General features: G+C 53.5%; 46 protein-coding genes and 3 pseudogenes (1 of these 49 running past the window's edge). 28 read left to right on the top strand and 21 right to left on the bottom strand.

Going from position 1 to position 57,671, the window contains the following annotated elements:
- Positions 1-603 carry the 3' portion of an L-rhamnose/proton symporter RhaT gene (rhaT, locus tag B4923_RS18890; protein ID WP_109491257.1) on the top strand. It extends 432 nt beyond the left edge of the window, so 603 of the gene's 1,035 nt are visible here — the last part of the coding sequence; its start codon lies beyond the left edge, outside the window; it ends in the stop codon at positions 601-603.
- Here rhaT and B4923_RS18885 read toward each other — a convergent pair.
- Positions 600-1,050: pseudogene (locus B4923_RS18885) on the bottom strand (helix-turn-helix domain-containing protein); the annotation flags it as partial. The gene rhaT and the pseudogene B4923_RS18885 sit on opposite strands and share 4 nt — an antisense overlap.
- 163 nt (positions 1,051-1,213) lie before the next feature.
- Between B4923_RS18885 and B4923_RS18880 the strand changes: the two are divergent.
- Positions 1,214-1,705 carry a hypothetical protein gene (locus B4923_RS18880; protein ID WP_109491256.1) on the top strand — a complete coding sequence of 164 codons (492 nt, stop codon included), beginning with the start codon at positions 1,214-1,216 and terminating at the stop codon, positions 1,703-1,705.
- A gap of 303 nt (positions 1,706-2,008) precedes the next feature.
- On the opposite strand, the pseudogene B4923_RS21375 reads toward B4923_RS18880, so the two are convergent.
- The 4 genes and pseudogenes from B4923_RS21375 to B4923_RS18860 form a co-directional block, all read right to left on the bottom strand.
- Positions 2,009-2,134 (bottom strand): annotated as a pseudogene (locus tag B4923_RS21375) (IdsF); the annotation flags it as partial.
- A 43-nt stretch (positions 2,135-2,177) separates the two neighbouring features.
- On the bottom strand, positions 2,178-2,984 hold the full coding sequence (gene yfaU / locus B4923_RS18870; protein ID WP_109491255.1) for a 2-keto-3-deoxy-L-rhamnonate aldolase: 807 nt from the start codon (positions 2,982-2,984) through the stop codon (positions 2,178-2,180).
- 184 nt (positions 2,985-3,168) lie between these two features.
- Complete coding sequence (gene rhmD / locus B4923_RS18865) at positions 3,169-4,374, bottom strand: L-rhamnonate dehydratase (RefSeq protein ID WP_109491254.1); 1,206 nt, start codon at positions 4,372-4,374, stop codon at positions 3,169-3,171.
- Positions 4,371-5,171: an IclR family transcriptional regulator gene (locus B4923_RS18860; RefSeq protein ID WP_109491253.1), complete on the bottom strand. Its 801-nt coding sequence runs from the start codon at positions 5,169-5,171 to the stop codon at positions 4,371-4,373. Before B4923_RS18860 ends, rhmD begins: the two co-directional genes overlap by 4 nt.
- A gap of 683 nt (positions 5,172-5,854) precedes the next feature.
- Between B4923_RS18860 and bglB the strand changes: the two genes are divergently transcribed.
- From bglB to katG, 5 genes are all read left to right on the top strand, one after another.
- A complete protein-coding gene (bglB, locus tag B4923_RS18855) occupies positions 5,855-6,994 on the top strand; it encodes a beta-galactosidase BglB (protein WP_109491252.1) in 1,140 nt (379 codons plus the stop codon).
- A gap of 199 nt (positions 6,995-7,193) precedes the next feature.
- Positions 7,194-8,480 (top strand): ABC transporter substrate-binding protein, encoded by a 1,287-nt coding sequence (locus B4923_RS18850; protein WP_109491251.1) that lies wholly within the window; start codon positions 7,194-7,196, stop codon positions 8,478-8,480.
- Between the two features lie 485 nt (positions 8,481-8,965).
- Positions 8,966-9,364 (top strand): H-NS family histone-like protein, encoded by a 399-nt coding sequence (locus B4923_RS18845; protein WP_109055901.1) that lies wholly within the window; start codon positions 8,966-8,968, stop codon positions 9,362-9,364.
- Positions 9,365-9,729: 365 nt separating this feature from the next.
- The gene (acuI, locus tag B4923_RS18840) at positions 9,730-10,707 is read left to right on the top strand and encodes an acrylyl-CoA reductase (NADPH) (RefSeq protein ID WP_109055900.1); all 978 of its coding nucleotides are present in this window, start codon (positions 9,730-9,732) and stop codon (positions 10,705-10,707) included.
- A 762-nt stretch (positions 10,708-11,469) separates the two neighbouring features.
- The gene (gene katG / locus B4923_RS18835) at positions 11,470-13,665 is read left to right on the top strand and encodes a catalase/peroxidase HPI (protein WP_109055899.1); all 2,196 of its coding nucleotides are present in this window, start codon (positions 11,470-11,472) and stop codon (positions 13,663-13,665) included.
- A 71-nt stretch (positions 13,666-13,736) separates the two neighbouring features.
- Here the strand turns inward: katG and B4923_RS18830 are convergent, their stop codons facing one another.
- Genes B4923_RS18830 through B4923_RS20970 form a run of 3 tightly spaced genes read right to left on the bottom strand, consistent with a single transcriptional unit; the run spans position 13,737 to position 17,538 of the window.
- Entirely contained in the window at positions 13,737-15,518 is a 1,782-nt protein-coding gene (locus B4923_RS18830) for an ABC transporter ATP-binding protein (protein WP_109055898.1), read from the bottom strand.
- Entirely contained in the window at positions 15,515-17,344 is a 1,830-nt protein-coding gene (locus B4923_RS18825; protein WP_109055897.1) for an ABC transporter ATP-binding protein, read from the bottom strand. Before B4923_RS18825 ends, B4923_RS18830 begins: the two co-directional genes overlap by 4 nt.
- A 47-nt stretch (positions 17,345-17,391) precedes the next feature.
- Positions 17,392-17,538 carry a hypothetical protein gene (locus tag B4923_RS20970; RefSeq protein WP_170116091.1) on the bottom strand — a complete coding sequence of 49 codons (147 nt, stop codon included), beginning with the start codon at positions 17,536-17,538 and terminating at the stop codon, positions 17,392-17,394.
- Between B4923_RS20970 and B4923_RS18820 the strand changes: the two genes are divergently transcribed.
- From B4923_RS18820 to B4923_RS18805, 4 genes are all read left to right on the top strand, one after another.
- Positions 17,538-18,509 (top strand): helix-turn-helix transcriptional regulator, encoded by a 972-nt coding sequence (locus tag B4923_RS18820; RefSeq protein ID WP_109055896.1) that lies wholly within the window; start codon positions 17,538-17,540, stop codon positions 18,507-18,509. The two genes, B4923_RS20970 and B4923_RS18820, sit on opposite strands and share 1 nt — an antisense overlap.
- 180 nt (positions 18,510-18,689) lie before the next feature.
- Positions 18,690-19,106, top strand: coding sequence for a hypothetical protein (locus tag B4923_RS18815; RefSeq protein WP_109055895.1), 417 nt, complete (start codon positions 18,690-18,692; stop codon positions 19,104-19,106).
- A 2-nt stretch (positions 19,107-19,108) separates the two neighbouring features.
- Positions 19,109-20,320: an MFS transporter gene (locus B4923_RS18810; protein ID WP_109055894.1), complete on the top strand. Its 1,212-nt coding sequence runs from the start codon at positions 19,109-19,111 to the stop codon at positions 20,318-20,320.
- 196 nt (positions 20,321-20,516) lie between these two features.
- On the top strand, positions 20,517-22,526 hold the full coding sequence (locus B4923_RS18805; protein WP_109055893.1) for a TonB-dependent siderophore receptor: 2,010 nt from the start codon (positions 20,517-20,519) through the stop codon (positions 22,524-22,526).
- A gap of 126 nt (positions 22,527-22,652) precedes the next feature.
- Here B4923_RS18805 and B4923_RS18800 read toward each other — a convergent pair whose 3' ends face one another.
- Together B4923_RS18800 and B4923_RS18795 are read right to left on the bottom strand one after the other, a co-directional pair.
- Complete coding sequence (locus B4923_RS18800; RefSeq protein WP_109055892.1) at positions 22,653-23,456, bottom strand: pyrroline-5-carboxylate reductase family protein; 804 nt, start codon at positions 23,454-23,456, stop codon at positions 22,653-22,655.
- 95 nt (positions 23,457-23,551) lie between these two features.
- Entirely contained in the window at positions 23,552-24,313 is a 762-nt protein-coding gene (locus B4923_RS18795) for a VOC family protein (protein ID WP_109055891.1), read from the bottom strand.
- Positions 24,314-24,588: 275 nt separating this feature from the next.
- Here B4923_RS18795 and B4923_RS18790 point away from each other — a divergent pair, with 275 nt between their 5' ends.
- The 5 genes from B4923_RS18790 to B4923_RS18770 are packed head-to-tail and all read left to right on the top strand — an operon-like array spanning position 24,589 to position 30,609.
- Complete coding sequence (locus tag B4923_RS18790; protein ID WP_109055890.1) at positions 24,589-26,220, top strand: ABC transporter substrate-binding protein; 1,632 nt, start codon at positions 24,589-24,591, stop codon at positions 26,218-26,220.
- Between the two features lie 5 nt (positions 26,221-26,225).
- The gene (locus B4923_RS18785; protein WP_109055889.1) at positions 26,226-27,203 is read left to right on the top strand and encodes an ABC transporter permease; all 978 of its coding nucleotides are present in this window, start codon (positions 26,226-26,228) and stop codon (positions 27,201-27,203) included.
- Positions 27,203-28,036, top strand: coding sequence for an ABC transporter permease (locus tag B4923_RS18780; RefSeq protein WP_109055888.1), 834 nt, complete (start codon positions 27,203-27,205; stop codon positions 28,034-28,036). The genes B4923_RS18785 and B4923_RS18780 overlap by 1 nt, the downstream gene beginning before the upstream one ends.
- Positions 28,033-29,649 carry an ABC transporter ATP-binding protein gene (locus B4923_RS18775; protein ID WP_109055887.1) on the top strand — a complete coding sequence of 539 codons (1,617 nt, stop codon included), beginning with the start codon at positions 28,033-28,035 and terminating at the stop codon, positions 29,647-29,649. Before B4923_RS18780 ends, B4923_RS18775 begins: the two co-directional genes overlap by 4 nt.
- A gap of 12 nt (positions 29,650-29,661) precedes the next feature.
- Positions 29,662-30,609, top strand: a complete 948-nt coding sequence (locus B4923_RS18770; RefSeq protein ID WP_109055886.1) for a LysR family transcriptional regulator — start codon at positions 29,662-29,664, stop codon at positions 30,607-30,609.
- Between the two features lie 7 nt (positions 30,610-30,616).
- On the opposite strand, the gene B4923_RS18765 is transcribed toward B4923_RS18770, so the two are convergent.
- Positions 30,617-31,657 carry an ABC transporter substrate-binding protein gene (locus tag B4923_RS18765; RefSeq protein WP_245929667.1) on the bottom strand — a complete coding sequence of 347 codons (1,041 nt, stop codon included), beginning with the start codon at positions 31,655-31,657 and terminating at the stop codon, positions 30,617-30,619.
- 324 nt (positions 31,658-31,981) lie between these two features.
- On the opposite strand from B4923_RS18765, the gene B4923_RS18760 reads away from it, so the two are divergent.
- The 3 genes from B4923_RS18760 to B4923_RS18750 are packed head-to-tail and all read left to right on the top strand — an operon-like array spanning position 31,982 to position 36,178.
- A complete protein-coding gene (locus B4923_RS18760; RefSeq protein WP_109055885.1) occupies positions 31,982-33,559 on the top strand; it encodes an ABC transporter permease in 1,578 nt (525 codons plus the stop codon).
- Positions 33,556-34,362, top strand: coding sequence for an ABC transporter ATP-binding protein (locus tag B4923_RS18755; protein ID WP_109055884.1), 807 nt, complete (start codon positions 33,556-33,558; stop codon positions 34,360-34,362). The genes B4923_RS18760 and B4923_RS18755 overlap by 4 nt, the downstream gene beginning before the upstream one ends.
- Positions 34,363-34,375: 13 nt before the next feature.
- Positions 34,376-36,178: an aryl-sulfate sulfotransferase gene (locus B4923_RS18750; protein WP_109055883.1), complete on the top strand. Its 1,803-nt coding sequence runs from the start codon at positions 34,376-34,378 to the stop codon at positions 36,176-36,178.
- A gap of 148 nt (positions 36,179-36,326) precedes the next feature.
- Here the strand turns inward: B4923_RS18750 and B4923_RS18745 are convergent, their stop codons facing one another.
- From B4923_RS18745 to B4923_RS18715, 7 genes and pseudogenes are all read right to left on the bottom strand, one after another.
- Positions 36,327-36,632 (bottom strand): hypothetical protein, encoded by a 306-nt coding sequence (locus B4923_RS18745; RefSeq protein WP_109055882.1) that lies wholly within the window; start codon positions 36,630-36,632, stop codon positions 36,327-36,329.
- Between the two features lie 38 nt (positions 36,633-36,670).
- Positions 36,671-37,917 (bottom strand): annotated as a pseudogene (locus B4923_RS18740) (PTS sugar transporter subunit IIC); the annotation flags it as partial.
- Positions 37,918-37,952: 35 nt separating this feature from the next.
- Entirely contained in the window at positions 37,953-38,252 is a 300-nt protein-coding gene (locus B4923_RS18735) for a PTS sugar transporter subunit IIB (protein ID WP_109055880.1), read from the bottom strand.
- Between the two features lie 10 nt (positions 38,253-38,262).
- Positions 38,263-39,252 (bottom strand): 6-phosphofructokinase, encoded by a 990-nt coding sequence (locus tag B4923_RS18730; protein ID WP_109055879.1) that lies wholly within the window; start codon positions 39,250-39,252, stop codon positions 38,263-38,265.
- 13 nt (positions 39,253-39,265) lie between these two features.
- On the bottom strand, positions 39,266-39,709 hold the full coding sequence (locus B4923_RS18725; protein WP_109055878.1) for a PTS sugar transporter subunit IIA: 444 nt from the start codon (positions 39,707-39,709) through the stop codon (positions 39,266-39,268).
- A gap of 141 nt (positions 39,710-39,850) precedes the next feature.
- On the bottom strand, positions 39,851-40,420 hold the full coding sequence (locus tag B4923_RS18720; RefSeq protein WP_109055877.1) for a P-loop nucleotide/nucleoside kinase family protein: 570 nt from the start codon (positions 40,418-40,420) through the stop codon (positions 39,851-39,853).
- Positions 40,413-41,357 carry a tagatose-bisphosphate aldolase gene (locus B4923_RS18715; protein ID WP_109055876.1) on the bottom strand — a complete coding sequence of 315 codons (945 nt, stop codon included), beginning with the start codon at positions 41,355-41,357 and terminating at the stop codon, positions 40,413-40,415. Before B4923_RS18715 ends, B4923_RS18720 begins: the two co-directional genes overlap by 8 nt.
- Before the next feature lie 236 nt (positions 41,358-41,593).
- Between B4923_RS18715 and B4923_RS18710 the strand changes: the two genes are divergently transcribed.
- From B4923_RS18710 to B4923_RS18680, 7 genes are all read left to right on the top strand, one after another.
- Positions 41,594-42,490, top strand: coding sequence for a sugar-binding transcriptional regulator (locus B4923_RS18710; protein WP_109491259.1), 897 nt, complete (start codon positions 41,594-41,596; stop codon positions 42,488-42,490).
- A 148-nt stretch (positions 42,491-42,638) separates the two neighbouring features.
- Positions 42,639-43,478, top strand: a complete 840-nt coding sequence (locus tag B4923_RS18705; protein ID WP_211313977.1) for an ATP-binding cassette domain-containing protein — start codon at positions 42,639-42,641, stop codon at positions 43,476-43,478.
- The gene (locus B4923_RS18700; RefSeq protein ID WP_109055875.1) at positions 43,475-44,341 is read left to right on the top strand and encodes an ABC transporter ATP-binding protein; all 867 of its coding nucleotides are present in this window, start codon (positions 43,475-43,477) and stop codon (positions 44,339-44,341) included. The genes B4923_RS18705 and B4923_RS18700 overlap by 4 nt, the downstream gene beginning before the upstream one ends.
- Before the next feature lie 38 nt (positions 44,342-44,379).
- Positions 44,380-45,624, top strand: coding sequence for an MDR family MFS transporter (locus tag B4923_RS18695; RefSeq protein WP_109055874.1), 1,245 nt, complete (start codon positions 44,380-44,382; stop codon positions 45,622-45,624).
- 13 nt (positions 45,625-45,637) lie between these two features.
- The gene (locus B4923_RS18690) at positions 45,638-47,149 is read left to right on the top strand and encodes an ABC transporter substrate-binding protein (RefSeq protein ID WP_109055873.1); all 1,512 of its coding nucleotides are present in this window, start codon (positions 45,638-45,640) and stop codon (positions 47,147-47,149) included.
- Complete coding sequence (locus tag B4923_RS18685; protein WP_109055872.1) at positions 47,146-48,924, top strand: ABC transporter permease subunit; 1,779 nt, start codon at positions 47,146-47,148, stop codon at positions 48,922-48,924. Before B4923_RS18690 ends, B4923_RS18685 begins: the two co-directional genes overlap by 4 nt.
- A gap of 119 nt (positions 48,925-49,043) precedes the next feature.
- Positions 49,044-50,504: an AMP nucleosidase gene (locus tag B4923_RS18680; RefSeq protein WP_109055871.1), complete on the top strand. Its 1,461-nt coding sequence runs from the start codon at positions 49,044-49,046 to the stop codon at positions 50,502-50,504.
- A 69-nt stretch (positions 50,505-50,573) separates the two neighbouring features.
- Here B4923_RS18680 and dksA read toward each other — a convergent pair whose 3' ends face one another.
- The 3 genes from dksA to fusA form a co-directional block, all read right to left on the bottom strand.
- A complete protein-coding gene (gene dksA / locus B4923_RS18675; protein WP_109055870.1) occupies positions 50,574-50,993 on the bottom strand; it encodes an RNA polymerase-binding protein DksA in 420 nt (139 codons plus the stop codon).
- A 162-nt stretch (positions 50,994-51,155) separates the two neighbouring features.
- Complete coding sequence (gene proP / locus B4923_RS18670; protein WP_109055869.1) at positions 51,156-52,658, bottom strand: glycine betaine/L-proline transporter ProP; 1,503 nt, start codon at positions 52,656-52,658, stop codon at positions 51,156-51,158.
- A gap of 490 nt (positions 52,659-53,148) precedes the next feature.
- Positions 53,149-55,251 (bottom strand): elongation factor G, encoded by a 2,103-nt coding sequence (gene fusA, locus B4923_RS18665; RefSeq protein ID WP_109055868.1) that lies wholly within the window; start codon positions 55,249-55,251, stop codon positions 53,149-53,151.
- Between the two features lie 253 nt (positions 55,252-55,504).
- Here fusA and B4923_RS18660 point away from each other — a divergent pair, with 253 nt between their 5' ends.
- Together B4923_RS18660 and B4923_RS18655 are read left to right on the top strand one after the other, a co-directional pair.
- Positions 55,505-55,834: an ArsR/SmtB family transcription factor gene (locus B4923_RS18660; protein WP_109055867.1), complete on the top strand. Its 330-nt coding sequence runs from the start codon at positions 55,505-55,507 to the stop codon at positions 55,832-55,834.
- A gap of 217 nt (positions 55,835-56,051) precedes the next feature.
- Positions 56,052-57,596, top strand: a complete 1,545-nt coding sequence (locus B4923_RS18655; protein ID WP_109055866.1) for a carboxylesterase/lipase family protein — start codon at positions 56,052-56,054, stop codon at positions 57,594-57,596.
- Positions 57,597-57,671: the final 75 nt, after the last annotated feature.

Here is a 57,671-nt window from a genome sequence, read left to right as displayed (position 1 = left end):
GTGGTTGGCGTGGCGATCGTGACCTGGGCCGGACGATTGAAAGAGCGGCAGCTTGGCATTAAGGCCGAAGAATTCAGTCTGAAAAAGGGGCTGATTCTGGCGGTCATGTGCGGTATTTTCTCAGCCGGGATGTCTTTCGCCATGGATGCCGCTAAACCGATGCACGAAGCCGCTGCCGCTTTGGGCGTAGATCCGCTGTATGTCGCGCTGCCGAGTTATGTGGTCATTATGGGGGGAGGGGCGTTGATTAATCTCGGTTTCTGTTTTATTCGGCTGGCGAAAGTGAAAAACCTGTCGGTAAAAGCGGATTTTTCACTGGCAAAAACGTTGATTATCAGTAACGTACTTCTGTCTGCGCTCGGTGGTCTGATGTGGTATCTGCAGTTCTTTTTCTACGCCTGGGGTCACGCCAGAATTCCGGCGCAATACGACTATATGAGCTGGATGCTGCATATGAGTTTCTATGTTCTGTGCGGCGGGGTTGTGGGGTTGATCCTGAAAGAGTGGAAATCCGTGGGGCGCCGCCCCGTGGGGGTATTAAGCGTAGGGTGCGTCGTGATTATTCTGGCCGCGAATATTGTTGGTCTGGGCATGGCTAACTAATTTCGCCGACATCTTGCCACAGATCGTTGACGCCACAGCCGTGGCGTCATTCCGGTCTCTTTAGTAAACACCACGGAGAAGTAGTTACTGTCCTCAAAGCCGCATAGCTGATAAGCATCTTACTGTGCCTCAGCAGATGCTGAGCGTGGCAGATACGGAGCTGGCGTAGATACTGATTGACAGTCATCCCGGTTTGCTGACGGAATCTCTGACGCAACGGGCGTTCTGCCACCTGGTGATAGCTGCAAAAATGCTGTAAATCGAACGAAAGCGCCAGATTATTGCCGAGCGCAGCGATTGATAAATCAAGCGCATCCGCTTTCCTGAGGCTATCGGTACCCGGCGACTGATAGCGATGGCGGTGCAGGATGATGGCGAGTTGTAAAAAAGGCTTTCCGACAGGCAACAAGACAGGACGTCCCCTTTGGGACTTTCACAGGTCAGTTTGTAAGCACACCGGTTTTAGCAAGATCAATGATGAAGGCATTACTAACATCATGGTGTATTAATCAATAGAGAGCAGGTCACATCCTCTCTGTCATTCCGTTGATTATGATAATGTTGGTACTGCACTAATGTCGCTCTACAGGGAAAATAAGAGGAGGTCGGTATGGCAGTGACAGAGGATCACAGGTGGCCGGTGAAACTGGTGGACGCAGTCACCAGATACAAGGGGTCGGGGTGTTCAATCATGATATATTTGCTCTTTTTTTTGCTCGTCACGTTGCTGGCAGCAAAAGTGTTCCCTGCCGGAGGCACTGCCTTTCGCACGGTTGCCGGAATGTTCTTTGGAGCTTATGCCATGGGAGGAAGAACGGCATCACGGTATTTATGGTTGATATATCGTTATCGCCAATCAGTGGCCCTAGATGCCTGGCTAGGGTGCGTTTTTCTATTGTTTCTCGGCTTTGGCTCTTGGTGGATCGGCTGGGAAGGACAAAGGACAGGACTGCCATTCGGTATAGGTGTGTTTATTTCTGTCGTCTGTTACCAGTTAAGTATCGGTGAGTTTTACGAACGGACTTTTGATAGAGAAATTGTTGCCGTATCCCCATCACAGGAACCACCTGTCGATAAAGAAGAACCTCCCATGGAGAGATAATATGGTCAACGCTGTTGTTAAAGTATACCGCAACGCTGGCCCTTGCGGCATTGAATCGTCACAGATAAGCCAGACGCGTAGTGGGATAACTACCATGCCCCGTATCCTTATCGCCAATTTTGACAGTATTACCCATTTTTAGTCCTTTTTTAATCCTCCATTAATATGTGTGATCCCGAGACATTATTTCACGATAAAGACTGGTTTTGTTATTACTTCCTTTAACAGTATCACCTCTGTTTTAAGCGACCAGCTAAAAGACAGAAGTAGGAAACCCACTTACTCCTGTCGCATCATCCGAAATTATCTTACCAAAGTCACCTTGCCATCTATTATAGAAAAATAAGGATTGTAAGTGAAAACAACGTTGCCATCAGGATCTTGAAACTTCAGTGGTGAATTTTGAAAAAATCCAATTGCAAGACGGAAAGCAACCGCGCATGGACACATGCGCAGGTACTCCACTGGGAGGCTAATAACTAGCTTCTTTTGATATTGCGGGTTTTAAATTGTGTCTGAAATAAGATAACCGGTTATCAAGTGCCTCGGTATACAACATTGTGTCGACGCCCACAGCGACAAAATTAGCCCCCCAGAGAATCGCTTTTTCCGCCATGGCCGTATCCACTGCCAGAAAACCGGCGGATTTACCGGCACGACGAATGCATTTGATGCTTGTTTCAATAACATGTTGAACCTCAGGATGCGCCGCGTCGTCAGGATATCCTAACGACGCAGAGAGATCTGCCGGACCGATAAAGATTCCATCGATGCCATCGACCTCCAACAAGGCATCCAGATTATCTATTGCAGTTTTACTTTCGGCCTGAATCAGCAGGCAAAGTTCTTCATTTGCCCGAGCCATGTAGCCATCCACACGGCCCCATCGGGCGGCGCGAGCCACGCCGGCGCCTACGCCACGAGTGCCCTGCGGAGGATAACGAGTAGCGGCCACCAGTTCACGAGCCTGCTCTGCCGTATCAATCATCGGTACAAGCAGAGTACGGGCGCCAATATCCAGCACCTGTTTTATCAGTGCCCTCTGGCATTCCACCGGACGGATAACGGGATGGCTATAATAAGGGGCAATGGCCTGCAACTGGTGGTATAGATCCTGAATAGTATTCGGCGCGTGCTCACCATCGATCAACAGCCAGTCATAGCCACACGTGGACGCAATCTCTGCCAGATAGGATGAAGTACTGCTCAGCCATAAACCTATTTGAGTTTCGCCGCACGCCAGACCAGCTTTGAATGGATTGTGTAACGGATCGTGCATAATGCTTTCCTATTAATTTTTGCCCAATAAGGACAGAGATGTCAGTCTGTTTCCCTTCAGGCTGAAGGGGCTCTGCGACGCGATGACAGAAATAGCGCCTAGCTGCCAATATATTCACCGGATCGTGCAGAAAACACGCTTCCACCTCCATACAAACCAGAAGGGTGGGAAAAACCAACGACGCTTAGTGAGTATACGGTCGCGTCAAAACACAATCGGGATTGAGTTCTACGCCAAAACCCGGTTTGTCGAGTGCCGATTTGTGTAGACGACCATTCTGCGGTACCGGTTCGTTGAGCAGCAATGGATCAAACTGTGGCCGTAGTTCGCTGCAATCCGGGCTGGTCATAAGAAATTCGCTAAACGGGCTGTTGGTAAAAGTGATCACCGCGTGGTGGGAATAAACTGAGGAGCCGTGTGGCACAACCAACTGACCGCGGGATTTGGCAATGGCGGCAATCTCCAGCAGCGTGGTTAATCCGCCGCACCAACCGACATCAGGCTGCATAATATCAATGCCGGTTTCGGAAAGTGTACGAAAGGATTGCAGTGTTCCATGATGTTCGCCACTGGTCACCATCATTCCCGGAGGCGCATGCCGTTTTAGCTCACGATAGCCTTCGAATTGCTGTGGCGGCAGACACTCTTCAATCCATTTAAGGTTATAGGGGGCGCAGGCATGTGCTAGTTTGGTCGCATAATTAACGTCCTGGCTCATCCAGCAGTCCAGCATAAGCCAGAAGTCCGGACCGCATTTCTCACGGAAAGAGGCAATCATGGCGGCATCTTTACCAATACCCGCATCGCCATCGTGCGGCCCCCAGTGCACGGGCATTTTGCCTCCGATAAAACCCATTTCTTTTGCCAGATCAGGGCGAGAACCTGTGGCATAAAAACAAAGCTCATCGCGAACAGCCCCACCAAGCAGTTGATATACGGGTAAATTTATTACCTTGCCAAATAGATCCCATAGCGCCAGATCGATACAGGAAATAGTATTCATCACCAGACCACCGGAACCGGCATAGTACATGGTCGCGTTCAGCATCTGATCGTGAATGAGTTTAATATCGCTGACACTTTTTCCTTCAACAAACCGATTCAGGTGCTTTTCAACAATAAAACAGCCCATTTCGCCACCTGTCGAGATGGCAAAACCGGTCTGCCCATTGTCAGCCTCCACTTCTACAATCAGCGTGCCAAGCACATTGATGCCAAACGACTGGCGGGACTGCTCATAGGCTTTGTACTTACTCATCGGCGTGGCAATGTGATCGTCAATCCAGTGATTAGCCCCCTGATCGTGATAGTCACCGCCGCCGCCGGCTTTATCTGCCGTCGCCCCACCGGTGAAGTAGGCACGAATTTCTTTAATTTTCGGTAGTGTCATCGAATACTCCTTTCTTGTGATGCAGGTTGATCTACCGGGCTGTGCCAGCCAAGCAGACGGGAAATATCTCTGGCGCAGGCAATAGCCTGACTGGCAAGATATTCACGATTTTCATCATTGATTTGAAAACTCGTCCCCACCAGTGAGATCGCGGCGGTCAGTTCGTTGCTTGCGTTAAAAAGAGGCGCGGCAACACAGCGCACATCGGGATAATCTTCGCCATTATCAAAGCTCCATCCCTGACGACGTATACGTATCAGTTCTACTTTAAGCGCCTCAGCATCCTTAAGAGTATTGGGTGTCACCGCGACAAATCGTAGGTTATCAATAATTCGCGCCTGCTCTTCTTCCGGTTGCCAGGCAAGCAAACATTTACCAATGCCTGAACGGTAGAGGGATAGGCTTTTTCCTTCATGAGAGCGCACGCTGATAGTTGACGTTGATTCGACTTTGAGGATGTAATACGCGTTACCGCTGTCAATAATACCCAGATGGCATAACAGGTTAGTTTCCTGCATCAGCGCGGTCAGACGCTTGCGGGCAATCTCACGAATATCCATTCGTTCCAATGCGTGTCCAGCCAGTTCCACCAGGCGTGTCCACAGACAATAATTGTCATATATATCAACCGCAACGAAACGCTGTTTCTTCAATTCGGCCAGTAGCAGATAAGTGCTGCTTTTCGGTAAGGCGAGCCCTTCAATAATCTCGGCGGCTGGACAAGGGCCATGCTGCGAAATGAAATGGAGAATGGCGATAGCGCGGGTAAGCGCTGGAACGGGCGTTGATTCCAACATGCTGTACTCCAGTCTGATAATATGGAGACAGTTTCAGCATGATGCAGATCACAAAATGTGACTCACTTCAAAAGTGAGCCGCTTATTCCCAATTATCCCGGAGAAATAACTCAGAATGTGAGACAGTTCGTGTTACGAGTACAGCATATTATACTCGTACGATACGCCAACCGTCTTTAGTGCAATATTTACAGACATATTGTTCATTAAGGCCATATCAACGCTAGCGAATATGAAAAAACCAAATGGAAAACCAGCCTGATAATTTCAGAGTAAATCCACAAAATAATAATCATATAAATATGCAACTCTTTTAGCCCAACGATTATTTAGTCCAGCCCATTGTACTTCTCGTCTAAAAATCCGTGACCATTATCACATTTAATATACATAACTATCTTTTTTTTGTGTTTGATTTGGTTACTTTGATGAATATCACATAAATACTTCCTTAATTAATAGAATTTGTTTCCATGGATTAAGACTGTTGTCTAGTATTTTGGACAGAAAGCTGAATACTTATGGTTTCTCATATCTGACACGATGAGGAAAATAACACAATGATGGCTATAGTTTTTGTTATGCGTGTGTTTTACTGACAACTCACGCTCTATTAATTAATACCAATCGAGATCATTTTAAGTTGGTGACGTTTGATTATGAACAAATAAAGAGGAATTGGCATGACCGTTTTCCCTGTAAAACACAATAAATTATTATGTAAAAAAGAATTTCTGCTTCCAAAAGCCGAATTAAACCAAAAGATATTAAATGTTATTCATAACTTAATTAACATTCGTGATGAAACAGGGGAGTTTCTCATTCGTCTTGATGATGGTCGAGTTGTTGATTCCAAAAGCTGGAATAGCTGGGAATGGACGCAAGGCGTAGGTCTGTACGGTCTTTATCAGTATTATAATCAAACGAATGATCCTGATATCAAAGAAATTATGGAAAAATGGTTCGCTGAACAGTTAGCGGAAGGCACACCGATCAAAAATGTCAATACGGTTTGCCCGTTGCTGACGCTCGCCTATCTGTATCAGCAAACCCCTTGTTCCAGTTGGCTCAGTTATCTGGAAAACTGGACAGAATGGGTACTATATGAAATGCCACGTACGGATTATCACGGCCTGCAACACATTAATTCTAACCGGGAGAATCATCAACAATTATGGGATGACACGTTAATGATGTGCGCGTTACCCATAATGAAGATAGGGAAATTACTTAATCGCCCTGAATTTGTTGAGGAGGCGGCCTACCAGTTTTTATTCCATACCCAGCAATTGATGGATAAAAAAACCGGGCTATGGTTCCATGGCTGGACATTTGATGGAAATCATAACTTCGCTAATGCACTTTGGGCCAGAGGGAATTGCTGGATTACCGTTGCTATTCCCGATTTTATTGAGCTTCTTGATGTTCCCCCGGAAAATGCGACCCGCCGCTATTTGCTCCAGGTTCTTGAGCGCCAGATTAAAACATTAGCCGAATGTCAGGATGAAAGTGGTCTATGGCATACATTGCTTGACGATCCGTCATCTTATCTGGAAAGTTCAGCTACGGCAGGCTTCGCTTACGGGATCCTGAAAGCAGTACGTAAACGTTATATTAGTAAAGATTATGCAGTAATAGGTGAAAAGGCCATCAAAGGACTATTGGATAATATTGATGAAAGCGGTCAGTTAAACCAGGTTTCCTTTGGTACCGCACTTGGAAAAGATTTGGATTTTTATAGAAATATCCCTTTAACTTCAATGCCATATGGTCAATCCATGGCAATACTGGCGCTAACTGAATATCTCCGGACTTATATTTAATATTGGAGATATCATTAACATATTCTTGTCGTCGAGGTTTTATCGGAACATCGCCAAATATTAAGATAATTTTATAAATTTCGCTTTTATCACCTTATTTTTGGAGCGGCAATTCTGAGCCAGCGATAAGGTGATGAGGCCCCCATTGCGACAAACAGGATAAACCCTGATGTTATAAATCGTAATAAGGATGGGTAATATGAATTCAATAACGCGCTCCACGGTATTTATTATGGCAACGCTATTCCTTCCCTTGACTTGCTTGTCGGAAACGATTGAGCTTCGCATGTCCTGGTGGGGCGGGAATCAAAGGCACCAAGCCACACGCCAGGCACTTGATGCCTTCGAGCAGGCCTACCCGAATATTAAGGTAAAATCTGAGCCGGGAGGTTTTGATGGACAATTACAACGCTTAGCGACCCAGGTTGCCGGTAATTCAGAGCCTGATGTGATGCAAATCAACTGGAACTGGTTACCGGTTTTTTCCAAAAATGGTGATGGATTTTATGATTTGAATAAGCTGGATAAGGAGATTGATTTATCCCAGTTCAATGAACAAGGGAAAAACATGGTGATACTCAAGGATAAACTGAATGGTATCCCGGTTTCACTTACCGCCCGCCTTTTTTACTATAATGCAGAACCTTGGCGAAAAGCCGGGCTCAATTATCCCACGACATGGGATGAACTCTTTTCGGCTGGAAAGGTTTTCAAAGAAAAACTGGGGCAGGATTATTATCCGTTATCCATTTATCCCAATACAGAGATAGTTGCACTTCTGAATACCTATATGGTTCAAAAATACAATATCCCGATGGTGGATGAAGAGAATAAAAAGTTCAATTACACTAAAGAACAATGGATCGATTTTTTTGGTTTTTATAAACAACTGATAGATAATCATGTCATTCCCCCGGCGGTTTCTTACTATGCTTCTTTCGGAAAATCTAATCCATGGGAAATAAAACCCTGGATGAATGGACAACTCGGCGGGAAATATCTTTGGACAACAGATAATATCTACGCGCCCAATCTGAAAGATCCAGATGATTATGTCCTTGGTCCATTCATCATGCAGCCCGAGGCCAAAGAAGCAGGACTATTCTTTAAACCTGGGTTGATTTTCTCTATCGGAAAAAACACACGCCATCCTAAAGAGTCAGCGCAATTAGTGAATTTTCTGCTAAACGATCCGCGAGGCGTCACTATCATGGGTCTGCATCGAGGCGTGCCATTGAGTGAAAAGGCAGTAAAAATCCTTCAAGAGCAAAAAATGATTGATGATAATAATTTACAGCTTAAATCACTTCGCCAGATGGAAGAGTTTATCGGCAATGTTAATGTATCAACGTTCTTGGAAGATGCACAATTCCAGACGCTGATGACAACGCATATTGAACGGATAGAGCAAGGCAAAAGTTCTCTTGATGAAATCGCCACGGCGTTCCCGAAAGAGGCCGAACGAATTTTGAAAAGATTCTTTTAAATTTCCACATAAGAAACAATATTATTTATAAGCGGTAGCGCAGTGCCAACTGTGACCTGAACCGCTAAAATCGATGAAATTCGGGGCCTTGATTAACAGCTAGCGTTTTCCAGCTATAACAAGCGTCCCAAATTTTCCCGTTTGCCGCATTATTGGTGTTCTTCGGGTGCTTTTCCCATCCATATTTGTCGCGTTAAGTTAACGCCCCCTATATAAGATTCTACCCATCCCACTTCCTCGCTGCGATCAATCGCGCTATCGCCGAATGTGTATCAGCGATCCGGCAAGATCGATGACTCAGACGCCTTTGATAAAAACCTTATCTGTTTTATTCTTTTCTATTGTTCTCACCCTAAGTATTTTTTATATGCTGATATTTATCATTTATCACAAAATTTTCTTTATATAGTAACATCATGGTCTCGTTTTATTATAAATTGTCTTGTATGCTATTTATGCCTTTCTAACTATCAGGACGAAAACAAATGACTGAAGCCCTCAAAATATTAAACAACATTCGCACATTGCGCGCTCAGGCTCGTGAAACCGATCTGGCAACGCTGGAAGAGATGCTGGAGAAGCTTGCCGCCATCGTTGAAGATCGCCGCGAAGAAGAAGCCAAAGTCCAAAAAGAACAAGCTGAACGCCAAGCCAAACTTGAAGCCTTTCGTGCCAAACTGTTGGAGGATGGTATTGACCCGGCAGAACTTCTCGAAGGAATATCACCAAAATCTGCAAAATCCAAACGTGACCCCCGCCCCGCCAAATATAAATATATCGATGAGAACGGCGATGAGAAAACCTGGACTGGTCAGGGGCGTACCCCTAAAGCCATAACCGCTGCTATTGATAACGGTAAAACGCTGGAAGATTTTGAGATCTAATCCATCGGTTAGCTTCCAACCGCCATTGGAAGCTAACAGGATTAAATTAGACTGAATTGATTTTTGTTCTGTTCCTTGTCTGAGTCTGTTTTTCCCCACCGATGTTGACATAGCCTGGCTGGATAAAAGGTAATTTCTGCTAAGATTACACTCACTATCATACCTTATGATAATTTATATCAATCAATGTACCCTGTTTATCAATGTCAATTTTAACGATATTGTTCATCCCAATTAATCGGGGCAGAAAATAAACGATTCCATTACCTTTTTTTGCACAATATTCATAAAAAATACACCTGCAAAAGATGCCTCCGTTTAGCCGGGAGGAACGATCAAATTAGTCAGACGAGGAAAAGTCCGTCATGAAAGCTCTAGTTCTGCAACAGGAAGACCATAAAACATTGGCAGAGGTAAAAGAGATTACACTGCCCGAGTTGGCCGAAGGCGATGTACTGGTGGATATCGACTGGTCCAGCCTCAATTACAAAGATGCGCTGGCTATTACGGGAAAAGGTAAAATCATCCGTCAATTCCCGATGGTGCCCGGCATCGATTTTTCCGGACGAGTCCACCAGAGTAACGATCCCCGCTTTTCGCCAGGCCAGTCCGTGATACTGACAGGATGGGGGGTTGGCGAAACCCATTGGGGAGGGCTTGCCGAGCAAGCTTGCGTTAAAGGCGATTGGCTGGTGCCGATGCCCGAAAACCTCAGCGCACGCAATGCGATGATCATCGGCACGGCAGGTTTTACCGCCATGCTATGCGTGATGGCCCTGGAAGAGGCAGGCGTCACGCCGCAGAGCGGAGAAATCGTGGTAACCGGCGCCAGCGGCGGCGTCGGAAGTACAGCGGTCGCGTTACTGAATACGCTGGGATATACCGTTGTCGCGGTAACCGGACGTGAAACGACTCATGACTATCTAAAACAGATCGGTGCTGCCGAAATCCTGTCGCGCGACGATTTTGCGGATTCCCGCCCGCTAGAGAAACAACGGTGGGCTGGCGCCGTGGATACCGTGGGCAGCAACGTGCTGGCCAAAGTACTTGCGCAAATGAATTATGGCGGTTGCGTAGCGGCCTGTGGTTTAGCGGGCGGTTTTGATCTGCCCACGACGGTAATGCCTTTCATTCTGCGCAACGTGCGCCTACAGGGCGTTGACTCGGTATCGGTCCCTGCCTCCCGCCGGGCCGACATATGGCGCCGTTTAGCGAAAACCCTGCCAGAAAGTTTCTATCAGCAGGCGGCGGCGGAAATCGCACTGGAAGATGCAGCAAGTACCGCCGCTGATTTTTTGAATAATAAAATACGTGGCCGAACGTTGGTGAAAATCAGTCAATAACGATCCCGACCCGGTACAAATTCTTGTACCGGGTTAAACGGCAATAAAGCTGAGAGAGCATTAAGGCAAGGCGTAAAGGACAAGGATCAATAAGTCACGCAGGTAAACAGATAGGATACCGGGCCGCCAATTAAATAGGCCTGTTTGCCAAGTTGTATCACATCTAACTGTAATGTCGTTATCCGCCGTGAACTCGGACAAAAGCTATACGCAGGCAAGTGGTAAAACACGAGGACGCAGTGAAATCAGGCAATGACAAGGTGAGAACATCTTATAGCCGCTCAGATGAAAAATATCCCTATCGCCTTTCACGTTGCGAGGGCGTTAGCTGTATCGTCAAGTAACGATTGGTTTATATCAGGCAACTTCGCCTGATACCACGCCACGTATCCCCTGCCCCGGCGGGTCGCCCAAAACAGCGAATAAGAACAAATGCGATCGATTTCCCGTCAACAGCATTGAAATTCATTCTCACTATCAATTCATAACGATTAGATAGTTAATGGCTATCACAATATTCATCTAATTCTATTTTATCTATACCCATATGATGATTAATATTAATAGCGGATTTCAACCGAAGGGACTCACTATCATGGGTCGATCATTCGATAATTATCCAATAAATAAAAGTCCATGTATCACGCTAACCATTAGCACGCCCCCAAGACATATATTACGAGCAATTTCATGTCAACGGCTCAGCACTCGGACGCCAGACAGGCCGAGTGGATGGGACACACAAGCAGAGGTAGAGAACGCATGACAACTGAAAGCAAGTGCCCGTTTTCGGGCGGTGGTAACAAAATAACCACCAACAGCGGCACCTCGAACCAGGACTGGTGGCCGAATCAACTGAATCTGAAAATCCTGCACCAGCACTCTTCCTTATCCGATCCGATGGACAAAGACTTCGACTACGCCGAAGCCTTCAAAAGCCTTGATTTAGCCGCCGTCAAAGAAGATCTCCATGCCCTGATGACCGATTCGCAAGACTGGTGGCCAGCAGATTTCGGCCACTACGGACCATTGTTCATCCGTATGGCCTGGCATAGCGCCGGCACCTATCGTACCGGCGATGGCCGTGGCGGCGCCGGTGCGGGTCAGCAACGTTTTGCTCCGCTCAATAGCTGGCCCGATAACGTCAACCTTGATAAGGCACGCCGGTTGCTGTGGCCGATCAAACAGAAATACGGCCGCAAAATCTCATGGGCCGATCTGATGATCCTCACCGGTAATGTCGCACTGGAATCGATGGGATTCAAAACGTTCGGTTTTGCCGGCGGACGGGCGGACGTGTGGGAACCTGAAGAAGATGTCTATTGGGGTTCTGAAACCACCTGGTTAGGCGGCGACAAACGTTACTCCGGCGAACGGGATCTCGAAAACCCACTGGCCGCCGTTCAGATGGGGCTGATCTACGTGAACCCGGAAGGCCCGAATGGCAACCCTGATCCGTTGGCCGCCGCTAAAGACATTCGCGAAACCTTCAGCCGCATGGCGATGAACGACGAAGAAACCGTCGCGCTGATTGCCGGTGGTCACACCTTCGGTAAAACCCACGGCGCAGGTGATGCGGCGCTGGTCGGCGCTGAACCGGAAGCGGCCGGTATTGAAGAGCAAGGGCTGGGTTGGAAGAGCAGTTTCGGCAGCGGCAAAGGTGGCGATGCCATCACCAGCGGTCTGGAAGTCACCTGGTCTCAAACGCCGACCCGCTGGAGTAACTACTTTTTCGAGAACCTGTTCAGTTTCGAATGGGAACTGACCAAGAGCCCGGCCGGCGCCCATCAATGGCAACCGAAAAATGGTGCGGGGGCGAGAGAAGTGCCGGATGCGCACGACCCGTCAAAACGCCATGCGCCAAACATGTTTACCACGGATCTTTCTTTGCGCGTTGACCCGATTTACGAGAAAATTTCCCGCCGCTTCTACGAGAATCCGAATGAATTCGCCGACGCCTTCGCCCGCGCATGGTTCAAGCTGACTCACCGTGACATGGGACCCCGCGCCCGTTATCTCGGCCCGGAAGTTCCGGCCGAAGAGCTGATTTGGCAGGATCCGATCCCGGCGGTGAATCATGAATTGATTAATGAACAGGATATCATCGACCTCAAAGGGAAAATTCTGGCTTCAGGTCTGTCTGTCTCGCAGCTGGTCTCGACCGCCTGGGCGTCAGCATCGACCTTCCGTGGCTCAGACAAACGCGGCGGAGCAAACGGCGCCCGTATCCGGCTGGCTCCGCAGAAAGATTGGGAGGCAAATCAACCCGAACAACTGGCGCACGTGCTGAAGGTACTGGAAGGTATTCAGAACACGTTCAACAGCACCCAGCCCGGCAACAAGAAAGTGTCGTTGGCCGACCTGATCGTGCTGGCCGGCTGTGCCGGCGTTGAACAGGCGGCGAAAAACGCCGGTCACCCGGTCACGGTTCCTTTCACACCGGGCCGGATGGATGCTTCGCAAGAACAAACCGATATCGAGTCGTTCGCGGTGCTGGAGCCGATTGCAGATGGTTTCCGCAACTACCTCAAGGGACGCTACAGCGTTCCCGCTGAAGCGTTGCTGGTGGATAAGGCACAGTTGCTCACGTTGAGCGCGCCAGAAATGACGGTGCTGTTAGGCGGCCTGCGCGTGCTGGACACCAATGTCGGTCAAACTCCGCATGGCGTGTTTACCCATCGTCCGCAGACGCTGACCAACGATTTCTTCGTGAACCTGCTTGATATGGGAACCACGTGGAAACCTACTGGCGACGACGGCGTATTTGAAGGGCGCGATCGCGTGACCGGGGAACTCAAGTGGACGGGCACCCGTGCCGATCTGATCTTCGGTTCGCACTCTCAACTGCGCGCGCTGGCTGAAGTCTACGGTAGCGCGGATGCGCAGGCGAGCTTTGTACAGGATTTCGTCGCCGTCTGGAACAAAGTCATGAACCTCGATCGCTTCGATCTCGCGTAATCGTGGCTGAGTTGTTTTAAACACATTGCATTGCCGCTAATATATACCCCGCCTGGTGATTCGGCGGGGTATTACCTTTCCAAACGCCATGATTTCACCTGCTGCTGCGCCTCCCATAATGACCGATAACGCCCACCTTCGCTCAGCAACGATTGATGTGTCCCCTGCTGAGCAACGCGTCCTTCTTCAATCACCAGAATACGGTCGGCCCCCACAATGGTCGACAAACGATGGGCAATGACAATCACTGTTTTGTCCTGGATCAATTGGTCAATGGCGCGTTGTACCGACAGTTCGCTTTCCGTATCCAGCGCCGCCGTTGGTTCATCCAGAATCACGATAGGCGCATCCTTCAACAACGCCCGGGCAATCGAAATCCGCTGGCGTTCTCCCCCGGATAATCGGCCACCGAGTTCCCCCATACGAGTCTGCCAGCCTTGCGGCAGACGCTGAATGAAATCCAGACACTGAGCGGCCCGGGCGGCGTCTTCAACCTCGGCGTCGCTGGCTTCAGGGCGTGCCAGACGGATATTGGCCAGTATGGTGTCATCAAACAGATAAACGTCCTGAAACACCACGGAAATCAAACGATTCAATGTTGCCGGCGCGATCCGGCGGAGATCCACGTCCCCAATACGGATATCCCCCTGCTGTGGATCGGCATGACGCATCAATAAACGCGTGACGGTGGTTTTTCCTGAACCAGACGGCCCGACCAACGCGGTCATGCCTCTTGCTGGTATTGTCATACTCACATCGTGCAGTGCGACGGCGGCGGCATCGCGATAACGGTAGCTGACCCGATCAAAGGTAATCTGAAAGGTTGCCGGTGTGGCTTCCGGCTGCTGTATAGGCAACGGTTCAATGGCTAACAGCGCATCGATACGTTTCAGCGCGGTTTCGATCATCTCCAGTACGGCGGTGTAGCTGACAAACGTGGCCAGCGGCTCCGAAAAACGCACAATAATCACCATCAGCGCAGCAACCACCGTCAGATCCCAGCTCCCTGTCACCCCCCCGCTGACACCAACCATCACCACACATTGCAGTCCAAGCTCAACGACGCTGGCGATCGCCGCGCTCGGCCGGGTGCCTTTACGATGCGCCCCGGTCTGTATCCGCTGCAAATTTGAAAAACGCTGTCGTAACGTGCCCGCACGCTCGGCTTCGCTACAGGTGGTGCGTAGCACTGATAGCCCTTGAACGTACTCCACCAGATCGGCGCTGGTTTGTTGATGCGCGTCGGCCAGCATCCGTACTGTGTGACCAAATACCGGGCGCCGCCAGCGATATAGCAATGCAATCACTGGAAAAATCAGCAGCAAACTCAATCCAAGCCGCCAGTCCACCACCAGCATGCATAACGTCACAACGACGGGTGTGACGATCGCCAGTAGAATCTGATTCACAATGGCCAACGTATAATTCAGATTTTCATCCACGCTGCCCAACAGCAGTGAATTGATCTCGCCTGCACGGGTGGCCTGAAGTTTTACCAGCGGAATACGACGCAGCTGTTCTCCCAATCGCATACGCAGTTCATGCGTTGCCACCGCCATCTGGCCTTGATATTCAAACCCTTGGCCATACCAACGCAGCACCAGCGTCAACAGGCTTAACACCGCCATCGCGCTCAGCCAGCGCACGCCGCCGGCGTCTGCCGTATGAAATACGGCAGACAGAAACGGAAATAAACAGGCAAGCGACAGTCCCTGCGTCACCGATGCGGCAAACAGGCCAAGACAACTCCAGCGAAATGCGCGGGCCTGTGATCCGGTTGCCCGCACCAGTTGGCGATAGGTGGCATACCACGACGTGAGTTCGCTGCGGCGCGGTTGCTGTGCCGTACTCATGACCGTGTCTCCGCGGGCGTCGTCTGATTCGGGGCCGGACGACGCAACGCCCAATGCTGAGCCCGTTCGTAGTTGTCCCACAGACGGTGATATAACCCCTGTTCAACCATTAATGCCTCGTGGCAGCCGCGCTCTTTCAACTCGCCCCGATCAAAAACCAGAATTTGATCGGCATCGCGAATGGTAGATAAACGGTGAGCGACCATGATGACGGTTTTATCGCGCATCAGGGCGGAAAGCGCGGCGATCAGCGCCGCTTCATTTTCTGGATCGGCAAACGCCGTGGCTTCATCCAATACCAGAATCGGCCGGTTGTGCAACAGCGCTCGTGCGATAGCGATACGCTGACGTTGCCCGCCGGACAGAAACACGCCCCGCTCACCTGCCAACGTGTCGTATCCCTGAGGTAACGTCATAATAAAATCGTGGGCTTGCGCAGCGGTAGCGGCGGCAATCACATCATCCATGCTTTTGTCTGGCAAACCAATACGGATGTTGTTGGCGATCGTATCGGCAAAAAGAAACGGCTCCTGGAAAACAAAGGAAACCTGCTGCATCAGCGTGGCGGTTTTCATCCGGCGAATATCCACGCCGCCAATCAAAATCCGCCCACCGGTCACATCCCAAAACCGTGGAATCAGGCGGGCAACCGTAGTTTTACCCGCCCCGGATGGCCCTACCAACGCAGCGAGCGACCCTGACGCCACCTGAAAACTGACATCATGCAAAACGTCATCCCCTGTCGGCCCATCGTAGCTGAAACTCACGCGTTCGAAGGCCACGCCGGCATCCGCAGGTAATGTGTCCGGTTCAGTTTCGGGCAACGCCGGCATCGCCATCACTTCCTGAATCCGGCTGATGCTTAACCGGGCTTTCGCTACCATATGATTCAACGCCATCATCGGCATTACCGCTTCCGCCATGCCATTTCCCACAAGCAACACCGCAATCCAGAGGCTGAAATCCAGACTGTCGGAGTGATATAAGCCATAGCCCATGCCGCACAGCAGAAGCAACGTCGGCAGTGGATTAAGAATCGCAAAGGAGAAACGCGCCGAAAAGCCGGCCTGCTGATACCAGCGAGTCAGCACATCCAGATAGTTTTCCAACGCCTGCTGATAGCGGCCAAAGGTCGACGAGCCGGTATCAAACGTGCGAACCACCGGCATGGCCTGCACAAATTCAATGACAGCCGTACTGACCTGCTCGCGCGCCTGGTTATAACGCTGGTTCATATCACCGGAGCGGCGCATCGCCAGCCTCAGGACTACGCCCCCCGCCGCCAACACCAGCGTCGCGGACAACGCCAGGCGCCAGTCCAGCCACAGCAGCAATAGCGCAGTACAGACCGGCGCAACAAACGCGCGCGCATACAGCGGCGTACTGTCCGCCACAAACAGATGCAACGCATTAACGTCATCCTGCACAATTTTGGTGAGCGCCCCGGCGCCATAGCGCTGAACAACCCCCAAAGGAAGCACAGCCAGATGATCCGCCAATCCACTGCGAACGATGTTCTCCAACCGAAAAGCAGCATAGTGCGACTGATTAAACGACATCAGTCGCAGCAGATAGCTCCCGATTAAACAGCTCACCGCACTGGCGATAGGCCAGCGTGGCCACACGAGTGGTTGCCGGGTGAGGTGGCTTACACACCATGCGAGCGAGAGCAGGAAAGCGATGCCTAGCATGACCGATAGCGCTGAAAGGAACATGGCAAAGCCGATTTGTCCCCTGACGGGGTACATGATGTGCCAGGCGCTTACTGGCTTAGCGGGGCGGGATGCGGTATCAGATGGAGACCCATCAACAAAAGATTGCGGCATGAAATCTCTCTTTTCCCTTCCCGCACAATCGCTTGCGGGAAGCGCGTTTAAATCGGCTCGACGACGCCGTCAAAGTCAGGAATAATAACCATTCTCAACTGCATATCTACCCGATTCGAGCCGACTTCTACCCGGATCGGTATATACCCAATAGATTTCAAGATGACGTGTACACCATTCAGGAGACTGTCCATTGAAAGCATCCCCACTGACGTCCGCCACCGTACCTGAAGTCGCTATCTCGAATTTATTGCTGGATTTGCAGGTTGCGCATCCCGATCTGAACGTGGAGGGTAACCTTTTAAGGGTTACGCTTCAGGAAGGCCTGGATATTCTGGTATGGAAAGGGGAATTTCAGCAGCCGACCACGATGCACCTGCGCGACGACTGGGGAAGAGTCCAGTTCTCCTGCTCATTACAGGGTAAATCGCAATTCTCCCTGAAAGGTGTTCAACGCGGGCGTGAGCATGTATTGCAACAGGGCGCAGGCTGTATCAGCTATACCCCGGACTGTCAGGGCACCTCGTCGTATGCGGGAAAATTTGAAAGTGTCACCGTATCTCTTCGTCCGGACCTACTGACCGATTGGGTGCCGGATCTTAATGGCAACCTGCAACAACAGTTGAATAGCGGTCAGTTGTGCACCCACTGCGACTGTAACGCTGAAATGCGGGCAACCGCGCAGATGTTGAGCCATACCCTTTCCACTATCGCGCTGCAAAATCAACATGATGGCTCACGTCATGCGCCGCTATGGCTGTTGGGACAAAGCATGATCATGGTCAGCCTCGCCATTGCCGGGTATGACGGTTCGTTGATTCGACAAGAAGCGATCGGTCTGGCCGATCGCCAGAAGCTGCTGCGAGCCAAAGATTTATTGCTGGCCGATCTTTCCCAGGCCCCCACCATCGCCATGCTGGCCAGAGAAACCGGGCTGAGCGCACTGAAACTTAAGCGAGGATTCCGCCAGCTATTTAACAACAGCATCTACGGCCTGTTTCAGGCGGAGCGCATGCATGAAGCCCGGCGCCGCTTGTTCGTCACCGGCACGCCCGTCATGGTTGTGGCTACCGATCTGGGTTATGCCAATGCCAGCCATTTCAGCGCAGCTTTCCAGAAACAGTTCGGCGTCAATCCATCGGAATTCAAGCGGCTTATCCTCTAATTTTAATCTTCCTGCTTTCATATACCGCTAACAGCGCGCGCCCTGGCGTGTCGTATTCCGCGGTTCATCATGACAATAACGCCACAACCGAACCGATACGGGTGGAAATAGAATGGATTCGGGTAGCGCCGCATTTGCAAATGATTATCATTTCCTTCATTGAGAACGGGAGGAACAGATATGCGCAATGTGACGGGTACACAAAACGAGTTCATTGATACACAATACTGGCCGTTAGTCTTTTTGCACATGCCCGAACAGGTTCCTGACGAACAGGCCGGCGATTACCTTGCGCAGATTGAAGTACTCTATGCCCGCCATCAACCCTTCGTCCTGTGTATGACCGGAGCCGACCTGCCCCATCACTCCTCTGTTTTTATGGCCGCCTATCTTCAATGGACCACCGATAACGTCAGCCTGCAACAGCAATATTGCGCAGGCGCCATTCGTATTGAAAGCGATGATGCCAAGCGGGAGAAATACCGGCAATGGGCCCGGAACTGGGCGAAATCGGGCAATGCGCCCTACCTTTACGCAGTCGTTGCCACCTTGCCCGAAGCGCGGGCGCTAGCGCCAACCTTACTGGATCGCCAATAACCATGACGCGCTACCTTCCATACTGGTGCTTTTATCTGCATCAGGGGATGATTACCGCCCTGATTTTACAAGGCGTCATGGGCTATTTTCGTCACGCCGGACTGGATTTGTCTCAGTTGAGTTGGCTATCGCTCACGCTGTTGCCCTGGGTTGCCAAATTTCTGTGGGCGCCATGGAGCGAACGCCATGCGGTGGCGCTGCGCGGCAATCCTTATCTCGGTAGTCTGGTACTGCTACAGGCGGCAATGGCAATCACGCTGGCGGCCATCGGTTTTCTGTCTCCGGCGCAATCCGTGGGTTTGATCCTGATCGCGCTGATGCTGCTGGCTTTTCTGTCAGCCAGTCACGATATCTACGCCGACGGCATCACCATCTGTACCACCTCGGCATACAGCCGCCCGCCGGCTAACGCCGCTCAGGTCGGGGGCAGCTATCTCGGCATTCTGTTTGGATCCTATGCCTTTTTAAGTATTGCCGAATCAGCTGGCTGGCGCAGCGGTTTCCTGGCGCTGGCTGCTTTTTCTCTGCTGTTGCTCATTTTGCCCCTGCGCTATACCCGTAAGGCGACGCGGGTTCCCGGCCAGACGCGACCGACGCTGGATCGGCGTAATATTATCGCCCTGTGGCCGATACTCACTTTCACCGCCATTTTTTATCTTGCCATGCGGGGCATGATGGCGTTGCAGACGGTCATTCTTATCGACCAGCAGTTAAGCCTGAGTCGCCTTGGCATCATCATCACCGTCTACAGCACCGCCGTCAGCGGTGCCGGTATTGTGCTCGCCAATCTGTTGGTGCGGCGACTGGGCGCCATACGCTGCCTGCTGCCAGTAATGATCCTGCACGCACTGCTGGCAACCATACTGACGCTGGGTTACTCGCACTATCGACTGACCAGTTGGATCGTGCTTTTTGGCGTAGTCAATCTGGCTGCCGCGATAGGTTTTGTCACGCTCTACAATGTGCTGATGGGGTTGGTCAGGCCGCATCAGCCTGCGTCTGACTATGCGCTGTTTCAATCTACCGATGCGGCCGTTGCCATGATCGTTTCCCTCTCGGCGCTACAGTTGGCTCATCACACGGGTTACCTATTCACACTGGCTGCTCTGGCGCTTTTCGCTGTCGTCAGCCTGTGGCCGGCCTGGCGGCTATGCCAACGGTTGTCTCATGCCTTTTCACCCGATGTCTCCCGGCGGCCGGCACCGAGCCGCTAAACCCGGGGGCACAGCATTGATAAGGCGATCGCCCGTTGTCAGCCGGAGTAAGCCAACCGCTTTGAGGTTGAAATAAACCCGATGCGGGTAGTTCATTTTATGCAAATAATTATCATTTGCCTTTGAAACATCGCATTTACTACCGCCAGACCGGCGTTATCTGGCATCTTCTTTTCGTCATTTCAGGGATTCCACAATGAAAATAATGCGTCTGTATCCATTGGCCTTCACCGGCCTGCTGCTGTCCTCCTGCGCATATGCCGCAGCGGAAGACACCCTGACGGTCTCCGCCAGCAAACAATCGCCCTACTCCGCATCATCGAATAACGTCTCCTCCACCATCGTAACCGCACCAGAGCTGAAAGATGCCGGCGTCACCAGCACCGATCGGCTGACACGGGTGTTACCCGGCTTGAATCTGGAGAACAACGGCAGTCTGTTGTTCCCGTCAATCTCATTGCGCGGCGTCTCTTCGGCGCAGGACTTCTACAGTCCGGCGGTAACCCTCTATGTTGATGGCGTACCGCAGTTGTCGACCTATACGGTACAGGCGCTGACAGATATTGAGAGCATCGAAATGCTGCGAGGACCGCAGGGCACGTTGTACGGTAAGAGCGCTCAGGGGGGGATTATCAACATTGTGACGCAACAACCAGATAGCACGCCGCGGGGATATATCGAAGGGGGCGTTGCCAGCCGGGACGGCTATCATGGCAAAATCAACGTCAGCGGGCCGATACAGGATGGTCTGTTATATGGCAGCGTCACGCTGCTGCGTCAGGTGGATTCCGGCGCCATGACTAACCCATCAACGGGCAACAACAACCTCGGCGGCACCAAGGCAAACGTGGGAAATGTGCGACTGAGACTGGCGCCGGACGGGCAATCATGGGAAACCAGCCTCGCCATTACGGAAGACTGCACGCGCGCCACGCAGGACACCTATTTGCCTTTCGGCGATGTGAAAAACCGCACGCTGGATATCGCCCCAGGCGCCCCCGATCCTTATCTGCGCCGTTGTACACACAGCCAGACGCTGACCGGAAAATACACCACCGCCAACTGGATATTCAGCTTGGTTAGCGCATGGCAGCAGCAAAATTATGAGCGTACATTTCCGAATAGCACGCTAATCGCCGACATGCCGGAACGCTGGAATCAAGACGTACAGGAACTGCGCGCCGCCACATATGGGAATGGACGTACGGTGGATATGGTCGTTGGTCTGTACCGACAGCAAACGCGTGAAAAACTCGACCTGACTTACAGCATGTCAGGTATGCCTTATATGCAGACCAATTCGGATACCTCTGCGAAAACGCTGGCCGCATACAGTGATTTAACCTGGCATCTGACCGACCGTATCGATCTTGGCGGCGGGCTGCGCGTGTCACATGATAAAGCCGATACCCGCTATCACGGCCAGATGGCGGGAGCGGGGTTTGGCGACCAAAACAGTACCAATGACGATCAGGTATTAGGGCAACTCTCCGCCAGCTATCTGCTGGATAGCAACTGGCGCATTTATACCCGCGTCGCGCAGGGATACAAACCGACAGGCTTCAATCTATCGCCAACGGCAGGCACGCCGGCGAGCCCTTATACCGCGGAAAAATCCATGAACTATGAAATTGGGTCGCGCTACCAGACTGGCGATCTGCAACTTCAGGGGGCGGTATTCCATACCCATACCCGCGATATGCAGCTGTATTCAGGGCCGGTCGGTATGCAGACCTTGAGTAATGCAGGCAGTGCCGACGCAACGGGTATGGAACTGATCGCGAAGTGGCAGTTTATTCCCGGTTGGTCATGGGATATTAACGGTAACTACGTTCGTTCCGAATTCACCAGCGATAGCGAGCGCTATCAGGATAAACGCGTTCCCTTTGTTCCGCGCTACGGTGCCGGCACCAGCCTTAACGGTATGATTAATACACAATATGGCGCCATCATGCCGCGTATTGCGTTAAATCTTGTGGGGCCCCATTACTTTGACGGCGACAACGAGTTACGTCAGGGCGCGTATGCCACCACCGATCTGCGTTTGGGATGGCAGGCCACCGATCGGATCAATATCGCGGGTTACGTCAATAACGTCTTTGATCGACGCTATCGTACCTTTGGTTTCCTGAGCGGAACCTCAGCCTATGCACAAATCAACGAAGGGAGAACCGTCGGGGTTGATGTGAGAGTCGATTTGTTCTGATACCGATTGCCCTTGTTCGAACCGCGCCGCCCGGTAAACTTTATCGGGGTGATGTCATCACTGACATCACCCCGACAGACGGTAAAGGTCTGGTTTCAGATATCAGAACAAAACGCCGGACCGCAGTCAGTGAACCTGCGCCAGTTCCGTCGTTCTTCTTACCGCCGCCAGCACACTACGTTGTAACCCCGCGGCAAAATCGCTGTTGTTCAACTCGTAAAGACCATGCATTCCCACCCCTGCCGGTGAATTATTGATATCCAGCAGTTGGCGCGGGTGTTTCTTACTGAGCTTCAGCATCTCAACCGCCCCGACCAGATTCTCCAGCACCACCTGCGTCGCTTGCGCACGCGGCAATCCCGCCAGTACTCCCGCATCCGTCAAAGACTCAATAAAATAGTAAATGTAGTTTGGCCCGGCCACGCCAAAGCCGGTAAAGACATCGATCAGGCGCTCTTCCAGATACAGAAATTTACCGAAGCCGGACAGAAACGTCTCAATATTCTCCGCACGGGCATGGTCGTTAAGCGTCACGCCGCTGTAGCCGTAGCCGGTATCGGTCAGGGTATTCGGTATCACCCGCACAATAGCCCGTTCCGAACCCAGTAACGACGCCAGCTGTTCCAGCGTGACTCCGGCCACAATCGACACCACCGTGCCGTGAGACGCCGCCGTCTGCCGAATGCGTTTCGTCACGGCGGCAAGATCGTCTTGAGGACGCACGCCAATCACCACCAGATCGGCCTGTCTCAGCGCATCCGTTGCGTCATGCTGGTCAGGCAGGTGATAGATTTGGCTGACGGTGTCAATACGGTCAGCGTCAATATCTTCAATACTAATCTGCCCGGCGGTGAGCGTGTTTCGCGCCAATGACGCACGAATAATGGCTTCCGCCATTTGCCCGGCGCCAATAAAGTGAACCTTTGCCATGTGAACCTCCCGGTTATATCCCCTGTCAGGATGACCGTTATTAATAGGATGGATTCTATATCTGACGTAATTATTCTATTAACGTCAAAGAAAAATTAAACCAACTGATACTCGCCGTCGCCAACAAATATGCTGAGCGCCTTTAATTCAGGATTGTCAGTCTGCAACTGAATCGACGCCAGACGATTTGATTCGCCAGACTGGAAAATAAACTGCTGGTCGCCAATCAGTAAATGGGCAGGGTTTTGTTCACTGCGAGGTAAATTAAACAGCTGTTGCCAATGAGCGGCAACCTGCTGCGGTTGTTTGACCTTGAACAACGCGGATTGGATCGTCACGCGCCCCGCCGGATGAGGCCGATCAAGACCGCGCTGCCGAAGCAACCGCAAACGTCCGGCGTCCGTTTCGCCCCACTGGATAATAAAAGGATAGGCGAGGCCCTGATAATCGCCGGCAATGGTGAACATACGCCATTCAATAAGATTGCCTTGCGCATCATGACGTTTGCCCGCAACGATCGGAGAAAGCGCCAGATGGTGCTGCCGGAGCGCGGCATAGCTGGCATCAATATCGTCACTGCGCAGGGCAATGCGATACAGGATCTGCTGTTCCGGTAAAAAGGTTTGCGCATCACGTGACAATAAGAACCGCTCCTGAGCGGCCGCCAGCTCATCGGCATCGCGGATCCCCAGAAACTCAATATAGGTCAGGCCAAAATAACTCAGCGCGTTATGGGTTCCCCACCCCGGATGGGAACCGCCGGGAAACGCCACCAGTTGGCGATCGGTAAATGCCGCGACGGCATCATCCAGATTATTCACATAATGAACGACATGATCCCATAATAAATTTGCCATACTCCCCCCTGACACCCGTGTAATAAAGTCTATCCGGTTAACTATTTTTAGGGTGCGTTTAGTGAAACAAACGAGATGATCGTATTAGAGATTTTAATTTTTCATTTGGTTAGTGATTTTTTCGCATTAACTTTACCAAAAAATAGATATATGATTTTTTCACTTTATATATACCAATAATGCAATGCGATAGAATAAATCGTCATTTCACTAATAATTAGTCCCGCCCTTATTCTTTTTCCCTTATTGGTTAATTTCTTCTTACAGGGATTTTTATGAATATTTCACGCAGGCGGTTGTTAATTTCCTCCGCGGCCATCACGGCCACCTTACCATTCACTTCTTTTCTGTCGGCGGCGCAGAACAGTCCGGCTTCCGGCGTCCTCCCCGGCACGCCGGTCAAAGGCGGTACGCTTGGCGTACACATTGCCGCGGAACAGCGCATCCTTAACCCGGCGCTGCGCGCCTCCACCGGTGTTTACATCGTAACCAGTAAAATCATCGAATCACTGGTGGATTTGGACGCGCAAGGAAACATTATTCCGCAGTTGGCAACCGAATGGCACACCACGCCAGATGGCAAGACCATTACCTTTAAACTGCGCGAGCAGGTCAAATGGCATGACGGTAAGCCGTTTACCGCCAAAGACGTGCAGTACAATGCGCTGGAGCTATGGAAAAAACAGCTCAATTATGGCACGGCGCTTCAGCAATATCTGGAGGCGGTTGATACCCCCGACGATCATACCGTCGTGTTCCACTACTCCCGCCCAATGCCGATTGAGCTCTTGCTGCGGGCGTTGGCGGATCTCGGCTATGTCGTTCCGCGCCATCTGTATGAAAACAGTAACGTGCTGGAAAACCCGGCCAACACGGCGCCGATTGGCACCGGGCCGTTTAAATTTGTTCAGTATGAACGTGGGCAGTACATTATCGCCACCCGCAATCCGGATTACTGGCGTCAGGATCAACCCTATATCGAACGGATTGTCTGGCGCATCATTACGGATAAATCCGCCGCCACCGCCGCGTTGGAAACCGGGCAGATTCAGCTCAGCGCCTACTCTCAGCTTTCCCTTGCGGATTTGGATCGACTGCAAAAACATCCTGACTTTGAGGTGACGCCGAAAGGCTCTGAGGCCAACGTCTTTAATAACACGCTGGAATTCAATTTCCGCCGCAAAGAAATCGCCGATGTCCGCGTCAGACGCGCCATCGCCCACGCCATCGACGTGCCGTTCTTTATCGAAAACTTCCTGTACGGTCAGGGCAAACCGGCGACCGGCATCATTCCGTCCACCTCCACCTCGTTTTATCCGGCCAACAGCAAGCCGCCCTATCCGTTCGATCGCAAAAAAGCGGAAGCGCTGCTGGATGAAGCCGGCTATCCCCGTGCGGCCAACGGTGAACGCTTTAAACTGAAACTGGTGCCTATCACCAACGGCGAGGATGTGACCTTGTTCGCGACCTATATTCAGCAGGCCTTGTCGGAAATCGGCATCCCGGTGGATATCACCAACTTTGACTATGCCGGTTCGCTGTCCGCCGTTTACAAAGATCATAATTTCGACCTCGCCACCGGTTGGCACCAGTACCGGGGCGATCCTGCGGTATCGACCACCGTCTGGCTGCGTTCAGGCAGCCCGGCAGGCTCGCCGTGGACCAACCAGTACGGCTGGCAATCCGACGTGGTGGATAAACTGATCGACGATGCCGCCTCGGAAATCGATCCGGTCAAACGGCGCGCGCTGTATGCGCAACTGGTGGAGGAAGCGAACGAGCAGTTCCCGGTCTGGTTTGTCACCGAACGCCAGTTCTACAGCGTCGTGAATAAAAAACTGAAAAATGCGCTCAATACGGCGCGTTGGCCATCCAGTAGCTGGCACGACGCCTGGCTGGAGGCCTGAGCGCAATGACATTATTACTGCTCGCCGGCCGTCGCCTGGCGGCGGCGATTCCGGCGCTGTTGATCATTCTGGCGGGATTGTTTCTGCTGTTGCAATTCGCGCCGGGGGATACGGTCGATGCGCTGGTGGCGCAGATCGGCGGCGGCGATCCGACGATGATCGAAGAATTGCGGCGTTACTATGCTCTCGATCAGTCTACCGCCGTGCGATTGGGAGACTATCTGTGGCGGTTGATACACCTCGATTTGGGCCAGTCGGCGATTTATGGTAAACCCGTCGCAGCGGTAATTCTGGAACGTCTGCCCGTCACGCTGCTGCTGATGGCTACCTCGCTGGCGCTGGCCGTCGCGGCGGGCATGGCGTTGGGGATTATCGCCGCACGCCGGGTCAATCGCTGGCCGGATACCCTGATTTCACTGCTGGGCCTGATTTTTTACTCCACGCCCTCCTTCTGGTTTGGGTTGATGGGTATCTTTCTGTTCTCCATCTATCTCGACTGGCTTCCTTCCGGTGGATTTGAAACCATTGCCAGCGGGCTGACCGGCATCGACCGTATTCTGGATATCGCCAGGCATCTGGTGCTGCCGACGCTGACGCTGGCGCTGATCTTCCTCGCGGTGTATCTGCGCATCATGCGGGCATCGATGCTGGAGGTCGCCACGCTGGATTTCGTACGCACGGCCCGCGCCAAGGGACTGCGTGAAAACCGCATCGTGGTGCGCCACATTCTGCGCAACGCCCTGTTGCCCCTGATCACGCTGATTGGCTTGCAGGCAGGCACCATGCTGGGCGGTTCGGTGGTGGTGGAAAGCGTATTCTCACTGCCCGGACTGGGCCGTCTGGCCTACGAATCGGTCATGCAGCGCGATCTCAATACGCTGCTGGGCGTTGTCTTCGTGTCGGCGCTGCTGGTCATCAGTATCAATTTTTTGGTGGACCTGCTGTATGCCAGGCTCGATCCGCGTATCTCGGGTGAACAATAATGCGTCAATTTTTTAAACGCTACGCCCACAGCCCGGCGGCCCTGCTCGGCCTGATTTTACTGCTGCTGGTGGTTGGTATGGCGCTCACCGCCGATCTTTTTTTTCCGAATAACCCGCTGCGGCTGGCGGGCCGCCCGTTGCAATGGCCGCTGCACAATCCGAACTTTCTACTCGGCACCGACCAGACCGGACGAGACATCGCCGCGCAGATTTTCCACGGTGCGCGCATTTCTCTGACCATCGGGCTGGTGGCGACGATCATCGCTATCGTTATCGGTATTGTTGTCGGCGCGCTGTCAGGCTTCTACGGCGGGATCGTTGATGACCTGTTGATGCGCCTGACGGAAGCATTCCAGATTTTGCCCAACTTTCTGTTGCTACTGGTGCTGATCGCCGTATTTGGTTCCACGCTGGACACCGTGATCTGGGCCATCGGCATCGTCTCCTGGCCGCCTGCCGCCCGGCTGACGCGCGCCGAATTCATGTCACTGCGCAACCGGGAGTTCGTGCAGGCGGCGCGATCGCTCGGCATGCGCGATATGCCCATTGTGTTCCGTGAAATCCTGCCCAACGCCCTGCCGCCGATTGTGGTCTACGCCAGCGTTATCATGGCGGTTGCCATTTTGCTGGAAAGCGCGCTGGCCTTCCTGAATCTGTCCGATCCCAATGTGCCCTCCTGGGGAAATCTGATTGGTGCCGGGCGCAGCGTGCTGCGTCAGGAATGGTATGTATCGGCGATCCCCGGCGTAGCTATTTTATTAACCGTACTCTCTGTTTCGCTGGTCGGACAGGGACTCAATGATGCGCTGAACCCAAGGCTGAAAAACCGATGAGCGTTTTGTTATCGATTAAAAATCTCAGCGTCGCGCTGCCGGCCGACGCCGATCGTCCGTGGGCATTACGCCAGGTGTCACTCGACCTGTATGCCAATGAAATTCTATGCGTCGTGGGTGAAAGCGGCTCAGGGAAATCCATGACCGCCAGCGCCATTATGGGGTTATTGCCCGATCAGGTGCGCCCGACGGAAGGCAGTATTGAGTTTGAAGGTCGCGACCTGCTGAATCTGACGGAAAACGATCTGCGTCAGCTGCGCGGCGCTCGCATCGGCATGATTTTTCAGGACCCGATGACCGCCTTAAATCCGCTGCACAAAGTGGGCGACCAAATTGCGGAAATGTTTCTGACGCATCAGCATATCCTGCCGCGGCGCGAGATCGCCGGGCGGGTACAGCAACTGCTGACTGACGTCCATCTTCCGGATCCCGCCGCCATCGCGCACGCTTATCCTCACCAGCTTTCAGGCGGCCAACGTCAGCGGGTGATGATCGCCATGGCGCTGGCGCTTGAACCGCGGGTGTTGATTGCCGATGAGCCGACCACCGCGCTGGACGTCACCACGCAGGCGCAGATCCTCAAACTCATTCGCGAATTGCAGCAGCGTCAGGGAACGTCGGTGCTGTTTATTACCCACGATTTTGGCGTCGTTGCGGATATCGCCGATCGGATCGCGGTCATGCGGCAAGGCGAACTGGTCGAACAGGGATCGGCCCAACAGTTGCTCTATGCGCCACAGCATGATTACACCCGCGCGCTGATCGCCGCCATTCCGTCACTGCATCCGACTGCACCGCGTCCCGTTGCGGAAAACACCCCGATACTGACGCTGAAGCATATTACCAAGACGTTCCGCCAGTCCGGCTGGTTTAATCGCCACAAACGCCAGTCAAAGGCGGTGCAGGATGTCAGCCTGGAACTGCCGCAGGGCAGTACGCTGGGTATTGTGGGGGAAAGCGGTTCGGGAAAATCAACGCTGGCGCGCTGTATCGTCCGTTTGTACCAGCCAGATTCCGGGGAAATCCGGTTTGCCGATCGGGATCTGGCTCAGTTGCCTCGGCATCAACTGCGGGAATACAGCCATCATATCCAGATGGTGTTTCAGGACCCCTATTCATCGCTGAATCCGCGACAGCGCGTCGGCGGCATCGTGGCGAGAGGATTGTTAATTCAGGGCGTACCGCGCGCCGAAGCGCTGGAAAAAGTCAAAACGCTATTTGCTCTGGTCGGGCTTGATGCTTCCGCCATTCATCGCTATCCGCATGAGTTTTCCGGCGGCCAACGCCAGCGTATCGGGCTGGCGCGGGCGCTGGCAGTGGAACCCCGGATTCTGGTGGCCGACGAACCGGTGTCCGCACTGGACGTCTCCGTGCAGGCTCAGGTGCTGGCCTTGCTGGCAGAACTGCGAGAACGTCTGGGCCTGTCGATGATTTTTATTACCCACGATCTGCGCGTCGCGGCACAGGTTTGCGATCGGATTATCGTCATGCAGTCGGGGCAGATTGTGGAGCAAGGATTAACCCAACAGGTATTCCAGCACCCGCAACACGCTTACACGCGGCAGCTACTTGCCGCGATCCCCGGTCGTGAATGGCAGGCGCACGCCGCCTGATTGGGTCATCCTATGCATCTGGATTTGCGGCAGTTACGAAATTTTCTCGCGCTGGTGGAACACGGCAGTTTTGTTCAGGCCGCCGAAGCGGTGTGTTTATCTCAGTCGGCTTTTAGCCGCAGCATCCAAACGCTGGAACAGACGATGGGCTACCCGCTGATTGATCGTCAGAGCAAACGCCTTGCCCTGACGTGGCAGGGGCAAAAGCTGCTCCCTTTTGCCCGCAGAATGCAGGAGTTGTCCTGGGAGTTGATTGCCGACATGCAGCAAATCAGCGATGAGGAAGAAGGCGAGTTGACATTTGGCTGCGGCCCGGCGCCTTCCATGACCTTGATTCCCAAAGCCGTGGCGCATTTCCAGCAATTACGTCCGCGAGCCAGAGTGACCTACAGCGTGGATAACTGGCAGTCGCTGCGGCAGCGTTTACTGGCGGATGAATGCCCGTTTTTCGTTGCTGATACCTGGCAGGCAGAACTGGAAACGGCCTTTCGCGTACAGCCGTTAAGTCAGCAACGCTGTTTTTTTATCTGTCACTGTTCGCATCCGCTGGCGCAGCAAGAGAAAGTTTACCCCGAGGAACTGTTGCATTTTCCGCTGGCATCCCCCTATCTCCCTGTCGGCATGCGTAAAATACTGGCTACCCTGACCCGGCAGCCAGATTATCGTCCACAGATCCAGTGCGATCATATCTATTCGGTGTTTAGCGTGCTGCGTCATTCGCAGGCGATCAGCTTTGCCAGTGAAGATGGCTTTGCCCTGGGCAGGCTAAGCCATCAGTTAGTGGAAATTCCGTTGGCCGATACCCCGCCGGAATGGGGAAAAATGCAAACCCGATTCGGCATTATCTCCAGTCTGCAAAAGACCCTGTCGCCACTCGCTCAGTTGATGATTGACGTGATTATCGAACAGGATGCGCTGCGTTCGCAGGCGTCCCCTTTCCCCATAAGCGACGTTATTTGATAGGTTCTTAGTCAACGGCCTGCCCGCTGATATCGTACTCCGGCCAGTTTTTCTCCAGCTTCAGGCGCGTTAGCGATTGCTCCACAAAACGGCTGTCAAACCAGTCGTCTGCCGAATAGACCTGACGGATCAGGCCGGCTGCGTTTGCCCGCTGAATACTGTCTTGCAGGCTGCTGCGCAGAAAGGGATCCAAACGCGGGGAGCTTTGGAAATTAAGATCGTCCGCGTGCATCTCCTCCTGAAACAATGCTTCCGGGATCTGGCTTTGCGCCGCCATCAGTGCGATATAATCCGCCAAATGAACTGATTCGCTAATCCACTGCGCGTTTTCCACCAGCACATCGACCAGTTGCTGGGTGGCCTGCGGGTAGCGTTCGATAAAATCCGTCGTCGCCAACACCGCCGCCTGCGTGGTATTGGACCAGCCCAGCGCACGGCTGCTGGTGACAATATTGATACCCTGTTTACGCAGGGACAGCAGGGAAACCCCGCCCCAGACGGCGTCGACCCGTTTGGCGGCCAGCGCCGCCTTTCCTGCCGTCCAGTCCAGATTAATGACCCGGATATCCCGCACATTCAATCCGACGCTGTTAATCGCTCGTTCGAAAGAGAGCTGATCGGCAGTGCCTTTATAGACGGCGATCCGTTTACCGCGTAAATCTTCAATACGCTGGATGCCTGACTCCGGCGTTACGGCCAGATAGGAACTGGACCCGCGTGAGCCCACCAATACGCGGGTTGAAAGCCCTCCGGCGCGACCGATGATGGCCGCCAGATCGCCGAGATAAACCACGTCCAGTTGCTTATTCGCCAGCGCTTCATTAACCGCCGGGCCTGCGCCTTTAAAAAACGACCATTTGATTTTAATCCCCTGCGGCTCAAATACCTGTTCCAGCTGTTGACGAATATGCGCCAGTCCCAAGGGGCCGCGTATAAACGGCTTGCTGCCCGCACTTTGATCCGGCAAACCGATACGGATTTCAGTCGGCTGGCTGGTGATTTCTTCAGCCGGTGCGGCGCTGGCGGTGAAAACCCCCATCGCCAGCATCAGCCCGCCGATCATCTGCCTGATATCATGCCATTTACGCTGTCGTTGCGCCGCTGATTGCCGCTGCATTTTTTCAATGAACATCGTTTTTTCCATAAACAAACAAGTGAATTAATGCCACGAAGCTAACGAAAGGGTCAGGCCGTATTTAAATAACATTTATAGGTTTATTCAGTTGAAAAAAGCATAAATCAGAGCAGACAAGGCCAATTTGCTTATATGCATTTTTTGCACGCGACTTATCCCTTTATTGCATTGGCGTTTAACGCTGAAAACTGTTTTTTATTACTTATTCATTCGTTCAAGCAGATTTAGTGACATAAAATGAATAAGGCTATTGTGCTGAAAACACCATCATTGACCTGGCCCGTCCTGTCGGGGGGCGCGCTCTATCCGCTTATCGTTCCGCTGACGCTGCTATTACTGTGGTATATCAGCACACAACAAGGGTGGATGCCGTCGCAAATTCTTCCGGCCCCGACTGTCGTGATGCACACCGCCGCCGAACTCTGGCAGGGCGATTTGTTCTCACAGCTGCTGACCAGCCTGTATCGTTTGGCTGGCGGGCTACTGCTCGGATTGATCGCCGGAACGCTGCTCGGCGCATCGATGGGCGCCTCTGCGCGGGTAGAAAGCCTGCTTTATCCCACCGTGTATACGCTGGCGCAGATCCCCACCCTGGGTTGGATCCCGCTGTTCATGGTGCTGTTTGGTATTGATGACGGCCTGAAACTGGCGGTGATTATCAAAGCCGTCATTGTTCCGGTCACGCTGCACACGCAAACCGGTGTGCGCAACGTACCGTCCTCCCTGCGGGAAGTAGCGCGTACATTAAGATTACCTTGGCAACAGCGGCTGATACGCCTGACTATTCCGGCCGCATTGCCCGTTTGGCTGACCGGGCTACGGCTCGCGCTGTCCCAGGCGTGGGTATCGCTGATTGTGGTGGAATTGCTGGCGTCCTCACAAGGCATTGGTTACCTGCTGGTCTGGGGACGTCAGCTATTTCAGTTGGACATCGTACTGGTGTGCATCGCCGTCATTGGACTCACCGGGCTGGCGATGGAATGGATTATCAATCAGTTGGAACGGCGTCTGGTTTACTGGCCGCATCTCCCGGTCAGCCAGCTACAGTGCACACCATCCCGCAAGCTGTCAGCAATCATCCTGCCCTTCGGTCTGCTGATACTCTGGCATCAGGCCAGCGTTTCCGGCTGGGTTGACAGGATGTTGCTGCCGGAACCGTCCGCCGTGCTCCATGCGCTGGTTCAGGGGATCGCTGAAGGAACCTTGGCTGATGCGATGCAACACAGTTTGCTGCGGGCGCTGAGCGGAGCATGTCTGGGTGCCGCGGCAGGGGCGCTGTCCGGTGTACTGTTGGGCTTGAACTCGCGTGCCGATGCCCTGTTTACCCCAACCGTCGCGACCCTGCGCCAGATTGCGCTGTTCGCCTGGCTACCGTTGCTCACCGCCTGGGTGGGAAACGATGAAGTAGGCAAAATCACGTTTGTCGCGCTGGCCGCCTTCTTTCCGATGCTGGTTGCCAGCCATCGGGGCGTGCGGCAACGCTCGCCACAGTTGCAGGAAGTGGCGCAGGTACTGCAACTGTCGCTGCCCATGCGGCTACGTACCCTTATTTTACCGGGCGCGGCGCCCGCCATGTTCACCGGTTTACGCTTATCACTCATTTACGCCTGGCTTGGCACCATCGGCGCAGAGTATTTCATGTCTTCCGGTACCGGTATCGGCAGCCTGATGATTAACGCCCAGCAGTTGCTGGATATGCCCCTCATTCTCAGCGGCATGTTGCTGATCGGCTTGACCGGCGCGGCACTCGACCGACTGGGGATCAGTCTGGAAAAACGGATGACGCGCTGGCGCACAACAGGAGAATCCGAATGACACACGTGTCGGACCCCATTCCAGTGGTGCAGTTTGACCATCTGATGAAACAGTTTCACGTTAAAGGACAATCACTCACGGTTATCGATGACTTCTCGCTGTCCATTCACCGCGGCGAACTGGTTGCTATCGTCGGCAGCAGCGGCTGTGGCAAATCCACGCTGCTGCGACTGCTGGTCGGGCTGGATAACGATTATCAGGGCCGCATTCTGGTGGAAGGAAAAACCGTACAAGGGGTCAGTCGTGAACGCGGGATAGTATTTCAGGAACCTCGTCTGTTCCCCTGGCTGACCGTGCGGCAGAACATCGCACTGGGACTGGCGCAGGACAAACTTGATGCGAAACAACGTACCCGACTTATCGACCATTTTGTCCAGTTGGTTCACCTACAGGATTTTGCCGACGCGCTGCCCGCTCAGTTATCTGGCGGCATGGCGCAACGCGTCGCCATCGCCCGCGGGCTGGTGGCGAATCCGCGCATTCTGATGCTGGACGAACCCTTTGGCGCGCTGGATGCGCTAACCCGCCAGCAGATGCAACAGGAGCTGCGGCGTATCCATCAGTTGGAAGGCACCACCACGCTGCTGGTCACGCACGATGTGGAAGAAGCGGTTTATCTGGCCGACCGGATCGTCGTGCTGGCCCCTCGTCCGGGGCGTATCCGCCATATCGCTACGCTTTCACTCCCGCATCCGCGTCAGCGTGATAGTCAGGCGTTTCACCGGCAGTGCAGCGAACTCCTGTCATTATTGACGCAGCCCGAAACGACAGTAATCCCTTCTCATACCTCAGCCACTTTATAAATGGAGCATAACAATGGGACACCCTTCCGTTTACCCGACCGGCACCACTCTCTATAACCCGGATAAAGCCTGGGGAGGCTATACCGTTTTTCAGGCGCTGGAACGCGGCGCGGTGCTGATTGATATGAACGGGGCCGAACTGCGGCTGTGGGAAGGCCTGCACGGTTTCCCCAACAAAATTTTGCCCGGCGGCTATATTCTGGGTCACAGCGGCGAGCGCGACTCACGCTATGGTATGCAGGATATGGTGGATCTGATCCAGGTGGACTGGGATGGCAATGTCGTCTGGAAATTCAACGGCTACGAACACATCAACGACCCCGATCTTCCCGCCGAATGGATGGCGCGGGCGCACCATGACTATCAGCGCAGCGGCAATCCGGTGGGCTATTACGCGCCGGGGTTGGAGCCACAATCGCTGGGCGGCAATACGCTGATTCTGGCGCACAAGAATCTGCACAATGAACGCATCAGCGATAAACTGCTGCTGGATGACACCATTATCGAAGTGGACTGGCAGGGCAATATATTGTGGGAATGGCGTTGTAGCGATCACTTTGATGAGCTGGGCTTTGACGACGCCGCCAAAACCGCTCTCTACCACAATCCCAATATGCGCAAAAGCGGCGGCGGGATGGGCGACTGGATGCACATCAACTCCATGTCGGCTTTGGGCCCTAACCCGTGGTTCGATCAGGGAGACAGCCGCTTCCATCCGGATAACATTATCTGGGATGCCCGCGAATCAAACATCATTGCCATTATCGATAAGCAGAGCGGTAAGATCGTCTGGAAACTGGGTCCCGACTACAGCACGCCGGAACTCCGGCATATCGGCTGGATTATCGGCCAGCATCACGCCCATATGATCCCGGCAGGGTTACCCGGCGCCGGAAATATTCTGGTATTCGATAACGGCGGCTGGGCCGGTTACGGCGCCCCCAATCCGGCCTCGGCCGATGGGGTAAAAAACGCCTGGCGCGATCACTCGCGGGTGCTGGAAATCAATCCGGTAACGCTGGATATTGTCTGGCGCTATTCACCCTATGAAGCGGGCATTCCCCATCCTACCGACGCATTCCGTTTTTACAGCCCGTACATCAGTAACATCCAGCGGCTGCCCAATGGCAACACGCTGATCAATGAAGGGGCGAACGGTCGGTTGTTTGAAGTCACGGCGGATCACGAAATTGTCTGGGAATATGTCTCACCCTACTGGGGCAAAACGGTCAATACCAATATGATTTACCGTGCCTATCGCGTTCCTTATGACTGGGTGCCGCAACTGCCGACACCGCAGGAAACCCCGATTGTGGCGCCGGACAATACCCGTTTTCGCCAGCCCGGTGCGGCACAGCCCGGATTTGCCAGCGTCATCCGCATTGACGGCACCCGGCCTTACAAGAAAAGCGGCGATGCCCTCTGTGTCGCCACCGACAGCGAAGAACTAAAGCGCAACCCCAAACTCTTCGCCGTCGATCGCGAGCGTTTTACGCCTCTGACGGCAAATGATGCGCGGGCGTTAACACAACAATCCGGCCCTCAGTTGCTATTGATCGGCGCAGAGCGTTGCGTTCATTGCAAAAACCTTTACCGCCAGTTAGACAATCTGGTACGGCAAGCGCCCTATCAGGAGCTGCTCTGCCATTATCTGGATGCCGACCAGCACACCGCACTGGCGCAACAGTTTTCGGTAAAAACGTTGCCGACGCTATTGTGGCTCCGCAACGGCGAAGAACAAGCGCGGATTAACGGTGCGCAACAGGTCGAACATTTGCGCCAGTGGCTGGCGGAGCAGAACCGGCATCCCCGTTAAACATCCGATACCGATACGCGGCCTGAGCCGGCATGGAGCCCAGCCATACGGTAAGATCCGTGGCTGGGCAAAACGTCATGCTCTGTAGTATCTCCCGGTGCGAAATACCGCAGTACCAGGCGGTATATTTCTCCGGTTTCAACCAATATCAGAAGCCATAGCGAATGGCATCTTTGCTTTGCTGCATCAAATCATCAATTTTTTGCGCATAGCGTTCGGCACCGTCGCTATCGCCAGCCTGAGCGCATTCACGACGCCGGATATTATACGCCTTCATCAGCTGCGCCTGAGCAAATCCAGGCTTGCCATAGCATTCCACGCTTTTTTCCCAACAACGAATGGCATTTTCGATATCCTGTTGTTCAAAAAACGTTTTACCCAGCGCATTCAACGCCTTGGAGCACGCCAGCGCAGGCAGGCCTTGTTGCAGGATGTCGTCTATTGCAGTGCTCATACGGCCTCCGTCATGCGTTAGTGAAAGAAATTGAGAATGTAGCCAAACACCAACCCGACGCTGATCACATCTGAATCACTAAAGGTGACATTCTCCAAACCGAACTGTCCCAGCAGCGGCAACAATAACGCGGGCAGCAACGTAATGAACAATCCGTGGAAAACCCCGCCAATAATGGCCCCGCGCCGCCCTCCTACCGCATTGGCGAAGATACCCGCCGTACCGCCGGCAAAGAAATTGGTCAGCATACCCGGCAATATCATTGCCAGCCCGACCGTCGGGAACAGGAACATCCCAATCACCGCGCCCACGGTGGTGGAAATAAACCCGATAATCACGGCATTCGGCGCATAGGGAAACAGCACCGGACAGTCAAGCGCCGGCACCGCATTCGGTACAATACGCAGTGCAATGCCGCGGAACGCCGGAACGATTTCCGCCAACAGCAAACGCACCCCGGCCAGTAGCACATAAACCCCGACGACAAACTGGATCGACTGAATAAAGGCATACACCAGATAGTTAACGCCATTCGAATAGGCCGCCACCACGTCCGGCCCGGCGGCCACCGCAGGGATGATGTAGATCGGGATCATCACCACCATCATCGACAGGTAGGTATCTTGCAGAAAGGAGAATGCTTGCGGCAGTTCCAGATCTTCCGTGCTTTTACCGGCATCACCGGTCACTTTAGCCACGCCGGCCTGCACGATATAACCGATGGTGCAAAAGTGCCCAAGCGCAATATCATCGCTGCCGGTAATTTTGCGGACGATGGGTTGCGCTATCGCTGGCATCAGCACGGCCATCAGGCCGGCAATCCCACCGCCGAGCAGGATCAGTTCCACCCCGCGCAGACCGCCCATATACCCGATCACCGAACACACCGTCGCCATCCACAGCGACGCCTGACCGGTTAAAAAGATATATTTAAAAGGGGTGAAACGGGCAATCGCGATATTCACCACAAAGGCGATAACCATAATTAATGCGGTTTCCCGGCCCAGCGTTTTTTGCGCGATACCGGCAATCGCGCCCACGTCGGTTACGACGCCACGCATATTAAACCCTTGCTGGAAAATTTCCCCCAGGAACGTCAACGTCACGACAATAATATTGGCTCCGGCGAGTAAAACCAAAAATCCCAGTAATGTTTTCAACGTGCCGGTAATAACCTGCCCGGGCTTTTCTTCAGCGCAATCAGGCCAATCATTGCGATTAATGATACCAATATAGAGGCCTGACCGAGTACATCATAGACAATAAAATTAAGGAAAGACATGATGTTCCCCCTGTTCTATTTCACAGTAATCGGATAAATTAAATAAGATAACCTTTTTCTTTCAGTACTGGTTCAAGCTTTATTTTTATTTCGTTTTTATCCACTAACCGCTTCAGATAAATAACGGTGGCGCTAATCGTATAATGTTGGAACTGCGATCTGAAATTTTCACCGGTGACAATAATATCGGCCCGGGAAGAGGTCGCACTGGATATATCGCAATGCGACAACTCTGCATCAATACCCAGATCTTTCAGGGCTGACTCAATACTCATCTCACAGGCAAAGCTACTGCCTAGCCCGGCCCCGCATACCGCAAGAATCGATAATTTTTTCATCAGTATTTCCTTAGTTGATCATATTTAGGTTTCGTGCCGCGACGACCAGCTGCGGATCTAATTCCCGTTTACTCGTGGCAACCTGTCGTAAATCGATTGCCATCGCCGTCCCTTGAAATCCGAACAACAAACCATGCCGATCGGCAAGTATCGCTTCCAATGCCAGTTGTCCCAGCGCCGTTGCCGCCAGCCTGTCCTGTACCGACGGCGTCGCCGCCCGCTGGCAATAACCGAGAATGGTGTGACGAACCGGGACGCCAAGGCTGGACTCAAGGGTTTTCCCCAGCGTGATGGAAACCCCCTGCGTTCCGGCGACGTATGCATTTTCCAGCGGATAGCCCTCGGCGCAGACCACCACCGCATAGCCAAACGGTTGCCCGATACAATCACGCAAACGGGCGGTCAGCCAGTGAGTATCCAGAGGACATTCCGGCAGGATCACCGCATGGGCGCCCCCTGCCAGCGCGCCACTCAGCGCAATATGTCCGGCATCGGCACCAAACACTTCCAGCATATATATGCGGCCTGGCATGTTATGCGCCGTGCCATGCAGCTGATCCAGCGCCTGAGTCACGACACTCAATGCGCTGGCATGGCCCAACGTGTAATCGGTCGCGCCAATGTCGTTGTCTATCGTCATCGGCAGCACCAGCGTCGGCATTCCCTCCTCATCCAGCAAACGCGCCGCTTTTAACGAACCGCCGCCGCCAAACACCACCAGGACATCAACCTCCAGTTCCCGCAGCCGCTGGCGGATCGCCTGACGCCCCTCGGCATTCCAGGCTAACCGGCTACGCGCGCTGCGCAGCAGGTTATTACCACTGGCGAGTACGCTTCTTACCTCCCTTTCACTGAGTTCAAAAAAGGACTGTTCGACAATCCCGTCATAGCCACCGTGAAAAGCCAGCGCGGAGAGACCCTTATGCTGAATGAGCATTAATATTGCGGCGTTAATTCCCACGGCATCACCACCGCTGGCAATCATGGCTATTCTTTTCATTGCGGCTCACTCTTTAAAATTGGCGAATAATTTCAAGAACCTCATGCTTATCTCTGGCATTTTTTAACTGGTTGACGGCATCATCCTCACAAAATAGTTTTGCCAGACTGGCGATCATTTCAATATGTGAATGGCTGTCAATGGCGGCCAGAGCGAAAACAATATAAACGGGATCATTATCAGGACTGCCAAAATGTACCCCTTCTGAAATAATCATTAATGAAAGTGCGGTTTTAATTACGCCATCTTCAGGTCGTGAGTGAGGCATGGCGATACCTTCGCCCAACACGTAATAAGGGCCGATCTCTTCATGCATCGCATAAATAGCGTCAAGATAGCGTGACTCCACCGATCCATTATCAATCATGGGCTGAACAGCTAATGCAACCGCCTGTTTCCAGTCATCAACATGGGTAAATAGCTGAAGATTATTTTCATTAATCCAGTCAGTTAACATAATCGTCCTTATGCAGAATAAACGTGTTAATTGAATATACCCGTTATCTGTCAGGTTACCGGTCGCTGATTATTAAAATAAACCGGCTGGTTTTCTCCATTATGGATATTTAGGATAATTCCGTTGTGGCCTGGTTAAATGTTAATTAGCCGCTTTTTCAAATAATACCGTCTGGGTCCAGGCCGTTATTTTTTCCATTTCAACAGGCTGCGTCTGATTAACAATAAGAAGCGGGCCCAGTTTCATCGGTTCCGCCACCTTTGCCAGCTCAATCAGTTCAGGAAGATATTCGGCGCCAGGATGTCCGGGTAAGCGATGCGCCAGACGCCCTTTATAACGCTGTGCCGCCAGTTCACCGGGGATCTGGCACCACACTTCGGCAAGATGCGTCACGCCGGATTCCGCCAGATAAGCCTTAAGACAGTCTATCGGCTGGAAACCAAACCATGCATCAATGATGAAGGTATTCCCCGACGGCGCACTGGCCACAACAGACCAGATGGCCTGATAACTTGCTATCCCGAGCAGGCGGTTAAATTGGCGATCCACACCGTCCAGATGCTGCAAAAAAGGATTTTTAATACCATCCAGTGACAGGATCGGCCAGCCGGTTGCGGCTGCCAGCGCGATAGCGACGCTGCTTTTCCCTGACGCCGGAATGCCGTTGACCAGCACGACGCGTTTTCCGACCGGTGCGACATGTTCAGACATGGTTTATCTGCTCCCTGGTTTTATGATCACCCTGCTGAATGCCTTGAAAATATTGACCGATTACCGCCTGGATTTCCTTCAACCGCGGCACCGCCAGCGTCTCCAGCTTTTCACGGGTTACGGCACGGTTGAGCGAAATACAGTCTTTCCACAACGCACGGCCCGCGATAACGCCCGACGCACCGTTTTGCATGGCATCCGCCACCTGCTTCAAGAACGTATGATGATCGACGCCGGCCGAGAGAACGGCCCATGGTACCTCCCCCACCAGTTTAGTGATAGCCGCACAGGCCTGAGCCGATCCCGGATAGGGAATTTTTAGTACCTTCGCCCCGCACGCCAGCGCGATGTTGGTTCCTTCGTAGATCAACGACGGGATTTTACTTTTGTATTCGGCTTCCGTTTCACCCTCAAGCTGATAAGTCAGGAACTCGACCACCAGCAGCAGATCTTCACGGGCAAAATCGTCAATGCACTGACGCAAGAGCGCAATATTATGCGCATTGGCCTGCGGGCGATCGGCGCGCAAATACACCATGATTTTGCCGCCGTTGCCGCCAAGCTCACGTACGCGCCGCGCGTTAATGCCTGCTACCAGCCTCGAGTGGCGGTAACCCGCCTCGGAGGTATCCCATCCGGAAGCATCCAGACCAATCAATAACGCGGTATCACGCGCAATGATGCCGTCGTCCACCAGTTCCGGCACCGCGCAGACCGGATCGACTAATACGCAGGAAGCCTGACTGGCGAGATAACGGGTAATGTCCGCTTTAATTTCGCCCAGTTGGTGTTCGGAGATATTGGCTTGTTGATCGGGGTCTGAAGAGAGCAAACTACGCATTGCGCCACGTTGATCGCAGGCAATGACCAGCATGGCGCCATTACTGCCACAGATTTGCTGATAACCACGACGTTCGGATGTAGACATAGATGACATTGAATTCTCCTTGGTATGAATTTTCGTCGATAGGAAAGCGTATTAATACCGGGTGGAATCACCCCTCAACGTCCTGTCCTGTTTGGGTTTTCCACCGTGGGTACCGATTGCAATTTGATGGTTGTTGCGCAATAATTCTCCAATTGACAAATCAAGTGTAATATATTGCAGAAAGGAATTTCAATCTGAAAGAGAATCTTTTACCCGATATTGTGACAACGCGCGCAATGATGCATATGGTGGCAAAGTTGCATTACCAGTCAGATATGGCCCAGGTTGATATCGCTAAAAAGCTGGGTGTCTCTACCGCCACCATTTCGCGTCTGTTAAATAAGGCCCGCGCGGCAGGTATTGTACGTATCGAAGTCATTGAGTTGACCTCTCCCGAGGAGATCACCGCCGATCTGATCCAGCATCTGGGATTGAAAACCGCCGCGGTGATCGAGCCGCCGCCAACGAACGTATTGGGTGCGCTGGCATCCCCGCTTGCCGGTTTATTACAGCAGGCCAATCTATCCGCCGGTGCGATCGTGGGCATTGGCTGGGGCCGCGCGGTCAGAGAAGTCACGCTGGCGGGCATGCCGCGTTTGCCCGGCGTACTCACCGTGGCGCTGAACGGGGGAATGCAGCAGGCCGCTGCGCATTTTCAGATTAATGAGTTCGTTCGTCAGGCTGCGGAACAGATGGGCGGAACGCCATATTTTCTGCACGCGCCCTATATATCATCTACCGAGTTGCGCGATGCGTTCCTCTGCGATCCCAGCGTCCAGCATATCGCTTCCCTGTGGGACAGACTGGACGTGGCCATCGTAGGGGTTGGGTTGACTCACGCGCCCAGCCCATCAGAAACTACGACCGCGACGCCCGATGAGCGAGCGCTAAGTCAGGCGGCGGGTGATGTCATACGTCATTATTTTACCGAGTCGGGCGAAATACTGCATTGGGAAGGCGAAGACCGCATGATTGCCGCCACCCCCGCACAGCTTCGCCAGACGCCGCTGAGCATCGGCGTCGCCGCCACCCCGGAAAAAGCGGCCGGGATTATTGGTGCAGCCAAATCCGGCATGATCAATGCGCTGGTGACCGATGTCAAAACGGCGCAGGCCATCCTTGACCGTTTGCTGGGTTCATAAACTCACGACGCCATGATCCCCGATAGCGCGAGGGATCATGGCCATCGACAGAGGATAATGATGTAGCGGCAAAACATTTCCTTTGCATCATCTGGTCTTATTTTGTTATGTTATTACATATCAAATAACAGCGGTAGCGCGGATAAGAATGACCAGCAGGGACAGACAAAAGGATGCGATACTGCACATAGACAACCTGAGTTTGTCGATCGGCGGTGACATCAAAGTCAATAATGTCAGTTTCAGTCTGCATGCCGGAGAGCGTGTGTGCCTGCTTGGCGCCTCCGGTTCCGGCAAATCGCTGACTGCCCGCGCCGTCATCGGCACGCCGCCGCCCCATTGCCAATTGGAAGGACAGATTTGGGTCAACGGCGAAAACGTCACGCATCGGCAAGCGTTGTCGCGTCCGGCCTCATGCCGTGTTTCCGCGATTTTCCAGGACTCCGCCACCGCGCTCAATCCTCTGATGCCGCTGGGAAAACAACTTGCTCTGGCGCTGGGTACGTCATCCGTCAATCAACTCACGTCACTGTTGAACTCAATGGGACTGGCCGATATTCCTCAGTTGCTGCGGCGTTTCCCTGCCGAACTTTCCGGCGGGCAGCGTCAACGGATTTGCATTACGCTGGCGCTGTTGAGCAAGCCGCGTTTGCTGGTTGCGGATGAGCCAACCACCGCGCTTGATGTGATTACTCAGCAACAGGTTCTACAGGTGTTACGGGAAAAATGCGCCGAGCCGACTGCGCCAGCCTTGCTGTTTATCACCCATGATATCGCGGTTGCCGCCCAACTGTGTCAGCGCGGTCTGGTGATGGAAAACGGTCAGGTGATCGAATCCGGCAGCATGCTACAGTTGCTGAACGCGCCGCGACAACCTTATACCCGGAGTCTGGTTAACGCCGCCCGGCGCGCCAGTGCGCTGTTGCCAAAGCAAATGTTGTCAAAACAAATGTTACCAAAACCAACGCAGGGAGCGCTCGCCGGATGAATCCCCCGCTGTACGCCGTGTCGTCACCTTTTTTAAGCATGAGCCACGTGAGCCGTTATCAGCATCGGTCGCGTTTGCCGTGGCAAAAAACCGACTCGGCCACGGCGATTTTCCTCGATCTCTCCCTGAATTTGCAGCGCCACGAGCGCGTCGGTCTGGTCGGCGCTTCGGGCTGCGGCAAGTCCACGCTGTTGCGAACCCTGCTGGCGCTGGAGGCGGCGGATAGCGGCGCCATCCACTGCGATGGTCAGCCAGTACGTCCCGGATCGGTGCATTCGCTGCTCTGGTATCGCCGCCGAGTGCAGTTTATTCCACAGGACCCGGCCGGCTCGCTGGCGCCACGCCAACGTGTGGAAACCTTGATTGCCGAACCGCTGAAACGTTTGCGCCCCGGCGAATACAGTCCGGCGCGCGTGCGTGAGGTGATGGATCAGGTGGGGCTGAGCACCCGTCTGCTGGAAAGACCCGCGGGACTGCTTTCCGGCGGGCAGGCGCAGCGTGTGGCGATGGCGCGGGCGCTGGTCACTCGTCCCGACTTTCTGCTAGCCGACGAGCCGGTCAGCGGGCTGGATTTACCGTTGCGCGAACAGATAAAAACATTGCTGATGCAGGTCACTTTGCAAAATAATATGGGTCTGTTGATGGTGTCACACGACATCTCAATGGTTGCGGGTCTGTGTGACCGCATGCTGGTCATGGATGGCGGCCGCATTATTGAAGATCGCCCCACGTCGGAGGTGTTGACCTCTCCACAGCAGCGACACACCACCCAGCTATTACAAGCCATCCCGACTTTATACCCAATAGATTTCGCGAGGCAGGACAACAACGTTGTCGCTTTGGACAACGCCCCGGCAACGTGATGAAGGGTATAGCCACTCGTTTTAACGGATAACTTTTTATGTCAGACCAGATCGTCGAGCATCCTCTGCGGCTTTATCCGCCGTTATTACTGGGAAGCCAGTTAGTCTTCAATATCGGCTTTTATGCCGTAGTCCCTTTTCTGGCCATCTTCCTGCGTGACGATATGCTGCTGTCCGGCTGGGCGATCGGGTTGGTCATCGGGCTGAGAACCTTTTCACAGCAGGGCATGTTTTTGGTCGGAGGGGCGCTTGCCGATCGCTTTGGCGCGCGCGGCGTGATTTTGTGTGGTTGCGTGGTGCGGATCGGCGGCTATCTGCTGCTGGCGCTGGGCGATTCCCTCTGGCCGATTATTTTCGGCGCCTGCCTGACCGGCGTTGGCGGCGCGCTGTTCTCGCCCGCGATTGAAGCGCTGATGGCGCAGGCCGGCACACAGAGTGAAAAAGAAGGCAAACGCAGCCGATCAGAATGGTTCGCCCTGTTTGCCATTTGTGGCGAGTTGGGTGCGGTGCTCGGGCCGTTGCTGGGGTCGCTGCTGGCAGGATACGGTTTTCAGCGGGTCGCGCTGGCGGGGGCGGGCGTGTTTTTGCTGGCGCTGTTCATCCTGTTCTTCAACCTGCCGGCAACGCCGCGGCAACAGGCTTCGTTGCATATCGCCCCCTGGTGGCAGACATTCCGTCAGCGTCGCTTTGTGGCGTTTATCATTGCCTATAGCGCCTATTTGTTCAGCTATAACCAGCTCTATCTGGCCCTGCCAGTCGAACTGCACCGCGCCGGCGGCAATGAAAAAGACCTCGGGCCGCTGTTTGTGCTGGCTTCCATTATGGTGATCGGTCTGCAACTGCCGCTGGCGCGCTTTGCCCGTCGTCACGGCGCGGCCCGTATGCTGCCGCTGGGGTTTACGCTGCTGGCGTCCTCTTTCGTCAGCGTGGCCCTGTTTGCCCACCTTACCCCGCCAGAAGGCTGGCAGCGCCTGCTGCCGGCGGTATCGCTCATTACGCTGTTGACGCTGGGTCAGATGTTGATCGTCCCTGTCGGTATGGATCTTATTCCCCGTTTTGCCAACAACCACAATCTGGGCGCCCATTACGGCGCGCTGGCATCCATGGGCGGCGTGGCGGTTCTGGTCGGCAATTTTCTGCTCGGTGGACAGCTTGACAAGGCGCTCGCGCCGTCACCGCAGGCGGCGATCCCCTGGCTGTTGCTGGCGGCGGTGCCGTTGTGCAGTGCGATAGCCATGACGCTGATTTGTCGTCCGTTTACTTCATCTTCCACACCGAACTAATAAGGATAGTCCGATGAACATGCGCGCATCCCTCTGGTCCGTTTCCAGCCTGCTTTCCGTCACGCTGCTGCTGTCAGGCTGTTTTAATGAACCGGATGATACTCCCCCTGCGGCGAGTGACAGCCGGCTGAAACTTGCCATGTTGCAACCGCCGCGCTCCGGTCTGACCCCGCTTAGCGACGATGCGTTCAAACTGTCCCGCTGGAGTACGGCGGAAACGCTGGTGGTGCTCGATCCGATCGGCGAAACCCAGCCTGCGCTGGCGACCCGGTGGCAGCCCATCGACGATCGTTCCTGGCGTTTTGAACTGCGTCCCGACGTTCATTTTCACGATAATACCTCACTGACCGCCGCCACCGTGGTCAATGCGTTGACCGTCGCCGCCAACGCCGCGCCGAAACCCCGTATTCTTGACGGCGTGCAAATGACCGTGGCCGCCGATGGCGATAATGCGGTGATCGTATCAACGGCCACTCCGGATCCCCTGCTTCCACAGCGCCTGTCCAGCCCACAGTTGGCCATTTTATCCGCCGGCGCCTATGGAAAGAATGGCGTCGTCAACCCGATCAATACCGGTAGCGGTCCTTTTGTGCTGCGGAGCGTGAATGGCACCAGCAGCGCCACGCTGGACAGATTCGATGGCTATTGGGGCGGGAAAGCCCAGGCCGGCGGAATTGATGTCAGCTTTGTGCCAGATGGCGCCGCTCGTGCCGCTGCATTACGTACCGGCGCGGCGGATATCGTGGAAGCGATTCCGGTTTCCCAGGCGCCGCTGCTGGATCAAACGTTTATCCATGAAGTGCCGATGCCCCGAACCAACACACTGTATCTCAATACCCGCGACGGCGTCATGGCCGACCCGGCCATGCGCGCAGCCGTTCGTGATGCAGTGAATCGTCAGCAGTTGGTGGACAACGTGTATGAGAAGCGAGCCGACGTGGCGCAAGGTTTACTCGGCCCCGCGCTACCGTGGGCCGCCTCGCTGCGCCAACCGGTGAGCAACCCGGTGAAAGCGGCCGTACCCAACGGCGCCGCGATCACGCTGGCGACGTTCAGCGATCGTGCCGAGCTGCCGGAAGTCGCCGTCTATCTGGCGCAGCAGCTCACTGCTGCGGGATTTACCGTGAAGCAGGTGGTCCGTGAATACTCACAGATTGAAGCCGATGCGCTGGCCGGTAAGTTTGACGCTTTTATTTTATCCCGCGCGACAGTGCTGGATTCCGGCGATCCCGTGGCTTATCTCTACAGTGATTTCTCCTGTGAGGGGTCGTTCAACATCGCCCAGCTATGCCGCCCGGAAATCGATCAAGCTTTACAACAGGCGACGACGATCCCGGCCGGTGATGAACGACGTAAGGCCATCATGCACGCGGAGAACCTGATTCTTGCCAGCGACGCGGCGATCCCGATGTTGCATGAACGCGTTATTCAGGGCGAAAGCGCACAGGTACAAGATGCGCTGCGCGACCCGCGTGAACGCGCGCTGATCGATACATCAACGAAACGGGCTGACGCGCATCAATGAGTGAATCGTTATATTGCCGCACCTGTACCACGATCAGCCGCCAGCGTTACCATCGCTATGGCATTCTGATCCCGCTGTTTTCGCGCCTGCTGACGCTGGCCGGGATCGTGGCGTTGATTGGCATGCTTCCGTGGCTGTCAGGGCAGGACCCCGCCCTGGCCCTGCTGCGCGCCCGTTCTGGCGATCAGGAAGCCACTGAGGAAACGTTGAATGCAATCCGTCAGTCGCTGGGGTTGGATCAGGGGCCGGTGCATCTACTGCTTAACTGGCTTGGCGGGTTGCTGCACGGCGATGCGGGAAATTCATGGGTGTCCGGGCGTCCGGTTCTGCCGGGAATGTTGCAGGCCACCGGCGTCTCGCTGACGTTGATGCTCTCTTCCGCGCTGGTGGCATTCTCGCTGGCAAGCGCCCTGTGCGCCACGACCTTTATGCAGGGTTTGCGCGGCCGGTCGCATCGTTCTAACGGTTTGTTTGCCGCATTGTTCACCGCGCTGCCGGAATTTTTGTTGGCGTCATTTTTATTGATTATCGGCGCGGTCTGGCTACGCTGGTTTCCCCCTTACGGCTGGCAGGGGCTGCACTCTGCCGTGCTGCCTTCACTGGCGCTGGGTATTCCGGCTGGCGGCTATTTGGGCCGCATTTTCTCCGACGCGCTGGCGGCGACATTCAGTGAAAACTGGCTGACCACCTGGAGCGTGGCGGGCATTGGTCGCCGGCATATTGCGCTAGCGGTATTAAAACGGACATTACCCAGCGTCATGCCGCTGGTTGGGCTGGTGCTGGTTTCCCTGACCGGAGGCGCGATTGCCGTAGAAAAAGTCTTCGCGATCCCCGGTTTGGGCCGCGCAACGCTGGGGGCGGCGGCGGCGCAGGATTTACCGGCATTGCAGGCCGGCGTGCTTATTTTACTGTTGATTGCCGCTTTCGCCGGGATGGTGGCAGGCGGTATCCGTCTGCTGATCCTGGGACATGCGCTGCACAGCGGCGCCATGCCGATACCGGAAGAGAATCGGCTGACGGTATCCCGCTACGCCATCTGGCTTCCGCTGATCTGTTTACTGTTGTTGGCGCTCCTGGTAATCAGTGGACTCCCACGCGATCCCTATGCGTCGGCGTTTCTGCGCTTGCAACCACCATCGCTTGAACTGCCGTTCGGGGCCGACGCCATGGGGCGCGACTTGCTGGCGCGGGTGGCGCATGGCACGCTCAACACCTGCCTCCTCGCGCTGTTGGTATCGTTGGCCTGCCTGGCGATGGGTTTGCTGATAGGGCTTTTTCCCCGCGGGTTTGCCGGTCCGATAGAAGTGACCAACGCCCTGCCGCCGGTAATTGCGGGCTTACTGGTTGCCGCGATTAATGGCCCGACGGCAACGGGGGCAGCGATAGCGGTTATCGCCGTCAGTTGGGCGCCTCTGGCCGCTCACACCGCCGCGCTGGTCACCGAAATCAATGCCCGCCCCTACCTTCGTCAACTGCCAATGCTCGGCGTCGGGCCGATTCGGCGTAGTCTGTTTTACGTCTTGCCTGCGCTGGTTGGGCCGCTGTTTCGCCATGCCATGCTGCGTTTACCCGGTATTGCGCTGGCACTGGCGTCGCTGGGATTTTTAGGATTAGGCGCATCGCCACCCACGCCGGAATGGGGTCGCGTACTGGCAGAAGGCATGCCTTATATCGAACGGGCATTCTGGGGCGTACTGGCTCCCGCCGCCGCGCTCGGCATCCTGTCGATCCTCGCGGTTAGCGCGGCGAATCTTTCTGGTCGTCAGAAACAGTAAGCCGTTTATACTTCTCTTTAATTGAGCATTTCATCGCATCTTCGGTTAGCCTGTCGTGTAATAAAATCAATCGGGTTCACGGCAACACAGCGAGATAATAAATGTACGAAGGAGAAGATATGCGTAACAGCGGGTCCGGCGAAAATCTTACCGTAACGCAGGCACTTGATAAACTGGAAGCGTTGTACGACGAAGCGGTCTCTTCCCTGCGCGACGCTATCGGGGAATTCATCAGTAACGGTAAGCTACCCGATGCAAAAGCCCGCGCGGCAGGATTATTTTCTTACCCCGAACTCTGTGTGAAATGGAACGGTGAATCCACGGCTCATCCCCGGCATCGAGCCTATGGTCGTTTTACTCATGCCGGCTGCTATGCCACGACCATTACTCGTCCGCAGTTCTTTCGTCAGTATCTGAACGAACAGTTGACCCTGTTGGCAAATGACTATGCCGCCCATATTGAAGTGCGGCCATCGCAGCAGGAAATTCCGTTTCCTTACGTGCTGGATGGTTCCGACCTGATCCTCGATCGGTCGATGAGCGCAGGCATCGCCAAGCATTTTCCAACGACAGAGCTCTCGAAAATCGGGGATGAAACCGCCGATGGGCTGTTTCACTCCACAACGACCTCGCCGCTGTCGCACTTTGACGCCCTGAGGACCGATTTCTCACTGGCGCGCCTGCGCCACTATACCGGCACACCGGTAGAACATGTGCAACCCTTCATCCTCTTCACCAACTACACCCGCTATGTGGATGAGTTTGTACGCTGGGCCTGCGGCCAGATTGCCGACCCGGAGAGCCCGTATGAAGCGCTATCCTGCGCGGGCGGTATCTACATCACCCCGGAGACGCTCAGTCCCGAACAGACGGTGTCCGATTTGGCCTGGAAGAATCACCAGATGCCGGCCTACCACCTGATATCCCGTCACGGCAAGGGGATAACGCTGGTGAATATCGGTGTCGGCCCTTCCAACGCCAAAACCATTTGCGATCACCTCGCGGTACTGCGCCCTCATGCCTGGCTGATGATTGGGCACTGTGGCGGTCTGCGGGAAAGTCAGGCGATTGGCGATTATGTGCTGGCGCACGCTTATCTGCGTGACGACCACGTACTGGATGCCGTACTGCCGCCCGATATTCCAATCCCCAGCATCGCCGAAGTTCAACGCGCGCTTTATGACGCCACCAAAACGGTGAGCGGAATGCCGGGCGAGGAAGTCAAACAGCGTCTGCGTACCGGTACGGTCGTAACAACAGACGATCGCAACTGGGAACTGCGCTATTCCGCTTCCGCGCTGCGCTTTAACCTCAGCCGTGCGGTCGCGGTCGATATGGAAAGCGCCACCATCGCGGCACAGGGTTATCGTTTCCGGGTACCGTATGGCACGTTGCTGTGCGTTTCCGACAAACCGCTGCATGGCGAAATTAAATTGCCCGGGCAGGCAAACCGTTTCTATGAAGGCGCCATTTCAGAACATCTGCAAATTGGCATTTGCACCATCGGCTTACTACGAGCGGAAGTCGATCAGCTGCACTCCCGCAAATTACGCACGTTCAATGAGCCGCCGTTCCGGTAAACATCATGGGCAGTAAACCCGCAGGTTTACTGCCTCAGACGGCTAACGGCATACGGCTATCATGTCTGGTTAGCGCCGATGCAATGACTCTTTAATTTCCTGCGTTTCTTTAGCATCAATGCTCAAATCCGCCGTGGGCCTTAATAACAGGCGCGGTAATCCGATAGGCTCACCCGTTTCACGGCAATACCCATACTCCCCCTTACTGATGCGCTGTAGGGCCGCATCAATCTTGGGGAGCAGCCGGCTTTCACGATCGATCTGCCGGAATAGCATTCTCAGCTCTTCTTCCCGCATAGACTTATCACCTTCGTCGCCGCGCTGCTCACCCAGTTGAATACTGTCTTTCAGTTCATCAATATGACTCAGGAGCGTAGTCCGTTCATCCACCAAACGTTGTTTAAAAAAAGCCAACTGAGTCTGGTTCATGTAATCTTCTTTTGGCATGGCCAAAATCTGTAATTCTTCTTTTTGTGTCGTTTTTGGCATCGCGATCTCCCAAGATAGAATCCATTAGACTGTTATGTTATAACATTTAAAGCATGAATTGACAGGCCATCACCATACAAAAACACACTTCGTTTCTATAACGCAAAAGCCACTCCATACGAAGTGGCTTCTTTCTGATTAAGGCACTCGTTTGTCATTACCCTAATTGATTTTAGGATGCTGATCGATGAGCGCGGTTCTTTTCTGCTCCAGCGCCGCAATCTGCCCGTCAATTTCTTCTATTTTCTGTTCAATATTATCGAACTGTTCCTGTAACAGCTCTTTGGCCTCAGCCCGATCGGACGCCGCGGGCGTGGCCCCTTTTAATGGCCGGTTCGCGGTTTCCCTCATCGACATTCCCGTGATCAATCCAATAATGCCGATAACCATCAAATAATAAGCGGGCATATAGAGATTACCGGTTGATTCAACCAGCCACGCCGCCGCCGTTGGCGTAAAGCCGGCAACCAGCACGGATATATTGAAGGATATCGCCAACGCACTATAACGAATATGTGTCGGAAACATCGCTGGCAGCGTCGATGCCATCACGCCGGTAAACGAGTTCAGCAACACCGCCAGAATTAACAAACCGCAGAAAATCAGCCCGATTACATCGCTGTTAATCAAGATGAAACTAGGCACCGACAACAGTAAAAGGCCAATACTGCCGCAGATGACAAACGGCTTGCGCCCATATTTGTCGCTCATTAATCCCATTACCGGCTGTACAAACAGCATACCAATCATGACCGCAATAATAATCATGACGCCGTGATCTTCGGAATAATGCAGACTATGCGAGAGATAGCTCGGCATATATGTCAATAACATGTAGTAAGTCACGTTGGTGGTGATCACCAACCCCACACAAACCAGCAAACTCCGCCACTGTTTGGTGGCGATTTCACGGAAAGAAATCTTCGGCGGCGACTGAAGGCTGTCTTTCGAGTCTTTATCAATTTTGTCCACATGTTGTTGAAAGGTCGGCGTTTCTTCCAGCGCATGACGCAGATAAATACCAATCAACCCTAATGGCGCGGCGATAAAGAAAGGAATACGCCATCCCCAATCCAGAAAATCCCTTTCTCCAACAATTGAGGAGATCAATACAACAACCCCGGCCCCCATGACAAAGCCGGCAATCGAGCCAAAATCCAGCCAGCTGCCTAAAAAACCGCGTTTTCTGTCCGGCGAGTATTCCGCTACAAAGACAGCGGCTCCGGTATATTCTCCACCGACGGAAAAACCCTGCGCCAGTTTTGCCAACAGCAATAATATCGGCGCCCAGATGCCAATGGATGCGTAAGACGGGATCAGCCCGATACAAAAGGTACTCACCGCCATAATAATAATGGTGATCGATAGCACTTTCTGGCGACCGAATTTATCTCCCATGGCACCAAAAAATATCCCGCCTAGCGGTCTGACGAGAAAAGGAACAGAAAACGTTGCCAGTGCCGCAATCATTTGCACACCGGGATCGGCGCCGGGGAAAAATACCTGACCAAGCGCATAAGCCACAAATCCATAAACGCCAAAATCGAACCATTCCATCGCATTTCCAAGCGCCGCCGCTGTGATGGCTTTTTTCAGCTTGGTATCATCAATGATCGTAATATCCTGTATTTTCATTGGCTCATTGCGTTTCTTTTTTAATCTCATTCATCATTTCCTTTTGTTTAAAGGATGACTATTTTGGTCAATACTCTATAGATTTCAATACGCAGGCGGCAGCGACCAAGAACCCGTCCAGATAATCAGATTACGCAGGGACGAAGAGAAGCTAAAAAAAACCCACACACCTGGAATTTGAAAAATAGAGAGATAAGACGAAATATATCCGTCGTCATAATAGTCATTTTCAAAAGCTATCTGATTATATAGGATTTTAAAAATTCGAGGAAAATAAACACCCAATTGTTGAAAATAACGTCAGATAATATGAGAAGAAATAAATAATAAGAAAATAGTTTATTATGGAAATAATAAGGGTAAATAACAGATAGCAATATATCCATAGATTGCGGGATGCAGAAGTCGGACCTTAACGCGCCCGGTCAAAGGCGCGTTGAGAAGGTCATACTTCGTTTCGGGATCTATCGTGCCCGGCAGCGTGGACCCTACACTATCTCTTCAGCCGGAAAAGAAACGGCTAGCGGGAACTTCTTGCCGCAATAATTTCGTCCATCACGTTGCGAGGTGCTTCCACGTAGTGTTTGAATTCCATTGAGTAGGTTGCACGCCCCTGCGACATTGATCGCAGCGATGTCGAATAACCGAACATCTCCGACAGCGGCACTTCGGCGCGGATAATCCGTCCGGCGATCATTTCCTCCATGCCTTGCACCAACCCCCGGCGAGAAGAGAGATCGCCCATCACGCTACCGGCATACTCTTCCGGCGTTTCGACTTCCACTTTCATCACCGGTTCAAGTATCACCGGGTTAGCGCGTTTAACCGCATCGCGGAAGCCAAAAATAGCCGCCATTTTGAACGCCATTTCCGAGGAATCCACCTCATGGTAGGAACCAAACGTCAACGTGACTTTGACATCCACAATCGGATATCCCGCCAGCACGCCGGTCATCATCGCCTCACGCACGCCCTTTTCAACCGACGGAATAAACTCACGCGGAACCACGCCGCCCTTGGTTGCATCTTCGAACGTAAAACCTGTACCGGCCGCCTGCGGCTCAACCGTCAGAACAACATGCCCGTACTGGCCCTTACCCCCCGACTGGCGCACAAATTTCCCTTCGACGTCCACGACCTTGCTGCGTATGGTTTCCCGATAGGTCACCTGGGGTCTGCCGATATTGGCCTCCACGCCGAACTCGCGTTTCATACGATCAACAATAATCTCCAGATGCAGTTCCCCCATACCGGAAATAATCGTCTGCCCGGATTCCTCATCGGTTCTGAGCCGGAATGACGGATCTTCTGACGCCAACCGTTGCAGCGCGATCCCCATTTTTTCCTGATCGGCCTTGGTTTTCGGCTCGATAGCCAGCGAAATCACGGGTTCGGGGAACTCCATACGCTCCAGCGTCAACACCGAATCGGGATCGCACAGGGTTTCGCCGGTGGTAACCTCTTTCAGCCCCACGCAGGCGGCAATGTCGCCGGCCCGAATTTCATCCACTTCATGACGGGCATTAGCATGCATCTGGACAATACGGCCAATGCGCTCCTTCTTGCCTTTCACCGGATTGTAAACGCTGTCCCCTTTTTTCAGCACGCCGGAGTAGACCCGGACAAAGGTCAACTGTCCGACATAGGGGTCCGTCATCAGCTTGAATGCCAGCGCCGAGAATTTTTCATTATCGTCCGCATGACGAATCGCTTCATTCCCTGCCTCATCGACGCCACTGACCGGCGGAATATCCAGCGGCGACGGCATCAGCTCGATGATGGCATCCAGCATGCGTTGTACGCCTTTATTCTTGAAGGCCGAGCCGCAGAGCATGGGCTGAATTTCACCCGCGATGGTACGCGTGCGCAAACCGGAGGTGATTTCCTCTTCGCTTAGCGCCACTCCATCCAGGTATTTCGTCATCAGGTCATCGCTTGCCTCGGCCGCTGCCGTCACCATTTTTTCACGCCATTGCTGCGCGGTTGCCAGCAACTCATCGGGGATCGCCTCATAGCTAAAGGTCATCCCCTGTGAGGCTTCATCCCAAATGATGGCGCGCATCTTGAGTAAATCGACCACCCCCGAGAAGTGTTCTTCACTACCAATCGGGATCACAATCGGCACCGGATTGGCTTTCAGCCGATCGATCATCATCTGACAGACACGGAAATAATCGGCGCCGGGACGGTCCATTTTGTTAACGAATGCCAGTCGCGGAACATGGTATTTATTCGCCTGGCGCCACACGGTTTCAGACTGCGGCTGAACCCCGCCGACGGCGTCGTACACCATGACCGCGCCATCCAGCACGCGCATTGAGCGTTCCACCTCAATGGTGAAATCCACGTGTCCGGGGGTATCGATAATATTGATATGGTGTTTGGGATAGCGATGATCCATCCCCTGCCAGAAGCAGGTTACCGCCGCCGACGTGATGGTGATACCGCGTTCCTGTTCCTGCGCCATCCAGTCAGTTGTTGCCGCGCCATCATGAACTTCCCCCAGCTTATGACTCACCCCGGTATAAAACAGGATGCGCTCTGTTGTGGTGGTTTTACCTGCATCGATATGGGCAGAAATACCAATATTGCGATAGCGTTCAATGGGGGTTGTGCGAGCCATATAAAAATCCTTAATTAGTGACACTAATTCTGGGCTGGCAGCTAACTGTCTGCGGCAGAACTCGATTTGATACCGGTCATTATTATAGTACAATTGTACGAGTATATACGAACAGTATATTTAATAGGTTTTCTTTTACAGCATGGCACATTGATAGGGTATTCGGTATATTACCGCTCCGCCGGAAAAATCCGTCTTTCATTCCGGTTGGTTATTTACCGCGTTAATTCTTCCACAACCACACAGGACCGCTATGATCGCCAACCACCCCGAACGTGAACAGATTCGTCTGGAAAACGTGCTATTTGCATTGGGTAACCCCTTGCGGCTGGAGGTGGTAAGAGTGCTGTCCCAGGGGGGAGAACAAGCCTGCGGCACCCTGCTCCAAGGGCTGCTTCAGGGGCTGGCTAAATCCACTATGACGCATCACTGGCGAGTGCTCCGAGACAGCGGCGTGATCTGGCAGCGCCCGAACGGACGCGAAAACCTGCTTTCCCTGCGACGTGAAGACCTTGATGCCCGCTTCCCCGGCCTGCTGGATACCCTGCTGGCGGCGATGGCCCGCGATGCCCCCACCAGATGAAACCGGTTTTGATTGTTATCACATTTATCTTCCCCGAAGGTTGCCATCTCAAATTAAACGCCCTATAAGCAGACATACAGGGCGTGACTGATCGATAAAAGGCGAACCTGCCATGCATGGTATTACTACCGTGCATGGCAGGTTTTTTTTATGGCGGGCTTCGTGCCCGCCACCCATCGCTCCCGGCGCTTTTTTATGGCATCAAAGGAATAATCACATGAATAAAACGCTAACCGCCAGCCTGTTATTATTAATGGCTGCCGCCAGCCAATCCGCATTGGCGAACGCACCTCAGGTTACCCTGGACAGTGGTCGTATTGCGGGAACATCAGCACAAGGCGTGGATGCATTCAAGGGCATTCCCTTTGCGGCGCCACCGATCGGCGATCTGCGCTGGCAGCCGCCACAGCCGGTAAAAAGCTGGACGGATATCCGCCCGGCCGTGGCATACGGCAAAGATTGTATGCAGGAGCCGTTTCCCGGTGATGCCGCGCCGCTTGGGGTTGGCTTCAGCGAAGACTGTCTGAGCATCAACGTATGGCGGCCGGCGAACGTTAAAGGGCCTCTACCCGTGATGGTGTGGATTTACGGCGGCGGTTTCGTCAACGGCGGTTCATCACCCGATGTTTACTCAGGCCAGGAATTTGCCCGTCAGGATATCGTATTTGTCAGTTTCAACTACCGCGTCGGCCGTTTTGGTTTTTTTGCCCACCCGGCGCTGGCTAACCAACCGCTCCGCGGCAACTATGCATTAATGGACCAAATCGCCGCTCTGAAATGGGTACAGAAAAACATCCCGGCGTTTAATGGCGATCCACAGAACGTCACGCTATTTGGCGAATCTGCGGGCGGTTTCGCCGTCGGCTCCCTGCTTATGACCGATTTAGCCAAAGGGTTATTCCAAAAGGCCATTATCGAGTCGGGCTCCGGCAGACACAATATGGTGCCGCAACAGCACTGGCAAAAAGCCGAACAGGCCGGTATTGCCTTTGCTAAAGCAAACGGCATCAGCGGTAACGATGAAAAAGCATTGGCGGCACTGCGCCGTATCCCGGCCGATCGCGTGGTCAACGGCCTGAATATGGCGACAATGATGTCTGCGGATTACTCCGGTCCGATGATAGACGGCAGACTGATTACCGGCGAACCGCAGGACCTTTATCGTCAGGGAGCCTTCCAGCACGTGCCGCTGATGATTGGCGCCACGGATGCCGATATCGGTTTTCCCCCGGAAGTCACCACGCTGGATGAGGCCGTCGCCGTCTTTGCCGATAACGATCGCCAAAAAGCCATTCAGGCCTATCACGGCATGTCGCCTCAAGCGGTAGCCACCGCGATTTCAAGCGATCGCTTTATGGTGGAGCCCGCCCGGTTCGTCGCCCGCATCTGGGAAAAAGCATCGCTACCCGTCTGGCAATTCCGTTTTGGTTATGTTGCCGAAAGTATGCGTACGCAATGGCCTGCCGCCGTACATGCCAGCGAAATTCCCTATGTGTTTAATACGCTTGCGGCGCGCTATGGCGAAAACGTCACGCCACAGGATCAGGCTGTCGCGCAGCAAACACAGCAGTATTGGGTGAACTTTGCCCGTACCGGTAATCCCAATGCCGCAGGGCTACCCGCCTGGAATGCGTATAACAGCCAGCAAGACAACATTCTGATGATTCCAGCGACGGGCGCAGAACACACCAAAGAGCTCGCCGATCCATGGAAGGCGCGCCTTGATCTGATCGAGACATTGGCTGAAAGCAGCGCACATTAGCGCTATCAAGTCAGCGTTGTTTTCCGCAACCGTCGTCGTAAAAAACCACCTGCATAGCAGGTGGCATTGATTTCG

The organism is Brenneria roseae subsp. americana (genome assembly GCF_003115815.1).
Taxonomy (GTDB): Bacteria; Pseudomonadota; Gammaproteobacteria; order Enterobacterales; family Enterobacteriaceae; genus Brenneria; species Brenneria roseae.
Note: the sequence above shows the minus strand (reverse complement) of the source record. Positions and strands in the feature narration are given on the sequence as shown.

What these genes read in the sequence shown, in the direction of transcription:
- B4923_RS18720 (WP_109055877.1), bottom strand. Translation starts at nt 40,420, where the DNA reads ATGTCTGAACATGTCGCACCGGTCGGAAAACGCGTCGTGCTGGTCAAC.
- B4923_RS18725 (WP_109055878.1), bottom strand. Translation starts at nt 39,709, where the DNA reads ATGTTAACTGACTGGATTAATGAAAATAATCTTCAGCTATTTACCCAT.
- B4923_RS18770 (WP_109055886.1), top strand. Translation starts at nt 29,662, where the DNA reads ATGCATCTGGATTTGCGGCAGTTACGAAATTTTCTCGCGCTGGTGGAA.
- B4923_RS18660 (WP_109055867.1), top strand. Translation starts at nt 55,505, where the DNA reads ATGATCGCCAACCACCCCGAACGTGAACAGATTCGTCTGGAAAACGTG.
- B4923_RS18880 (WP_109491256.1), top strand. Translation starts at nt 1,214, where the DNA reads ATGGCAGTGACAGAGGATCACAGGTGGCCGGTGAAACTGGTGGACGCA.
- B4923_RS18730 (WP_109055879.1), bottom strand. Translation starts at nt 39,252, where the DNA reads ATGAAAAGAATAGCCATGATTGCCAGCGGTGGTGATGCCGTGGGAATT.
- B4923_RS18785 (WP_109055889.1), top strand. Translation starts at nt 26,226, where the DNA reads ATGACATTATTACTGCTCGCCGGCCGTCGCCTGGCGGCGGCGATTCCG.
- B4923_RS18850 (WP_109491251.1), top strand. Translation starts at nt 7,194, where the DNA reads ATGAATTCAATAACGCGCTCCACGGTATTTATTATGGCAACGCTATTC.
- B4923_RS18790 (WP_109055890.1), top strand. Translation starts at nt 24,589, where the DNA reads ATGAATATTTCACGCAGGCGGTTGTTAATTTCCTCCGCGGCCATCACG.
- B4923_RS18845 (WP_109055901.1), top strand. Translation starts at nt 8,966, where the DNA reads ATGACTGAAGCCCTCAAAATATTAAACAACATTCGCACATTGCGCGCT.
- yfaU (WP_109491255.1), bottom strand. Translation starts at nt 2,984, where the DNA reads ATGCACGATCCGTTACACAATCCATTCAAAGCTGGTCTGGCGTGCGGC.
- B4923_RS18800 (WP_109055892.1), bottom strand. Translation starts at nt 23,456, where the DNA reads ATGGCAAAGGTTCACTTTATTGGCGCCGGGCAAATGGCGGAAGCCATT.
- B4923_RS18805 (WP_109055893.1), top strand. Translation starts at nt 20,517, where the DNA reads ATGAAAATAATGCGTCTGTATCCATTGGCCTTCACCGGCCTGCTGCTG.
- B4923_RS18760 (WP_109055885.1), top strand. Translation starts at nt 31,982, where the DNA reads ATGAATAAGGCTATTGTGCTGAAAACACCATCATTGACCTGGCCCGTC.
- B4923_RS18780 (WP_109055888.1), top strand. Translation starts at nt 27,203, where the DNA reads ATGCGTCAATTTTTTAAACGCTACGCCCACAGCCCGGCGGCCCTGCTC.
- B4923_RS20970 (WP_170116091.1), bottom strand. Translation starts at nt 17,538, where the DNA reads ATGGACAGTCTCCTGAATGGTGTACACGTCATCTTGAAATCTATTGGG.
- B4923_RS18685 (WP_109055872.1), top strand. Translation starts at nt 47,146, where the DNA reads ATGAGTGAATCGTTATATTGCCGCACCTGTACCACGATCAGCCGCCAG.
- proP (WP_109055869.1), bottom strand. Translation starts at nt 52,658, where the DNA reads ATGAGATTAAAAAAGAAACGCAATGAGCCAATGAAAATACAGGATATT.
- B4923_RS18810 (WP_109055894.1), top strand. Translation starts at nt 19,109, where the DNA reads ATGACGCGCTACCTTCCATACTGGTGCTTTTATCTGCATCAGGGGATG.
- B4923_RS18700 (WP_109055875.1), top strand. Translation starts at nt 43,475, where the DNA reads ATGAATCCCCCGCTGTACGCCGTGTCGTCACCTTTTTTAAGCATGAGC.
- B4923_RS18655 (WP_109055866.1), top strand. Translation starts at nt 56,052, where the DNA reads ATGAATAAAACGCTAACCGCCAGCCTGTTATTATTAATGGCTGCCGCC.
- B4923_RS18745 (WP_109055882.1), bottom strand. Translation starts at nt 36,632, where the DNA reads ATGAGCACTGCAATAGACGACATCCTGCAACAAGGCCTGCCTGCGCTG.
- rhmD (WP_109491254.1), bottom strand. Translation starts at nt 4,374, where the DNA reads ATGACACTACCGAAAATTAAAGAAATTCGTGCCTACTTCACCGGTGGG.
- B4923_RS18765 (WP_245929667.1), bottom strand. Translation starts at nt 31,657, where the DNA reads ATGCTGGCGATGGGGGTTTTCACCGCCAGCGCCGCACCGGCTGAAGAA.
- katG (WP_109055899.1), top strand. Translation starts at nt 11,470, where the DNA reads ATGACAACTGAAAGCAAGTGCCCGTTTTCGGGCGGTGGTAACAAAATA.
- B4923_RS18705 (WP_211313977.1), top strand. Translation starts at nt 42,639, where the DNA reads ATGACCAGCAGGGACAGACAAAAGGATGCGATACTGCACATAGACAAC.
- B4923_RS18690 (WP_109055873.1), top strand. Translation starts at nt 45,638, where the DNA reads ATGAACATGCGCGCATCCCTCTGGTCCGTTTCCAGCCTGCTTTCCGTC.
- B4923_RS18830 (WP_109055898.1), bottom strand. Translation starts at nt 15,518, where the DNA reads ATGAGTACGGCACAGCAACCGCGCCGCAGCGAACTCACGTCGTGGTAT.
- B4923_RS18860 (WP_109491253.1), bottom strand. Translation starts at nt 5,171, where the DNA reads ATGTTGGAATCAACGCCCGTTCCAGCGCTTACCCGCGCTATCGCCATT.
- B4923_RS18680 (WP_109055871.1), top strand. Translation starts at nt 49,044, where the DNA reads ATGCGTAACAGCGGGTCCGGCGAAAATCTTACCGTAACGCAGGCACTT.
- B4923_RS18755 (WP_109055884.1), top strand. Translation starts at nt 33,556, where the DNA reads ATGACACACGTGTCGGACCCCATTCCAGTGGTGCAGTTTGACCATCTG.
- fusA (WP_109055868.1), bottom strand. Translation starts at nt 55,251, where the DNA reads ATGGCTCGCACAACCCCCATTGAACGCTATCGCAATATTGGTATTTCT.
- B4923_RS18815 (WP_109055895.1), top strand. Translation starts at nt 18,690, where the DNA reads ATGCGCAATGTGACGGGTACACAAAACGAGTTCATTGATACACAATAC.
- acuI (WP_109055900.1), top strand. Translation starts at nt 9,730, where the DNA reads ATGAAAGCTCTAGTTCTGCAACAGGAAGACCATAAAACATTGGCAGAG.
- dksA (WP_109055870.1), bottom strand. Translation starts at nt 50,993, where the DNA reads ATGCCAAAAACGACACAAAAAGAAGAATTACAGATTTTGGCCATGCCA.
- B4923_RS18750 (WP_109055883.1), top strand. Translation starts at nt 34,376, where the DNA reads ATGGGACACCCTTCCGTTTACCCGACCGGCACCACTCTCTATAACCCG.
- B4923_RS18715 (WP_109055876.1), bottom strand. Translation starts at nt 41,357, where the DNA reads ATGTCATCTATGTCTACATCCGAACGTCGTGGTTATCAGCAAATCTGT.
- B4923_RS18710 (WP_109491259.1), top strand. Translation starts at nt 41,594, where the DNA reads ATGGTGGCAAAGTTGCATTACCAGTCAGATATGGCCCAGGTTGATATC.
- B4923_RS18825 (WP_109055897.1), bottom strand. Translation starts at nt 17,344, where the DNA reads ATGCCGCAATCTTTTGTTGATGGGTCTCCATCTGATACCGCATCCCGC.
- B4923_RS18775 (WP_109055887.1), top strand. Translation starts at nt 28,033, where the DNA reads ATGAGCGTTTTGTTATCGATTAAAAATCTCAGCGTCGCGCTGCCGGCC.
- bglB (WP_109491252.1), top strand. Translation starts at nt 5,855, where the DNA reads ATGACCGTTTTCCCTGTAAAACACAATAAATTATTATGTAAAAAAGAA.
- B4923_RS18795 (WP_109055891.1), bottom strand. Translation starts at nt 24,313, where the DNA reads ATGGCAAATTTATTATGGGATCATGTCGTTCATTATGTGAATAATCTG.
- B4923_RS18695 (WP_109055874.1), top strand. Translation starts at nt 44,380, where the DNA reads ATGTCAGACCAGATCGTCGAGCATCCTCTGCGGCTTTATCCGCCGTTA.
- B4923_RS18735 (WP_109055880.1), bottom strand. Translation starts at nt 38,252, where the DNA reads ATGAAAAAATTATCGATTCTTGCGGTATGCGGGGCCGGGCTAGGCAGT.